General features: G+C 67.4%; 57 protein-coding genes, 1 tRNA gene and 1 riboswitch (2 of these 59 running past the window's edge). Of the genes, 31 read left to right on the forward strand and 27 right to left on the reverse strand.

All coding sequences use genetic code 11. The features are described from left to right. The 4 genes in view from ACYVGY_RS05015 to nth are tightly spaced (each overlapping or abutting the next) and all read left to right on the forward strand, a layout consistent with a single transcriptional unit that may run on beyond the window. Positions 1-275, forward strand: partial view of an RnfABCDGE type electron transport complex subunit D gene (locus ACYVGY_RS05015; RefSeq protein ID WP_460456371.1) — the final stretch only. It extends 772 nt beyond the left edge of the window; only the last 275 of its 1,047 coding nucleotides appear in the window; the start codon falls outside the window, past its left edge; the stop codon is at positions 273-275. After that, complete coding sequence (rsxG, locus tag ACYVGY_RS05020; protein ID WP_460456372.1) at positions 272-943, forward strand: electron transport complex subunit RsxG; 672 nt, start codon at positions 272-274, stop codon at positions 941-943. The genes ACYVGY_RS05015 and rsxG overlap by 4 nt, the downstream gene beginning before the upstream one ends. Next, a complete protein-coding gene (locus tag ACYVGY_RS05025) occupies positions 940-1,578 on the forward strand; it encodes an electron transport complex subunit E (RefSeq protein WP_460456373.1) in 639 nt (212 codons plus the stop codon). The genes rsxG and ACYVGY_RS05025 overlap by 4 nt, the downstream gene beginning before the upstream one ends. Then, a complete protein-coding gene (nth, locus tag ACYVGY_RS05030; protein WP_460456374.1) occupies positions 1,575-2,213 on the forward strand; it encodes an endonuclease III in 639 nt (212 codons plus the stop codon). Before ACYVGY_RS05025 ends, nth begins: the two co-directional genes overlap by 4 nt. A gap of 7 nt (positions 2,214-2,220) precedes the next feature. Here the strand turns inward: nth and ACYVGY_RS05035 are convergent, their stop codons facing one another. Further along, complete coding sequence (locus ACYVGY_RS05035) at positions 2,221-3,534, reverse strand: OprO/OprP family phosphate-selective porin (protein WP_460456375.1); 1,314 nt, start codon at positions 3,532-3,534, stop codon at positions 2,221-2,223. A 287-nt stretch (positions 3,535-3,821) separates the two neighbouring features. Here ACYVGY_RS05035 and pstS point away from each other — a divergent pair, with 287 nt between their 5' ends. From pstS to ACYVGY_RS05075, 8 genes are all read left to right on the forward strand, one after another. After that, positions 3,822-4,838: a phosphate ABC transporter substrate-binding protein PstS gene (gene pstS, locus ACYVGY_RS05040; protein ID WP_460456376.1), complete on the forward strand. Its 1,017-nt coding sequence runs from the start codon at positions 3,822-3,824 to the stop codon at positions 4,836-4,838. Positions 4,839-4,926: 88 nt separating this feature from the next. Continuing rightward, entirely contained in the window at positions 4,927-5,898 is a 972-nt protein-coding gene (pstC, locus tag ACYVGY_RS05045) for a phosphate ABC transporter permease subunit PstC (RefSeq protein WP_460456377.1), read from the forward strand. Beyond that, the gene (gene pstA / locus ACYVGY_RS05050; RefSeq protein ID WP_460456378.1) at positions 5,898-6,761 is read left to right on the forward strand and encodes a phosphate ABC transporter permease PstA; all 864 of its coding nucleotides are present in this window, start codon (positions 5,898-5,900) and stop codon (positions 6,759-6,761) included. The genes pstC and pstA overlap by 1 nt, the downstream gene beginning before the upstream one ends. After that, a complete protein-coding gene (gene pstB / locus ACYVGY_RS05055; protein WP_460456379.1) occupies positions 6,754-7,569 on the forward strand; it encodes a phosphate ABC transporter ATP-binding protein PstB in 816 nt (271 codons plus the stop codon). Before pstA ends, pstB begins: the two co-directional genes overlap by 8 nt. Before the next feature lie 15 nt (positions 7,570-7,584). Then, positions 7,585-8,274: a phosphate signaling complex protein PhoU gene (gene phoU / locus ACYVGY_RS05060; protein ID WP_460456380.1), complete on the forward strand. Its 690-nt coding sequence runs from the start codon at positions 7,585-7,587 to the stop codon at positions 8,272-8,274. 34 nt (positions 8,275-8,308) lie between these two features. Then, entirely contained in the window at positions 8,309-9,235 is a 927-nt protein-coding gene (locus ACYVGY_RS05065) for a YihY/virulence factor BrkB family protein (protein ID WP_460456381.1), read from the forward strand. Positions 9,236-9,373: 138 nt separating this feature from the next. Then, positions 9,374-9,465, forward strand: a riboswitch (glycine riboswitch). A 44-nt stretch (positions 9,466-9,509) separates the two neighbouring features. Next, the gene (gene gcvP / locus ACYVGY_RS05070) at positions 9,510-12,431 is read left to right on the forward strand and encodes an aminomethyl-transferring glycine dehydrogenase (RefSeq protein WP_460456382.1); all 2,922 of its coding nucleotides are present in this window, start codon (positions 9,510-9,512) and stop codon (positions 12,429-12,431) included. Positions 12,432-12,444: 13 nt separating this feature from the next. Next, positions 12,445-13,239 (forward strand): alpha/beta hydrolase, encoded by a 795-nt coding sequence (locus tag ACYVGY_RS05075; RefSeq protein WP_460456945.1) that lies wholly within the window; start codon positions 12,445-12,447, stop codon positions 13,237-13,239. A gap of 45 nt (positions 13,240-13,284) precedes the next feature. Here ACYVGY_RS05075 and chrA read toward each other — a convergent pair whose 3' ends face one another. Then, the gene (gene chrA, locus ACYVGY_RS05080) at positions 13,285-14,457 is read right to left on the reverse strand and encodes a chromate efflux transporter (RefSeq protein ID WP_460456383.1); all 1,173 of its coding nucleotides are present in this window, start codon (positions 14,455-14,457) and stop codon (positions 13,285-13,287) included. A 201-nt stretch (positions 14,458-14,658) separates the two neighbouring features. On the opposite strand from chrA, the gene ACYVGY_RS05085 reads away from it, so the two are divergent. Genes ACYVGY_RS05085 through cysK form a run of 5 tightly spaced genes read left to right on the forward strand, consistent with a single transcriptional unit; the run spans position 14,659 to position 18,316 of the window. Further along, entirely contained in the window at positions 14,659-15,048 is a 390-nt protein-coding gene (locus ACYVGY_RS05085; protein ID WP_460456384.1) for an HvfA family oxazolone/thioamide-modified RiPP metallophore, read from the forward strand. A gap of 7 nt (positions 15,049-15,055) precedes the next feature. Next, positions 15,056-15,913 carry an HvfB family MNIO-type RiPP peptide maturase gene (locus ACYVGY_RS05090; RefSeq protein WP_460456385.1) on the forward strand — a complete coding sequence of 286 codons (858 nt, stop codon included), beginning with the start codon at positions 15,056-15,058 and terminating at the stop codon, positions 15,911-15,913. Next, positions 15,900-16,670, forward strand: coding sequence for an HvfC family RiPP maturation protein (locus ACYVGY_RS05095; RefSeq protein ID WP_460456386.1), 771 nt, complete (start codon positions 15,900-15,902; stop codon positions 16,668-16,670). Before ACYVGY_RS05090 ends, ACYVGY_RS05095 begins: the two co-directional genes overlap by 14 nt. Before the next feature lie 21 nt (positions 16,671-16,691). Further along, positions 16,692-17,336, forward strand: a complete 645-nt coding sequence (rnt, locus tag ACYVGY_RS05100) for a ribonuclease T (RefSeq protein WP_460456387.1) — start codon at positions 16,692-16,694, stop codon at positions 17,334-17,336. Between the two features lie 26 nt (positions 17,337-17,362). Continuing rightward, on the forward strand, positions 17,363-18,316 hold the full coding sequence (cysK, locus tag ACYVGY_RS05105) for a cysteine synthase A (RefSeq protein WP_460456388.1): 954 nt from the start codon (positions 17,363-17,365) through the stop codon (positions 18,314-18,316). Positions 18,317-18,338: 22 nt separating this feature from the next. Here cysK and ACYVGY_RS05110 read toward each other — a convergent pair whose 3' ends face one another. From ACYVGY_RS05110 to rnr, 3 genes are read right to left on the reverse strand one after another with little or no spacing between them, the layout of a single operon-like run. Then, positions 18,339-18,641: a CBU_0592 family membrane protein gene (locus ACYVGY_RS05110; protein ID WP_460456389.1), complete on the reverse strand. Its 303-nt coding sequence runs from the start codon at positions 18,639-18,641 to the stop codon at positions 18,339-18,341. Further along, a complete protein-coding gene (gene rlmB, locus ACYVGY_RS05115) occupies positions 18,638-19,390 on the reverse strand; it encodes a 23S rRNA (guanosine(2251)-2'-O)-methyltransferase RlmB (protein ID WP_460456390.1) in 753 nt (250 codons plus the stop codon). The genes ACYVGY_RS05110 and rlmB overlap by 4 nt, the downstream gene beginning before the upstream one ends. 27 nt (positions 19,391-19,417) lie before the next feature. Further along, positions 19,418-21,868, reverse strand: coding sequence for a ribonuclease R (gene rnr, locus ACYVGY_RS05120; protein ID WP_460456391.1), 2,451 nt, complete (start codon positions 21,866-21,868; stop codon positions 19,418-19,420). A gap of 109 nt (positions 21,869-21,977) precedes the next feature. Between rnr and ACYVGY_RS05125 the strand changes: the two genes are divergently transcribed. From ACYVGY_RS05125 to ACYVGY_RS05135, 3 genes are all read left to right on the forward strand, one after another. Next, positions 21,978-22,062 (forward strand) — tRNA-Leu (locus ACYVGY_RS05125). A 271-nt stretch (positions 22,063-22,333) separates the two neighbouring features. Further along, entirely contained in the window at positions 22,334-24,403 is a 2,070-nt protein-coding gene (locus ACYVGY_RS05130) for a tetratricopeptide repeat-containing sulfotransferase family protein (protein WP_460456392.1), read from the forward strand. 65 nt (positions 24,404-24,468) lie between these two features. Beyond that, entirely contained in the window at positions 24,469-24,936 is a 468-nt protein-coding gene (locus ACYVGY_RS05135) for a hypothetical protein (RefSeq protein ID WP_460456393.1), read from the forward strand. A 52-nt stretch (positions 24,937-24,988) separates the two neighbouring features. On the opposite strand, the gene ACYVGY_RS05140 is transcribed toward ACYVGY_RS05135, so the two are convergent. The 6 genes from ACYVGY_RS05140 to miaA form a co-directional block, all read right to left on the reverse strand. After that, positions 24,989-26,281, reverse strand: coding sequence for an adenylosuccinate synthase (locus ACYVGY_RS05140; RefSeq protein WP_460456394.1), 1,293 nt, complete (start codon positions 26,279-26,281; stop codon positions 24,989-24,991). Between the two features lie 170 nt (positions 26,282-26,451). Further along, positions 26,452-27,324: a protease modulator HflC gene (gene hflC / locus ACYVGY_RS05145; protein ID WP_460456395.1), complete on the reverse strand. Its 873-nt coding sequence runs from the start codon at positions 27,322-27,324 to the stop codon at positions 26,452-26,454. Between the two features lies 1 nt (position 27,325). Next, positions 27,326-28,444, reverse strand: coding sequence for an FtsH protease activity modulator HflK (gene hflK / locus ACYVGY_RS05150; RefSeq protein WP_460456396.1), 1,119 nt, complete (start codon positions 28,442-28,444; stop codon positions 27,326-27,328). A gap of 65 nt (positions 28,445-28,509) precedes the next feature. Beyond that, positions 28,510-29,826, reverse strand: coding sequence for a ribosome rescue GTPase HflX (gene hflX / locus ACYVGY_RS05155; protein WP_460456397.1), 1,317 nt, complete (start codon positions 29,824-29,826; stop codon positions 28,510-28,512). 27 nt (positions 29,827-29,853) lie between these two features. Beyond that, entirely contained in the window at positions 29,854-30,123 is a 270-nt protein-coding gene (gene hfq / locus ACYVGY_RS05160) for an RNA chaperone Hfq (RefSeq protein ID WP_460456398.1), read from the reverse strand. 98 nt (positions 30,124-30,221) lie between these two features. Further along, positions 30,222-31,127: a tRNA (adenosine(37)-N6)-dimethylallyltransferase MiaA gene (gene miaA, locus ACYVGY_RS05165; RefSeq protein WP_460456946.1), complete on the reverse strand. Its 906-nt coding sequence runs from the start codon at positions 31,125-31,127 to the stop codon at positions 30,222-30,224. Positions 31,128-31,255: 128 nt separating this feature from the next. Between miaA and ACYVGY_RS05170 the strand changes: the two genes are divergently transcribed. Further along, on the forward strand, positions 31,256-32,332 hold the full coding sequence (locus ACYVGY_RS05170) for an alkane 1-monooxygenase (RefSeq protein ID WP_460456399.1): 1,077 nt from the start codon (positions 31,256-31,258) through the stop codon (positions 32,330-32,332). 120 nt (positions 32,333-32,452) lie between these two features. Here the strand turns inward: ACYVGY_RS05170 and folP are convergent, their stop codons facing one another. From folP to rlmE, 3 genes are read right to left on the reverse strand one after another with little or no spacing between them, the layout of a single operon-like run. Then, on the reverse strand, positions 32,453-33,349 hold the full coding sequence (gene folP / locus ACYVGY_RS05175) for a dihydropteroate synthase (RefSeq protein ID WP_460456400.1): 897 nt from the start codon (positions 33,347-33,349) through the stop codon (positions 32,453-32,455). A gap of 6 nt (positions 33,350-33,355) precedes the next feature. Beyond that, on the reverse strand, positions 33,356-35,266 hold the full coding sequence (ftsH, locus tag ACYVGY_RS05180; protein ID WP_460456401.1) for an ATP-dependent zinc metalloprotease FtsH: 1,911 nt from the start codon (positions 35,264-35,266) through the stop codon (positions 33,356-33,358). Then, entirely contained in the window at positions 35,263-35,895 is a 633-nt protein-coding gene (gene rlmE / locus ACYVGY_RS05185) for a 23S rRNA (uridine(2552)-2'-O)-methyltransferase RlmE (RefSeq protein ID WP_460456402.1), read from the reverse strand. The genes ftsH and rlmE overlap by 4 nt, the downstream gene beginning before the upstream one ends. Before the next feature lie 81 nt (positions 35,896-35,976). Here rlmE and yhbY point away from each other — a divergent pair, with 81 nt between their 5' ends. Both yhbY and ACYVGY_RS05195 read left to right on the forward strand, forming a co-directional pair. After that, on the forward strand, positions 35,977-36,282 hold the full coding sequence (gene yhbY / locus ACYVGY_RS05190) for a ribosome assembly RNA-binding protein YhbY (protein ID WP_460456403.1): 306 nt from the start codon (positions 35,977-35,979) through the stop codon (positions 36,280-36,282). A gap of 13 nt (positions 36,283-36,295) precedes the next feature. Beyond that, positions 36,296-36,670: an Mth938-like domain-containing protein gene (locus tag ACYVGY_RS05195; protein ID WP_460456404.1), complete on the forward strand. Its 375-nt coding sequence runs from the start codon at positions 36,296-36,298 to the stop codon at positions 36,668-36,670. 18 nt (positions 36,671-36,688) lie between these two features. Here ACYVGY_RS05195 and ACYVGY_RS05200 read toward each other — a convergent pair whose 3' ends face one another. The 4 genes from ACYVGY_RS05200 to surE are packed head-to-tail and all read right to left on the reverse strand — an operon-like array spanning position 36,689 to position 39,620. Further along, complete coding sequence (locus ACYVGY_RS05200; RefSeq protein ID WP_460456405.1) at positions 36,689-37,576, reverse strand: peptidoglycan DD-metalloendopeptidase family protein; 888 nt, start codon at positions 37,574-37,576, stop codon at positions 36,689-36,691. A gap of 5 nt (positions 37,577-37,581) precedes the next feature. Next, complete coding sequence (locus ACYVGY_RS05205; RefSeq protein ID WP_460456406.1) at positions 37,582-38,166, reverse strand: YqaA family protein; 585 nt, start codon at positions 38,164-38,166, stop codon at positions 37,582-37,584. Further along, positions 38,167-38,844, reverse strand: coding sequence for a protein-L-isoaspartate(D-aspartate) O-methyltransferase (locus tag ACYVGY_RS05210; RefSeq protein ID WP_460456407.1), 678 nt, complete (start codon positions 38,842-38,844; stop codon positions 38,167-38,169). It lies immediately after the preceding gene. Continuing rightward, positions 38,841-39,620 (reverse strand): 5'/3'-nucleotidase SurE, encoded by a 780-nt coding sequence (gene surE, locus ACYVGY_RS05215; RefSeq protein WP_460456408.1) that lies wholly within the window; start codon positions 39,618-39,620, stop codon positions 38,841-38,843. Before surE ends, ACYVGY_RS05210 begins: the two co-directional genes overlap by 4 nt. Positions 39,621-39,710: 90 nt before the next feature. On the opposite strand from surE, the gene ACYVGY_RS05220 reads away from it, so the two are divergent. Beyond that, complete coding sequence (locus ACYVGY_RS05220; protein ID WP_460456409.1) at positions 39,711-40,292, forward strand: Smr/MutS family protein; 582 nt, start codon at positions 39,711-39,713, stop codon at positions 40,290-40,292. Between the two features lie 4 nt (positions 40,293-40,296). On the opposite strand, the gene truD is transcribed toward ACYVGY_RS05220, so the two are convergent. Genes truD through ACYVGY_RS05260 form a run of 8 tightly spaced genes read right to left on the reverse strand, consistent with a single transcriptional unit; the run spans position 40,297 to position 47,013 of the window. Beyond that, entirely contained in the window at positions 40,297-41,325 is a 1,029-nt protein-coding gene (gene truD / locus ACYVGY_RS05225; protein ID WP_460456410.1) for a tRNA pseudouridine(13) synthase TruD, read from the reverse strand. Then, positions 41,322-41,804 carry a 2-C-methyl-D-erythritol 2,4-cyclodiphosphate synthase gene (gene ispF, locus ACYVGY_RS05230; protein WP_460456411.1) on the reverse strand — a complete coding sequence of 161 codons (483 nt, stop codon included), beginning with the start codon at positions 41,802-41,804 and terminating at the stop codon, positions 41,322-41,324. Before ispF ends, truD begins: the two co-directional genes overlap by 4 nt. A 28-nt stretch (positions 41,805-41,832) precedes the next feature. Further along, positions 41,833-42,519: a 2-C-methyl-D-erythritol 4-phosphate cytidylyltransferase gene (ispD, locus tag ACYVGY_RS05235; RefSeq protein ID WP_460456412.1), complete on the reverse strand. Its 687-nt coding sequence runs from the start codon at positions 42,517-42,519 to the stop codon at positions 41,833-41,835. Further along, entirely contained in the window at positions 42,516-42,860 is a 345-nt protein-coding gene (gene ftsB, locus ACYVGY_RS05240) for a cell division protein FtsB (protein ID WP_460456413.1), read from the reverse strand. Before ftsB ends, ispD begins: the two co-directional genes overlap by 4 nt. Before the next feature lie 10 nt (positions 42,861-42,870). Next, the gene (gene eno, locus ACYVGY_RS05245; RefSeq protein ID WP_460456414.1) at positions 42,871-44,157 is read right to left on the reverse strand and encodes a phosphopyruvate hydratase; all 1,287 of its coding nucleotides are present in this window, start codon (positions 44,155-44,157) and stop codon (positions 42,871-42,873) included. Continuing rightward, positions 44,154-44,474 (reverse strand): hypothetical protein, encoded by a 321-nt coding sequence (locus tag ACYVGY_RS05250; RefSeq protein ID WP_460456415.1) that lies wholly within the window; start codon positions 44,472-44,474, stop codon positions 44,154-44,156. Before ACYVGY_RS05250 ends, eno begins: the two co-directional genes overlap by 4 nt. Continuing rightward, on the reverse strand, positions 44,471-45,304 hold the full coding sequence (kdsA, locus tag ACYVGY_RS05255) for a 3-deoxy-8-phosphooctulonate synthase (protein ID WP_460456416.1): 834 nt from the start codon (positions 45,302-45,304) through the stop codon (positions 44,471-44,473). The genes ACYVGY_RS05250 and kdsA overlap by 4 nt, the downstream gene beginning before the upstream one ends. Continuing rightward, complete coding sequence (locus ACYVGY_RS05260; RefSeq protein WP_460456417.1) at positions 45,304-47,013, reverse strand: CTP synthase; 1,710 nt, start codon at positions 47,011-47,013, stop codon at positions 45,304-45,306. Before ACYVGY_RS05260 ends, kdsA begins: the two co-directional genes overlap by 1 nt. A gap of 174 nt (positions 47,014-47,187) precedes the next feature. On the opposite strand from ACYVGY_RS05260, the gene parE reads away from it, so the two are divergent. The 7 genes from parE to ACYVGY_RS05295 all read left to right on the forward strand — a co-directional run bounded on the left by parE (position 47,188) and on the right by ACYVGY_RS05295 (position 54,771). Then, entirely contained in the window at positions 47,188-49,077 is a 1,890-nt protein-coding gene (parE, locus tag ACYVGY_RS05265) for a DNA topoisomerase IV subunit B (RefSeq protein WP_460456418.1), read from the forward strand. 357 nt (positions 49,078-49,434) lie between these two features. Continuing rightward, positions 49,435-50,004: a hypothetical protein gene (locus tag ACYVGY_RS05270; protein ID WP_460456419.1), complete on the forward strand. Its 570-nt coding sequence runs from the start codon at positions 49,435-49,437 to the stop codon at positions 50,002-50,004. A 73-nt stretch (positions 50,005-50,077) separates the two neighbouring features. Next, on the forward strand, positions 50,078-50,734 hold the full coding sequence (locus tag ACYVGY_RS05275; protein ID WP_460456420.1) for a hypothetical protein: 657 nt from the start codon (positions 50,078-50,080) through the stop codon (positions 50,732-50,734). Continuing rightward, positions 50,731-51,204 (forward strand): hypothetical protein, encoded by a 474-nt coding sequence (locus tag ACYVGY_RS05280; protein ID WP_460456421.1) that lies wholly within the window; start codon positions 50,731-50,733, stop codon positions 51,202-51,204. The genes ACYVGY_RS05275 and ACYVGY_RS05280 overlap by 4 nt, the downstream gene beginning before the upstream one ends. Then, on the forward strand, positions 51,204-51,989 hold the full coding sequence (locus ACYVGY_RS05285; protein WP_460456422.1) for a hypothetical protein: 786 nt from the start codon (positions 51,204-51,206) through the stop codon (positions 51,987-51,989). The genes ACYVGY_RS05280 and ACYVGY_RS05285 overlap by 1 nt, the downstream gene beginning before the upstream one ends. After that, complete coding sequence (locus ACYVGY_RS05290) at positions 51,986-53,953, forward strand: carboxypeptidase-like regulatory domain-containing protein (RefSeq protein ID WP_460456423.1); 1,968 nt, start codon at positions 51,986-51,988, stop codon at positions 53,951-53,953. Before ACYVGY_RS05285 ends, ACYVGY_RS05290 begins: the two co-directional genes overlap by 4 nt. Continuing rightward, complete coding sequence (locus tag ACYVGY_RS05295; RefSeq protein WP_460456424.1) at positions 53,950-54,771, forward strand: hypothetical protein; 822 nt, start codon at positions 53,950-53,952, stop codon at positions 54,769-54,771. Before ACYVGY_RS05290 ends, ACYVGY_RS05295 begins: the two co-directional genes overlap by 4 nt. Here the strand turns inward: ACYVGY_RS05295 and hutG are convergent. Beyond that, positions 54,768-54,870: the 3' portion of an N-formylglutamate deformylase gene (gene hutG, locus ACYVGY_RS05300; RefSeq protein WP_460456425.1), read on the reverse strand. 680 nt of this gene lie beyond the right edge of the window; only the last 103 of its 783 coding nucleotides appear in the window; the start codon falls outside the window, past its right edge; its stop codon occupies positions 54,768-54,770. The genes ACYVGY_RS05295 and hutG overlap by 4 nt on opposite strands.

The following is a 54,870-nucleotide window of genomic DNA, read 5'->3' on the forward strand; positions in this document are numbered from 1 at the left end:
ATCCGGACCTGCATCCGTTCCCGCTGCAGCACGTGTTCTCGGGTGCGCTGGTGCTGGCGGCGTTCTTCATTGCCACCGACCCGGTCAGCGGCTGCACCACGCCGCGCGGCCGCCTGCTGTTCGGCGCCGGAGTGGCGCTGCTGACCCTGGTGATACGCCGTTGGGGCGGCTTCCCGGATGGCGTTGCCTTCGCGGTGCTGCTGATGAACTGCGCCGCGCCCTGGCTGGATCGCTATTCCCGGCCGCGCATCTTCGGCGAGGGCAAGGCGTCATGAGCGATGCGCCCCTGGAATCGTTCCGCGCCGGCCTTCAGCTGGGCCTGGCCGCGCTGTTGGCCACTGCGCTGCTGGCGGGCACCTACTATCTGACCCGCGACCGTATCCAGGCCGCTGAGCATCGGGCGCAGATGCAGGCGCTTGAAGTGGTATTGCCGGCCGAACGACACGACAACGACCTGCTGGCCGACACGCTGCAGGTGCAGGCCGGCGCCTGGCTGGGCAGCGAGACCACCACCATTTACCGGGCCCGCCTCGCCGGCGAGCCGAGCGCGCTGGTGTTCGAAGTGGTGGCCCCGGATGGCTACGGTGGGCCGATCCGACTGCTGCTGGCGGTCGACCGCGACGGCGTGGTGCTGGGCGTGCGCGCCATCGCACATCAGGAAACCCCCGGCCTGGGCGACGACATCGAGGCTGCGCGCAGCGACTGGATTACCCGCTTCCGCGGTCGCGCGTTGGACGATCCACCGGCGGAAGGCTGGGCGGTACGGAAGGACGGCGGGGATTTCGACCAGTTCGCCGGCGCCACGGTGACGCCGCGCGCGGTGGTGCGCGCCGTGCATCGCGCGCTGGAGTTCGTGCGCCGCCACGGCGACGAGATCCGCGCTGCGGCCACCGGCGATACACTGCGCATCACAACGGCTCCCGACGCCCCGCGCGCAAGATGACCACGCCCCGCGCCATCCTCGAGTACGGCCTGTCCAGCGGCAACACCGGCCTGGTCCAGCTGCTGGGCCTGTGCCCGCTGCTGGCGGTATCCAACAACGCAGTCAATGCCCTGGGCCTGGGCCTGGCGACGGTGCTGGCGCTTACCGTCACCAATGCCGCGGTCGCCAGCGTGCGTCGGCTGACGCGACGCGATGTGCGCATCCCCGCCTTCGTGATGATCATCGCCGCGGTGGTGACCTCGATCGAACTCGCCATGCGCGCCTGGTTGCCCGAACTGCACGCGGTGCTGGGCCTGTTCATCCCCTTGATCGTGACCAACTGCGCGCTGATGGGCCGCGCCGAAGCCTTCGCCTCGCGCAACTCGCCGGGTCTGGCGGCGCTGGATGGCTTCGCCGTCGGCCTGGGTTTCCTGTGGGTGCTGCTGGCGATCGGCGCGATACGCGAGCTGGTAGGCAAAGGCAGCCTGTTCGCGGACGCGGGCCGCCTGCTGGGGCTGCCGGGGCTGGAGCTGGCCGCGCCCGGCTACCCGGGTTTCCTGCTGGCGGTGCTGCCCATCGGCGCCTTCATCGTGCTGGCGACGCTGATCGCGATCCGGCAGGGCTGGCGCCTGCGCCGTGCGGAGCGCGCGCAATGATGAAGGCAGACCAGCGCCACGAGCTGTTCGGGCGCCTGAAAGAGCTCAACCCCAAGCCCACGACCGAACTGGAATACTCGACGCCGTTCGAACTGCTGGTGGCGGTGACGCTGTCGGCACAGGCCACGGATGTCGGCGTCAACAAGGCCACGCGCAAGCTGTTCCCAGTCGCCAATACGCCCGCGACAATCCTGGCCCTGGGCGAAGAAGGCCTGAAGAAATACATCGCGACCATTGGCCTGTTCAACGCCAAGGCCGCCAACGTCATCGCCGCCTGCCGGATGCTGGTGGAACGCCATGGCGGCGAAGTGCCGCGCGACCGGGAATCGCTCGAGGCCCTGCCCGGCGTCGGCCGCAAGACCGCAAACGTGGTGCTGAACACAGCCTTTGGCGAACCCACCATCGCCGTGGACACCCACATTTTCCGCGTTGCCAACCGCACCGGCCTGGCGCCCGGCAAGACCGTGCGGGCGGTGGAGGACAAGCTGGTCAAGGCGGTACCGGCCGAATACCGCCTTGACGCCCACCACTGGCTGATCCTGCATGGGCGCTATGTCTGCAAGGCGCGCAAGCCTGACTGCCCCCAGTGCGTGATCCGGGACCTGTGCCGCTATCGCGACAAGACCCCGGCCTGAGCCCGGATCAGAAGTTGAACTGGGTCCGGATCGCGTACTGCGCGGTTTCGTCGCCGGTGATTTCGTTGTCGCCCTGGGTGTAGTTGAACATCACCCGCAGGTTGGAGTTGATGTAGTAGTTCAGGCCCAGGATCATCGACTCGGCCTCGCGATTGACCAGGTCCTGGTTCTCGATATGGTCGAAGCGCGCCGTCAGTTCCCACAGCCCATCGGCGCCGACCTTGGGCGAACCGAAGACGCCGCTGCCGGCCTTGTAGACCTTCTGGCCGCCGTTGAGCATCCAGCTGCCCTGCACGTAGTAGGTCTCGACGTCCTGGTCCGGGCCGAACGGCTGGCCGAAGCTGGCGTTGGCGTACTCGGACTGGAAGAACAGCGGGCCAAACTGGCCGGCCAGCTCGAGGCCGTAAGCGTCAACCTGGTCACCGCTGGCGCCGGAGGTGCTGGCGATCGCCTGCGAGGGGCCGCGGCGGCCGGCATAGTTGGCCGAGGCCGAGAGGTTGGCCGAACCGGCGTTGGCATTCTCATGGCTGACCCAGCCGCCGAGGTGCAGCGTCTGCGTACCGCTCATGATCGGCGCCCAGGTAGCGCGACCGGAGACGCCCATGCCCTCGTTGCGCGGGCTGGCCGCGCCGCGCAGGTTGAACACCGTGCCGCCGATCGAGTAGTTGCTGCCGGCGACCTGGTAGCCCACGCCCTGCTGGAACTGGCGGCCGCCGAACAGGCCGGTGGCGGAGGCGAAGGGGCGCTCCATCATCAGGATCTCGTTCGAGCTGGTCAGCTCTTCCATGGAACGGTAAGGCTTGAAGTGACCGATGGTCAGCTTGCCCAAGCCAAACTGCCTGGCGATATAGAGATCACGCAGGCCGTCGAGATTGCTACCGGCGGCGAAGTCCTGCTCCATCTTGTAGTCCCAGCCCCAGGCGCTGCCGCCGAGGGTGAGGCGGGCGCGGCGAAACTCGGTGGTACCGGTGGTGGCCGCCAGATCCCGGTCGTAGGCGTAGCCGTCGAAGTGCAGACGCCCGCCGACGCTCATCGAAAAATTGCCGTCGGCCGAGGTGACCTTCAGGCCGCCCTTGGTCTCGACCTTGGGCTGCGTCGCCAGCTGGGTCTTGAGCGCTTCGGCGGTGTCGAGATTGATACCGCTCTGGGCATCGTCACGGGCCTCCAGATCATCGATGCGCGCCATCAACGCGACGACCTGGGAGCGGAGTGCGTTGATTTCCTCGGCACTCGCCGGGCTGGTGGATTGGGCGAAAGCGGTGTCGGTGCTGAGGCCAGTGATCGCGAGGGCGACGGCGGCGGCCAAGGTGGTCAGACGCATGACGGTAACTCCTGGTAGGTAGGGTGCTGTCCGGGTACAGCGCCGTGTTCTACGGCCTCTGTGCCGAACCGTGACGGGGCGTTCGAGCCTGCACAGGCTGCACCCCCTATGTGACGGCTCCTGGTTGTTTCCATGACAGTCCGGTGACGGTCTTGATCGCGATCAGACACCCACTGTCATACGGCTGTCACGTTCGAGCAACAGGCTTGTCACCCAAGCGACCTGTAATGGCCGCCATCGGGGGACCCCCTCCGACGTCGCCCTTTCCCTTCCGAGGAGTTTCCTTCGTGATCATGAATCTCAAGCGCAGCCTGGCCACCCTGGCCCTCGCCGCCGGCCTCTCCACCACGGCCCAAGCCGCCGACATCACGGGTGCCGGCGCGACCTTCGTGTTCCCGGTGATGTCCAAGTGGTCCGCCGACTACAACCAGGCCACCGGCCACCGCATCAATTATCAGTCCATCGGCTCCGGTGGCGGCATCGCCCAGATGAAAGCCGGCACGGTGGACTTCGGCTCCTCCGACGCCCCGCTGAAGCCGGAAGACCTGGCCGCATCGAATCTCGTCCAGTTTCCGCTGGTGATGGGCGGCATCGTCCCGGTGGTCAACGTGGTCGGCGTGCAGCCGGGCCAGATCCGCTTCACCGGCCCGCTGTTGGCCGACATCTACCTGGGCAAGGTCAGCCGCTGGAATGACCCGACCATCGCCGCCGTCAACCCCGGCCTGGTGCTGCCCGACCAGCGCATCACCGTCGTGCATCGCTCGGATGGTTCCGGCACCACCTTCAACTTCGTCAACTACCTGTCCAAGGTCAGCCCGACCTGGCAGACGCAAGTCGGCGAAGGCACTTCGGTGCGCTGGCCGGTCGGCGTTGGTGGCAAGGGTAACGAAGGCGTGACCGCCTACGTCAAGCAGATCAAGGGCGCGATCGGCTATATCGAGCTGTCCTACGCACTCACCAACAAGGTCTCCTACGGCCAGCTGCAGAACGCCGCCGGGAACTTCATCACCCCGTCCGACGCGTCGATTCAGGCCGCCGCGGCGAGCGCCGAGTGGGCCACGTCCAAAGACTTCTACCTGGTCGTGACCAACGCCCCGGGTGAGCAGGCCTGGCCGATCACTGCCACCAACTTCGCGCTGCTGTCGACGAAGCCCAAGAACGTCGAGAACAACCGGCATGCACGCGAGTTCTTCGCATGGGCCTATGCCAACGGCGCCCAGCAGGCCACCGACCTCGGCTACGTGCCGCTGCCGGCCCCGCTGGTCGAACAGATCAAGGCCTACTGGGCCAGCTCGCTGAACTAATCCCGCCGCGCCAGGACGCGCGCGCCGAAACCGGCGCGCGCGTTCTTCTAACGAAAGCCGCCGCGCCCCACCTACGAGAACGCCGCGAATGACCGTTGCCACCGTCCCCGCCACACCCTCCCCGCCCTCGCGCTTCCTGGACGGCGCCGGTGACTGGATTTTCCGGAACATCGTCGCCGTCGCCGGCTGGTTCGTCCTGACCACGCTGGCGCTGGCGGCGCTCTCGATGTACTGGGGCGGCCGCGAGGCCTTCGGCGAGTTCGGCTGGGGCTTCCTGGTCTCCACCGAATGGAACCCGGTAACCGAGCAGTACGGCGCGCTGGTGGCGATCTACGGCACCCTGGTCACCACCACCATCGCGATGATCATCGCCGTGCCGGTGAGCTTCGGCATTGCCCTGTTTCTCACCGAGGTCGCGCCGGCCTGGATCCGGCAGCCGCTCGGGGCCGCCATCGAACTGTTGGCGGGCATCCCCTCGATCATCTACGGCATGTGGGGTCTGTTCGTACTCGCGCCGATCCTGGGAAACCACGTCTACCCCTGGCTGGACGAAAACATCGGCCCGCTGCCCGTTCTGGGCCTGCTGTTCTCGGGTCCCCCGCTGGGCATCGGCATGCTCACCGCCGGCATCGTGCTGGCGATCATGGTCATTCCCTTCATTTCCTCGGTGATGCGCGAAGTGTTCCTGACCGTACCGACCCGACTGAAGGAGTCGGCCTACGCGCTCGGCTCCACCACCACCGAGGTGGTCTGGGACGTCGTACTGCCCTACACCCGCTCGGCGGTCATCGGCGGCATCTTCCTGGGCATGGGCCGCGCGCTGGGCGAGACCATGGCCGTCACCTTCGTGCTGGGCAACGCGCACCGCATATCGGCCTCGCTGCTGGAGCCGGGCAACTCGATCGCCGCGTCGATCGCCAACGAATTCGCCGAGGCCACCACCTCGATGTACCAGTCGGCGCTGCTTGCGCTGGGCTTCCTGCTGTTCGCGGTCACCTTCATCGTCCTCACCCTCGCCAAGCTGATGCTCATGCAGCTCAAGAAAAGGGAGGGCAACTGATGGGCATCGTCGCCGACCGTATGTTCCTGCGTCGCCGCATCGTCAACGGCCTTTCCCTGGTGCTGTCCGGACTGGCCGCGCTGTTCGGACTGTTCTGGCTGGTCTGGATCCTGTGGACCACCTTCAGCAAGGGCGTCGACGCGATGAGCCTGCAGCTGTTCACCGAAATGACGCCGCCTCCGGGCCAGGCCACCGGTGGCCTGCTCAACGCGATCGCCGGCAGCCTGCTGATCAGCGGACTGGCGGTACTGCTGGGCGCACCCATCGGCGTGGCCGCGGGCACCTACCTGGCCGAGTACGTCAACCATCGCAAGCTGGGTGAAGTGATTCGATTCGTCAACGACATCCTGCTGTCGGCGCCGTCGATCGTGTTGGGCCTGTTCGTCTACACCGTGGTGGTGCGAACCACGGGCGGATTCTCCGGCTTCGCCGGCGCCATCGCCCTGGCTTTCATCGTGCTGCCGGTCGTGGTGCGCACCACCGACGAGATGCTGCGCCTGGTGCCCATCCAGATGCGCGAGGCCGCGCTTTCACTGGGCATACCGCAGTGGAAGGTCACTACCCAGATCTTGTACCGCGCCGCCGCGCCGGGCATCGTCACCGGCATCTTGCTGGCGCTGGCGCGCATCAGCGGCGAAACCGCCCCGCTGCTGTTCACCGCCTTCAACAACCAGTACTGGAGCACCGACATGACCGGCGCAGTGGCCAACCTGCCCGTCACCATCTTCCAGTTCGCGCTAAGCCCCTTCGAGTACTGGAACCAGCTGGCCTGGGCCGGCGCCTTCCTGATTACGGTGTTCGTGCTGCTGGTCAGCATCACCGCCCGCTATTTCCTGCTGCGCAAGAAGATGAGCCATGACTGACGTTTCGATCGCCTTCAACACGGCCGTGAAGGTCGCCGACGAGCTGGCGCCGCGCGCGGCCAAACTCGAAGCCCGCAATCTTGCCTTCCACTACGGCGACTTCGCGGCGCTGCGCGACATCAACCTGGTGGTGCCTGAAAAGCGCGTCACCGCGCTGATTGGCCCCTCGGGCTGCGGCAAGTCCACCCTGCTCCGCGTCTTCAACCGCATCTACTCGATCTACCCGGGCCAGAGGGCCAGTGGCGAAGTGATGCTGGAAGGCGAGAACATCCTCGACGCCCGGTACCCGCTGAACAAGCTTCGCAGCAAGGTCGGCATGGTGTTCCAGAAGCCGGTGCCGTTCCCGATGTCCATCTACGACAACATCGCGTACGGCATCGGCCACTACGAGAAGCTGTCGAAGCCGGACATGGCCATTCGCGTGGAAGAAGCCCTGCGCCAGGCGGCGCTGTGGGATGAAGTGAAGGACAAGCTAAAGCAGAACGCGCTGGGCCTGTCAGGTGGCCAGCAGCAGCGGCTGTGCATCGCCCGCGCGGTGGCGCTGAAGCCCGAGGTGATCTTGTTCGACGAACCGACCTCGGCGCTGGATCCGATCGCCACCGGAAAAATCGAGCAGCTGATCTCCGAACTCAAGCAGCAGTTCACCCTTCTGATCGTCACCCACAACATGCAGCAGGCGGCGCGCTGTTCGGACTTCACCGCCTTCATGTACCTGGGTGAGCTGATCGAGCACGGCGTCACCTCGGACATCTTCACCAAGCCCACCAAGCAGCAGACCGAAGACTACATCACCGGCCGTTTCGGCTAAGGACAGGACACCGCCATGAACGACCATATCGTCAAGAGCTACGACAGCGAGCTCAAGCGCCTGGATGGCGAGATCAAACACATGGGCGAGCTCGCCATCGCCCAGTTGGATGCCGCGGTGGACGTATTCAAGCGCCGCGACAGCCAGGCCGCGATGCGCGTGGTGGCCAACGACGAGGCCATCGACGCGCTTGAGCACGAGGTCAGCCACGACGTGCTGCGCCTGCTGGCGCTGCGCCAGCCGATGGCGCGAGATCTGCGCGAGGTATACGCCGCGTTGCGCATCTCGGCCGACATCGAGCGCATCGGTGACTACGCCGCCAACGTCGCCAAACGCAGCGCCGTGCTCAACCAGACCGCGCCGGTCCCGGCCGGCCGCGGCTTGCCGGCCTTGGCGAGGCTGGCCAACGACCTGGTCCGCGAGGCTCTGTCGGCCTACACGGCCCGCGACGCCGACCGCGCATTGACCGTGCGCGCCCGCGATGCCGAGCTGGACGTCGAGTACACCGGCCTGTTCCGCGAACTGCTGACCTACATGGCCGAGGATCCCCGCCAGATCACGGCCTGCACCCATCTGCTGTTCATGGCCAAGAACATCGAGCGGATCGGCGATCACGCCACCAACATCGCCGAGAACACCTGGTTCCTGGTCCATGGCGAACACCCGCAAGGCGAGCGCGAGAAGCGCGACACCACCGCCCAGTAAGCAAGGGACCGCCAAGCTCGACATAATGACGGCCATGGCGAAGCCCTCTCCCAACCCTGGCCGCAGCGCCCCTGAGCCGCTCTGGCGCGCCGTTCGGCGGCGCTCGCGGGCGATTCTGGCGCGACTGGAAGACAGTCTTCCGGCGGAGGCGGCCAGGCGATTCGTCGAGATCGACCTGCTCACCCATGCCGCGTCGCTGTCCTTCTACACGATGCTGTCGCTGGCGCCCCTGCTGGTGCTGGTGCTTTGGCTGACGGCGTCCCTCTATCCCTCGGCGCAGTCGGCCCTGATGGAGCAGATCGGCGTGATGGGTGGCGAAAGCGCGCGTGAAGTGGCCCGCACCGTGGTGGCCAATGCCGAGTCGCGGCCGGATATCGGCTCGCTGGCGGGCTGGTGGAGCACGCTGCTGCTGTTCGTAGGTGCCACCGCTGTGTTCGCCCGGCTGCAGGCGACGCTCAACAGAATCTTCCAGACCGACGCCCACCAACTGGGCGGGGGCGTGACGGTCTGGCTGCGCAAGCGGATTTTTTCCTTCGGGGTCGTGTTCGCCCTGGGCTTTCTGCTGCTGGTTTCGATGCTGCTGGCGACAGTGCTGCAGGTAGCGTTGGCCAGCCTGCCGTCGCTGCTGCCGATACTGGCGAACGCGGTGACGGCCCTGATGTACGCGCTGGTTTTCACCTTGCTGTACCACTACCTGCCCGACCGCCGGGTGCGCTGGCGCCGCGCGCTGCTCGGCGGCGTCATCACCGCGGCGCTGTTCGTGGCCGGGCGATGGGCCATCGGCCTCTACCTGGCCCAGGCGGCTCCCGGTAGCGCCTATGGCTCTTTCGGCACCCTGGTGCTTTTGCTGGTCTGGATGTACTACGCCGCGCTGGTGTTCTTCGTGGGCGCGCTGATCACGGCGGTACTGGACGAGCGGCTCCGGGCCCGCGGTGCGGGGCCCCGCGCCGAACCCGGCTAGCCCGGCCCGGCCTCCCCCCAATTTCACGCGCCGCGGGGTTAGAATGGCGGCGCTCAATGCGTGGTGCGGGAGAGGGTGGCGACAGCCACCGCCGAAGGCGTAACGCCCGTAATCGCTCAGGACCCGGAACCGTACCGCGCGAGCAACTCTGGAGAGACCGGAACCAACCGGCGCCGAAGGGGCATGGGCCACCGCCCAAAACTCTCAGGCAAAAGGACAGAGGGGCATTCCGCGCGTATCCCGCGTGGCCCTCTCCTTTAGGTCCGGACCTGCCATGACCCGCGAAAGCCTGAGCCAGCTCGAGCACCACGACGCCTTCCTGGAACGCCACATCGGCCCGAACGACGCCGAGATCGCGCAGATGCTGCGCGTGGTGGGACAGCCCAGCCTCGATGCCATGACCGACGCCATCGTGCCGGCCAGCATCAAGTCGCCCGGCCCCCTCGCGCTGCCCGCGCCGATCACCGAGGTCGAGGCCATCGCCAAGATCAGGAAGATCGCCGACAAGAATCAGGTGTTCCGCAGCTTCATCGGCCAGGGCTACTACGGCACCCACACGCCGCACGTCATCCTTCGCAACATCCTCGAGAACCCGGCTTGGTACACGGCCTACACGCCCTACCAGGCGGAAATCTCCCAGGGCCGCATGGAAGCGCTGATCAACTTCCAGACCATGTGCGCCGACCTCACCGGCATGGAGATCGCCAACGCGTCCCTGCTCGACGAGTCCACCGCCTGCGCCGAAGCCATGACGCTGGCCAAGCGCTCGGCCAAGTCCAAGTCCAACGTCTTCCTGGTGTCGGGCGACACCCATCCGCAGACGCTCGAAGTGCTCAACACCCGCGCCGAGCCGCTGGGCATCACCGTGAGCGTGGCCGGCAGCACCGACGCCTTCCACGCCGCGCTGTCAGCGGGCGACTACTTCGGCGTGCTGGTGCAGTACCCGGCATCCAGCGGCTGGATCGCCGACTGGAGCGGCGACGCCGAGGTCATCCACGGCCACAACGCGCTCTTCGTCGTTGTCACCGACCTGCTGGCGCTCACCCTGATCAAGTCGCCGGGCGAGATGGGTGCCGACATCGTGGTCGGCAACACCCAGCGCTTCGGCGTGCCGTTCGGCTTCGGTGGCCCGCACGCCGCGTTCATGGCATGCAAGGACGCGTTCAAGCGCTCGATGCCCGGTCGCCTGATCGGCGTTTCGATTGATGCCCAGGGCCAGCCGGCCTACCGCCTGACGCTGCAGACGCGCGAGCAGCACATCCGCCGCGAGAAGGCCACGTCCAACATCTGCACCGCGCAGGTGCTGCTGGCGGTGATGGCCTCCATGTACGCCGTTTACCATGGCCCGGAAGGCCTGACCCGCATTGCCCGCCGCACCCATCGCCTCACCGCAATCCTGGCGGCCGGCCTGCGCGAACTGGGCCATGGCGTCGTGCACGACACCGGGTTCGACACCCTGTGCATCGAGCCGGCCACCGACGCCGCCGCCCTGATCGCGCGCGCCCAGGCCCACCGCGTGAACCTGCGCCTGCGCGGCAATGGCTCGATCTGCATTTCGCTGGACGAAACCACCACGCGCGAAGACATCGCCACGCTGTGGCGCGTGTTCGCTGGTTCCGACCAGGCCAAGCTGCCCTCGGTGGAGGCGCTCGACGCCACCGCCGCCGACCTGATCCCGGCCGAACTGCGCCGCACCAGCGCCTTCATGACCCATCCGGTGTTCAACACCCACCACAGCGAACACGAGCTGCTGCGCTACATGCGCCAGCTGTCGGACAAGGACCTGGCCATGGATCGCACCATGATCCCGCTGGGCAGCTGCACCATGAAGCTCAACGCCACCGCCGAGATGGTTCCGGTGACCTGGCCCGAGTTCGGCAACATCCACCCGCTGGCGCCGCAGGCGCAAACCGAAGGCTACCGCCAGCTGATCACCGAACTCGAGGCCATGCTGGTCGAGTGCACCGGCTACGACGCCGTGAGCCTGCAGCCGAACTCCGGCGCCCAGGGCGAGTACGCCGGCCTGCTCGCGATCCGCGCCTACCACCGCAGCCGCGGCGAAGCGCATCGCGATATCTGCCTGATCCCGGACTCGGCCCACGGCACCAACCCCGCCAGCGCGCAGATGTGCGGTATGACCGTAGTGGTCACCAAGACCGACGCCAATGGCAACGTGGACGTGGACGACCTGCGCCGTGCCGCCGAGAAGTACAGCGACCGCCTGGCCGCGCTGATGGTGACCTACCCGTCCACCCACGGCGTGTTCGAAGAAGACATCGTCGAGATCTGCGAGATCATCCATTCGCACGGCGGCCAGGTGTATACCGACGGCGCCAACATGAACGCCCTCGTCGGCGTCGCCAAGCCCGGCAAGTGGGGCTCGGACGTCTCGCACCTGAACCTGCACAAGACCTTCTGCATCCCGCACGGCGGCGGCGGTCCCGGCGTTGGCCCGTGCGCGGTCAAGGCACACCTGGCGCCGTTCCTTCCGCGCGCACTCAGCGACCAGAGCCTGCGCACGCAAGGCGTGGGGGCCGGCGACGTCGGCATGGTCTCGGGCGCGACCTATGGCTCGGCCTCGATCCTGCCGATCAGCTGGATGTACGTGGTGATGATGGGCGCCGAGGGCCTGCGCCGTGCGACCCAGGTCGCGCTGCTCAACGCGAACTACATCGCCACTCGCCTGGCTCCGCACTACAAGACGCTCTACACCGGCCGAAATGGCCTGGTCGCGCACGAATGCATCCTCGACCTGCGTCCGCTCAAGGACGCCACCGGCATCGGTGCCGAGGACGTGGCCAAGCGTCTGATCGACTTCGGCTTCCACGCGCCCACGCTCAGCTTCCCGGTCTCGGGCACGCTGATGGTGGAGCCGACGGAAAGTGAATCGCAGCACGAACTCGATCGCTTCATTGACGCCATGATCCAGATTCGCGATGAGATCCGCGCGGTCGAGGAAGGCAAGCTCGACCGCGAGGACAATCCGCTCAAGAACGCACCGCATACCGCCACCGCGGTTTCGGCCAGCGAATGGACCCACGCTTATCCCCGCGAGCTGGCGGCGTTCCCGCTGCCTTCTCTCAAGCAGGTGAAGTACTGGCCGCCGGTGGCGCGCGTGGACAACGTCTATGGCGACAAGAACATCATGTGCGCCTGTATTCCGGTAGACGCGTACAAGGATGAGGCCGAGGCCTGAGGGCCCGGTGACCATGGCCAGCAGCGCACGCCCGGCACGACGAATCCTGTTCGGATTACTGGCGCTGGCGCTGCTGGCTTACGCCGGCGCCTGTGCGCTGATGTACTCGCAGCAGCGCGCGCTGGTGTACCTGCCGCAGGGCACGCGGCTGGACGCCATCCACACCAACTTCCAGCTCGATCGGGGTGAGGTGGTGCTGCGCGGTTGGGTGCTCAATCCCGGTCGCGGCGATGCCCTGGTTTACTTCGGTGGCAACGCCGAGGCCATCCAGGGGTTCGGCGCGCGGCTGGAGGCATGGTTCCCGGACCGCACCATCTATCTGCTGGCCTACCGGGGCTTTGGTGCCAGCGACGGCGTACCCGAGGAAGCGATGCTGTTCGACGATGCGCTGGCGCTGTTCGATCATGCCCAAGCGCAGCACCGGAACGGCCGCATCGCGGTGATGGGCCGTAGCCTGGGCAGCGGCGTGGCCAGCTATCTCGCCGGCCAACGGCCGGTGGATCAACTGGTGCTGGTAACGCCCTTCGACAGCCTCGTGGCCGTGGCGCAGAGCCACTATCCGTGGCTGCCGGCCTACTGGCTGATCCAGGACCGCTACGAATCCGATCGCCATCTTGCGACCTTCAAAGGTCCGGTGCTGGTGGTTCGCGCCGGACAGGACCGGATCGTGCCGCCCGAGCATACCGACCGCCTGATCGCCGCCCTGCCGCGCCCGCCGCAGGTCTTTGGCGTGGCCGAGGCGGGTCATGACGACGCACTCGCCGGCGACGCCCCGGCCCAGGCGATCATCGGTTTCCTCCGACGCTGATACGCAGCCTGCGGGAGGGACTTCAGTCCCGAACCGCCGCCCGTTTCACGCCGGCGCCAGCCCCACGCTAGCCGCCACCACCCCAGCCACCACCCACAGCACATTCACGCGCGCGAACAGCAGCACCGTCAGCGCGATTACCGCGATCAAGGCATCGACGGGACCACGCACGCCGGCGGGCAGCACCGTCCCGAACAAGGCCGCCGCCAACAGGCCCACGACCGCGGCGTTGATGCCGGCGATGACGGGCGGCGCCCAGGTCCGCGCCGCCAGACCCCCCCAAATCGGCAACAGCGCCGCCACCAGCAGCAGCCCCGGCAGGAACATCGCCAGTAGCGCGACACCGGCACCCAGCGCCGGCGCCGCCCCGGTGGGCACCAGGGCGCCAAGATAGGCCGACAGCGCGAACATCGGCCCAGGCAGCGCCTGCGCCGCGCCATAGCCGGCGAGGAAGGTGTCGTCGTCGAGCCAGCCGGTCGCCACGGTGGACTGTTCAAGCAATGGCAGCACGACGTGGCCGCCGCCGAACACCAGCGCACCGGCTTCGTAGAACGCCGCGGCCAGCGTCGTCAGCGAAGCCGAGCCGCCGCTGAGCAGGACCGCGGCCAGCAGGCCCAGCAGAAACAGGACGAGCAGGGTCCAGGCCGTCCCGCGACCATGCCCCGCCGCGAGGCCCGCCGCCGGCAGCGCGGGCACGCCACGGCACAACCACAGCCCCAGCAGCCCGCCGCCCGCGATCACCGCCAGCTGCCGCCACGCGGGACCGCCGGCCAACATCACGGCCAGCGCCAGCGCCGCCAGCAGTGCGCGCGACGCATCGGGCAACAGGCTCCGCGCCATGCCGATCAAGCCATGCGCCACCACCACCACAGCGACCAGCTTCAGGCCATGCAGTGCCACAACGGCCAGGTCACCGCCCAGCCGCGGCGCCAGCATCGCCAGTGCAAACATCAGCAGCGCCGACGGCAGGGTGAAGCCGAGGAAGGCCAGCAGCCCGCCAACCCAGCCGCCCTTCAGCAGCCCCACCGCAAACCCCAGCTGGCTGCTGGCCGGCCCGGGCAAGGCCTGGCAGATCGCCAGCAGCTGCGCGAATTCGGCCTCCGCCAGCCAGCGCCGGCGGACGACGAATTCCTCGCGGAAATACCCGAGGTGCGCGATAGGGCCGCCGAAGGAGGTGAGGCCGAGGCGTAAGAAGATGGTGAATATCTGGACTCGCATCGCCTGGCAGTCTAGTCGTCGCCATACCTGTATCGGAACCAGGTCTTACTCAGGCTCCGGGACCTCGCTACGGCGGCTAAAACATAAACCCCAACTGAATAATCCGAAAGAAGGCGCCCCGCTGATTCACTCGGCCGCCAATACCTGAAAGACTGGTCCAACCCGCGGCTACGGCCGCATGTCCGCAGAGAGAGCTAGCTCATGTCGAACAAATCCTCCAAGTCCGTTGTGATCGTCGCCGGCGCCCTGGTGCTGGGCAGCATGGCGCTCGCCAACTCCGCCTTCGCCATGAGTCCACTCAGCCAGGGCTACGCGCTGGCCGCCAGCGACCACGGCGATCATGCCGAGGGCAAATGTGGTGAAGGCAAGTGCGGCGATGCCGAGACCGAAGCCGAGGGCGAGGACAAGGCCGCAGAAGAAGGCAAGTGCGGCGAAGGCCAGTGCGGCGCCGACATGGCCGAAGGCGAGGACAAGGCCGAGGGCGAAGGCAAGTGCGGTGAGGGCAAGTGTGGCGAAGGCCAGTGCGGCGCGGACAAGGCCGAGGGCGAAGACAAGGCCGAAGGCGAAGGCAAGTGCGGCGGCCAGGCCTGAGAGCACGATGACGGCCACCCCCCGCCTCGCGCCGGTGGCCGCCGGCCTCGGCCTGCGGCGGGCCCTGATGGGTCCGCTGCGGGCCGCAGCGCCGGGAGATTTTGATTTCCTTGAATGTGCGCCGGATAACTGGATCGGCGTAGGCGGCCGTTTCGGCGAAGGCCTGCGCGAGCTCAGCACCAGGCACCCGCTGGTCTGTCACGGCCTTTCGCTGTCGCTGGGCGCGGTCGAACCCTTCGACGAGACCTATCTGCTCAAGCTTCGCCGCTTCCTCGACGAACACCGGGTGCCGATGTACAGCGAGCACCTGTCCTACTGCAGCGACGACGGCCAGCTCTACGACCTGATGCCGATCCCCTTCACCGACGAGGCCGTGCACCACGTTGCCGGGCGCATTCGTCATGTGCAGGAAACCCTGGGGCGCCGCATCGCGGTCGAGAACATCTCCTACTACGCCGCGCCCTACCAGGCGATGCCGGAGATCGACTTCATCAACGCGGTACTGGCCGAGGCCGACTGCGACCTGTTGCTGGACGTGAACAACATCTTCGTCAACGCCGTGAACCACCGCTATGACGCCCACGATTTCCTGCGTCGCCTGCCCGGCGAACGCATCGCTTACTACCACGTCGCCGGCCACTACGACGAAGCCGACGACCTGAAGGTGGACACCCACGGCGCTGCAGTGAAGCCGGGCGTGTGGGAATTGCTCGATGCCGCCTGCGCCACCTTCGGCCCGCGCCCCGCCCTGCTGGAGCGCGACTTCAACTTCCCGCCCTATGCCGAACTGGTGGCGGAAGTGGCCACCGTGCGCGAGGTATTGAATCGGTACGCGCCCGCCGAGGCACGCCATGTCCGCGCCTGAGGCGCTGCGTCGGCAACAGTTCGCACTGGCCTCGCATATCCGGGATCCAGAGCACGCCGCGCCACCCCCGGGCCTTGATGATCGCCGCCTGCAGGTCTACCGCGAGCTGTTCTACAGCAGCCTGGAAGGACTGCTGGCCGGAAATTTCCCCGTCATCCGCCGGCTGCTCGACGGTGAACGCTGGCATGCGCTGGTGCGCGACTTCTACCGCGACCATCGCTGCGCGACGCCCTTGTTCCCCGAGCTGCCGCGGGAATTCCTGCAGTACCTCCAGGCCCGCGGCACCCGTCCGGGCGACCCGCCGTGGCTGCTCGAACTCGCGCACTACGAATGGGTCGAACTGGCGCTGGACCTGAGCGACGCCCCGCTGCCCCCGCACGACCCAAGCCGAGACATTCTCGCGCGCCGTCCGCTGCTGTCGCCCCTGGCCTGGCCGCTGGCCTACGCGTGGCCGGTGCACCGGATTTCAGCCGCGCACCAGCCGGTCGAACCGCCGCCGCAGCCCACCTTCCTGCTCGTGCAGCGCGACGCCGACCATCGCGTGCGCTTCAACGAGCTCACCGCGCTGAGCTTCCGCCTACTGCAGCGTCTGGCCGACGAGCCCGCGCTCAGCGGTCGCGAACAACTGCAGGCGCTGGCGGCCGAAGCCTGCACTACCGATCTCGTGGCCTTCCTGGCGCAAGGCCAGGCCATGCTGGAGCAGTTTCGCGACGCCGGCATCGTGCTGATGGCCACGGATGCGCCGCCGCCGGCCTGACCCTCTGTTATTCTTCTCGGCATGGATTCCAACCCCTTGCCGCGCATGGCCGAGCGATTCCGCGGCTTCCTTCCCGTGGTGGTGGACGTGGAGACCGGCGGCTTCGACTGCGGCCGCCACGCCTTGCTTGAAATCGCCGCGATTCCGATCGAACTCGATGCCGAAGGCTGGTACGTGCTGGGCGAAACCGTCAGCAGCCACGTTGAGCCGTTCGAAGGCTCCGAGATCGACCCCAAGTCGCTCGAGATCACCGGCATCCGCCTGGACTCGCCGCTGCGGGGCGCCCTGGAAGAGCGTGCGGCACTCGACCATATCTTTGCCCCGGTGCGCGCCGCTGCGAAGCGCAACGGCTGCCAAAGGGCGATCCTGGTCGGCCACAACGCCCACTTCGACCTGGGTTTCCTGAACGCTGCGGTGGCGCGCGTGGGACACAAGCGCAACCCGTTTCATCCGTTCAGCACCTTCGACACCGTAACCTTGGCGGGCATGGCCTATGGCCAGACGGTGCTCAGCCGGGCGGTGCAGGCGTCCGGGCTTATCTGGGACGCCGACCAGGCGCATTCGGCCGTCTACGACACCGAGCGAACCGCCCAGCTTTTTTGCGCGGTACTCAACCGCTGGCGCCAGTTCGCCGAGAAGGACCTGCAAGCCGCACACGACGACTGAACGCTGCATTCGACCGGAGCCACGCCATGATCCACGACAGCATCCTGGGCACCGTGGGCAACACGCCCATCGTCCGCATCAACCGTTTGGCTCCCGCCGGCGTGACGCTCTACGCCAAGCTCGAATATTTCAACCCGATGTCCTCGGTGAAGGACCGGCTGGCGCTGGCCATCATCCTCGACGCCGAACAGCGCGGCGCGCTCAGTCCCGGGCAAATGGTGGTCGAAGCGACCTCGGGCAATACCGGTGTGGCGCTGGCCATGGTGTGTGCGGCGCGGGGCTACCCCTTCGTCGCCTTCATGTCCGAAACCTTTTCGATGGAGCGACGCAAGCTGATACGGGCGCTGGGCGCCAAAGTCATCCTGACGCCCGCGGCAGAGCGCGGCAGCGGCATGGTCAAGCACGCTACGGCCTTTGCCGAGAAGCACGGCGCCTTCCTGGCACGGCAGTTCGAGAACCCCGCCAACCCGGCCTATCACCGCAGTACCACGGGGCCTGAGATCCTGCTCGACTTCGCGGCTCAGCGACTCGACTGGTTCGTCACCGGCTACGGCACCGGCGGCACCCTGACCGGCGTGGGCGAAGTGCTCAAGGCCGCACGCCCAAAGCTGAAGGTCGCTGTGACCGAACCCGATGGCGCCGCTCTGCTGAGCGGCAAGGAATGGCAGCCGCACAAGATCCAGGGCTGGACGCCGGACTTCATCCCCGAGGTCCTGAACCGCGAGATCTTTGACTTGATCGTGCCGGTGACCGACGTGATGGCCCGCGACACGGCGCGCGACCTGGCCATGCAGGAAGGCATCTTCTGCGGTCTGTCGGGCGGCGGCACCTTTGCCGCAGCGCTGGAAGTCGCCAAGACTCTCGAGCCAGGCAGCGTGGTGCTGGCCATGATCCCGGACACGGGCGAGCGCTATCTGAGCACCTTCCTGTTCGAAGGCATCAACGAAGGCTCGGACGATGCCTGGATGGCGGCGCTGTGAAGCCGGCCCTGCGGCCGACCGTCTAGCCGCCGTTCGCCGGATCCTTGGGCCGCCGGAAGCTGGCGGCTCGTGACTTCACGCCACGCCACAGCCCGTAGCAGCTGATCACAATCCAGGCCAGCTGCATGATGGTGATCGAGATCACGTCGCGGAAGTCCGGCGACGGACCGAAGATCGACACCAGGATGAAAATGGCGCCGAACAGGTTGGCCAACTGGTAACCGAGCGAATCTCCCGTCAGCTTTCCGGCCTGCAGCAGCAGGAAGGACACCAGCACGAAGCCGATGCCGGCCAGCCCAACAAAATCAAACCATTCCAGGCTCATGCTTTTGCTCCCCGTTGGCGAACTACTTCGAACAAGGCCACGCCGGTGGCGACCGAGACGTTAAGGCTTTCCATTTCACCCGGCATCGGAATCTTGACCAGCCCATCGCAGTGTTCCCGCGTAAGGCGGCGCATGCCCTCGCCTTCGCCGCCCATCACGATCGCCACGTTGCCGGTGAAGTCTATGGCGTGGATGGACTGGGTGGCGGTGCCGTCGAGACCGTAGATCCAGACACCCATCTCCTGCAGCGCACGCAGCGTGCGCGCCAGGTTGGTAACGCTGACGACCGGAATGCGGTCGGCGGCACCGGCCGAGGTCTTGCGCACGGTGGCGTTGATCGGCGCGGCCTTGTCTTTCGGGATCACCACGGCGGTGACGCCGGCAGCGGCCGCGCTGCGCAGGCAGGCACCGAGGTTGTGCGGGTCCTGCACGCCGTCCAGCACCAGCACCAGCGCCTTGCCGCCGGCCACCTCGACCAGGCCGGGCAGCTCTTTTTCATCGGTCGGCTTGGCCGCTTCGTAGCGCGCAATCACGCCCTGGTGGCGCAGGTTGCCGACGATGCCTTCCAGCGACTGCAGCGGGATGCGCCGGACCGAGATGTCGCGGCGACGTGCGGTTTCCTCGATCTCGGTGAGCCTTGCGTTCTTGCCGCCGGCCTCGATCAGCACCTCGCGCACGTGCTCGAGGTCATGCTCGAGCGCCGAGGCCACGGCATTGATGCCCGCGATCCAGTTGTCCTTCTTGCTCATCTGATCGTTCCCGTGGTGCCCGCGCGGTCAGGCGAAGGCTTTTTTCTTTTTCTTGGGCGGGCCATCCGGCACCACCAGCTTGAAGTCGATCCGCTTGTCCTCGACGCTGGCCTTGAGCACCAGCACGCGGACCGGATCGCCGAGGCGGAACTTCAAACCCTGGCGCTCGCCGGCCAGCGAACGGCGCAGCGGGTCGAAATGGTAGAAGTCGTGCGGCAGCTGCGTCACGTGCACCAGGCCATTGACCTTCGAGCCGGCCAACTCGACGAACAGTCCGAAATTGGTGACGCCGCTCACCACGCCGTCGAACTCGTCGCCGACATGCTTCTCCATCCACGCGCCGCGGTAGCGCTCGTCCACCTCGCGCTCGACCTCGTCGGCCCGGCGCTCCAGGGTGGAACAATGCAGCGACAGCGACGACATCTCGCTGGCCGAATAGCGGTAGCCGTCCGGATCACCCTTGAGCAGCGCGTGCTTGATCGAGCGATGCAGCAGCAGGTCGGGGTAGCGGCGGATCGGCGACGTGAAGTGCCCGTAGGCCTCCAGCGCCAGGCCGAAGTGACCCAGGTTCTCGGTCTGGTACACAGCCAGGCTCTGCGATCGCAGCAGCACGGTCTCGAGCAGCGGCGCATCGGGCCGCTCGCGGATCTTGCGCAGCAGCTGGGTGAAGTCCTTGGGCTGCACCTTCGACCACGGCGGCAGGCTCAGGCCAAACTCGGACAGGTATTCGAGCAGGTCAGCGTACTTGCCTTCCGGCGGGCGCGGATGCACGCGGAACGGCGCCGGGATCTGCTTGGAGGTGACGTACTTGGCGGCCTCGACATTGGCCGCGATCATGCATTCCTCGATCAGCTTGTGAGCATCGTTGCGCTCGAGCATGCCGGCCTGGATGACCTCGCCGCTGTTGTCGAGCACGAAGCGCACTTCGCCCGACTCGAACTCGATCGCACCGCGGCGGCTGCGCGCCTTGGCCAACACCTTGTAGAGCTGGTGCAGGCGCTGGACCTGAGGCATCAGCGAGCCGATCTGCGCGACCGCCTCGGCGCCGGCTTCGGTATCGGCCTCGCCCACGGCCTTCCACACCTGGGTGTAGGTCAGGCGGGCGTGCGAACGCATCACCGCTTCGTAGAACTTCGACGAAGTGACGTTGCCCTCGAAATCCACCTGCATGTCGCAGGCGAAGCACATGCGCTCGACCTTGGGCATGAGCGAGCAGATGCCGTTGGACAGCGACTCCGGCAACATCGGCACCACAAAGCCTGGGAAATAGACCGAGGTGGCGCGCTTGATGGCCTCGTCGTCGAGGGCACTGCCCGGCCGCACGTAGTGCGACACGTCGGCGATGGCCACGATCAGGCGGAAACCCTGCTTGTTCGGCTCGCACCAGACGGCGTCGTCGAAGTCCTTGGCGTCCTCGCCGTCAATCGTGACCAGGGCGACCTTGCGCAGGTCGACGCGGTCGCGGGTTTCCGCTTCGGGAACATCCACCGGCACCTGCGCCGCCTCGGCCAGCGCTTCACGCGGGAACACATGCGGCAGGTCGTGGCCATGGATCGCGGCCTCCACCACCAGCGAGGGCGTGAGCTTGTCGCCCAGCACCAGCAGGATGCGGCCGATCGGCGGCCGGCCCTTCTCAGGCGGCGCCGTGACTTCGACCACGACCAGCTGACCCTCACGGGCCTCATTGCGGTCTTCCGGCGGAATCAGCACTTCGGTCAGCACGCGGCGGTCGTCGGGCACGACCATGCCGATGCGCGAACGCTCACTGTAGCGGCCCGTAAGGCGCGTGAGGCGGTGCTCGAGCACTTCGACGATGGCGCCTTCGCGGCGGCCGCGTCGGTCAATATTGGTGACGCTGGCCAAGACCCGGTCGCCGTGTAGCGCCTTGCGCATCTCGGCCGGCGGCAGGAACAAGTCTTCGCCGCCGTCGTCGGCTTTCATGAAGCCGAAGCCGTCGGGATTGGCGATGACGGTGCCGGCGATCAGGTCGAGCTTGCGCGCGGCGGCATAACCACCGCGGCGGTTCATCAGCAGCTGACCGTCGCGGACCATGGCGTTGAGCCGTCGCGAAAGCGCGTCGAAGCGGTCCGGCGCGGTCAGGCCCAGCGCTTCGGCCAGGCCTTCGGCGGTCAGCGGACCGTCGCTGTCGCTGAGGAAATCGGCGATGGCCTCGCGGCTCGTGATCGGCTGTTCGTACTTCTGCGCCTCGCGGGCGGCGAAGGGGTCGTGCGGGCCCTGGCTAGCGCCGCGGCCGCGCGGACCGCCCGGCTTGGGACCCCGGCCCGCAGACGCGGACGCCGGCTTGCCTGAGCGCGGCGGCTTGGCGGCGGCTTTTTTGCCGGGTTTGCCGGGCTTGCCGGCGGTGGATTTCGCGGCCGGCTTCTTTCCCGGGGCGGTCGTGCTTGCGCTTTCAGGCATCCAGGGCGGCAGTTTGCCGCCGGTGCCGCGCTTCTTTGCAGGGGGTGTCATGGTGTCCATGGTACACCGGGGCACCTGTATCAAAGCGTCCCTGGCACGAGGCAATTGACAAGACCCTCGCCCGCCATTAACTTATGCGGCTTGCTGGCGCTAGCGCCGGGAAGCACCTGCCCAGGTGGCGGAATTGGTAGACGCACTAGTTTCAGGTACTAGCGGGTAAAACCGTGGAGGTTCGAGTCCTCTCCTGGGCACCATCTTAAGGGTTCACCCCCTCCGAAACCCCGCTAACAAGCGGGGTTTTGCGTTTTCAGGGCAGTGGAAAACCTAGGTGGGTCCCAGGAAGTGTCGGACCCCTGTGCCGGTAGCCGAACGACCATGAGCACGAACGCCTACCTCTACCGCCGAAACGGGACCTCCTACGGAGGCCGCCCTCCTGAGTTTCGGGAGGCCGGGCTGGCCTGTCTTTGCCCGCCTGCGACACCCGCTGGCCTACAATCTGAACCTTATCCCCGGCCGGACGTGCAGATGCCTTCGGATCCAAAACGCATAGACCACGCGCTGGCCTTGGCCAACGCCGGTCGACACGATGAAGCCGATACCCTGCTCGCCCACCTGGCCCGCCAGGACCGCGACCCGATGGCGGCCTGGCATCTTGGCTGGCTGCGGATCGGCCAAGGCGACAGCGAAGGCGCACTGACCGCGCTGGCTGAGTTCGCCGACGACCCGCTGTGCAACGAACGGGCGCGCGAACTGTTGCTCGGCCAGCGTCGCAACGACGAGGCGCTGGCGCTGCTGCGACAGATCCCGCGCCTGTCGTCCGATCCGCGCAGCCTGGTGGCCACGGCCATCGAGCATCACGTCCAAGGCGACTACGCCAAAGCGGCGGCGGCCTGCCGCCAGGCGCTGAAGCTGGCCCCTGCGCACGCGCCCGGCCACAACCACCTTGCCCGCGCACTGCACAATCTTCGCAACCCCCAGGGCGCCATCGCCGAGTTCGAGCGTACGGTCGCCATTGATCCCGGCTATCCCGAGGCATGGCATAACCTCGGCCATTCGCTGCGCACCGTCGGCCAGCACGAGCGCGCCTGCGATGCGCTCAGGCGTGCCCTGACCATCGCCCCGGGCTATCGCTCCGCGCGCCTTGGCCTGGGCATGACCCTGCTGGCGATGGACCGTCCTGCCGAGGCGCTGGAAGCCTTCGACGAGGTCCTGGGCCACGACCGTGACAACGCCGAGGCCCTGCTGCACAGCGCCTTGTGCCTGCAGGCGCTGGACGCGCCGGCCAAGGCCCGCCAACGCTTCGAACAGGCGCTGGCGCTGGAACCCGACAATCCCTGGGTGCACTACTGCTTCGGCATCCTTCTTCATGAGCAGCACCAACTGCCGGAAGCCCGCGCGTCCCTGCAGCGCGCGCTCAAGCTGCACGCTGCCAATCCGGACGCCTGGGCCGCGCTGGCGGCGGTTGCCGAGGAGGCAGGCGATCCCGCGCAAGCCGCCGTGGCGGTCAACACCGGCCTTACCCTGGCGCCGCACCACGGCCTGCTGAACCTGGAGGCGGCGCGGATCGAACGTCGCGCCGGCAAGCCGGACCCGGCCCTGCAGCGACTGGCGGGCGTGGATTCGCGCCGGCTTCCGCCGCGTATCCAGCAGCGCTTTCACTACGAACGCGGCAAGGCACTGGACCAGACCGGCGTTGGCGACGAGGCTTTCGCCTGTTTCGCGCAAGCCAATGCCCTGGCCGAGCGCGAAGTCCGCGGCGTGCGGCGGCGCCCGGACGCGCTTTTGCGCGAATTGGCGGCAATGCGGACTTGGCTGGACCGGGGTCCCGGCGGTCTCGACGCCAACGATGCAGGCGCTGACACCGGCGCCGACCTCTGCTTCCTGGTCGGTTTCCCACGCACCGGCCAGTTCCTGCTCGAGCGTCTGCTGCGCGGTCACCCGGGCCTGGCGATCGTGCAGGACAAGCCCACCCTCGAAGGCGTGGTCGGCACCGTGGCGGGGCTGCCTGGCGGCTATCCGGACGCCATCGCGGCGCTCGACGCCAGCGATCGGGCCGTGCTGCGCCGCAAGTACCGCATGACGCTCGAAAGCGCCGCGGTCGCGCCGGGCCTGCCGGTGCTGGACATCGGCCCGCTGCGCCTGGCCCATGTCGGGCTGGTGCAGGCCTTGTTCCCCAAGGCGAAGCTGTTGCTGACGCAGCGGCACCCGCTCGATGCGGTGCTGCGCAACTTCATGGAGCCGCAGGCGACGCCCGCCGCCTTCCCCGCGTTCCAGACCCTGGAGGGCACGGCGAATTTGTTCGCCGCGCACGCGTCCGCCTGGACCGCAGTCGAACCGCATCTGCGCCTGGCATCGCTCACGCTGCGCCACGAACAGCTCGTGGCGGCGCCGGAAGACACGCTCACGACCGTAGCCGCCTTCCTTGGTCTGGACGTGGATCCGGCCTGGCTGGCCGAAGCCCCCGCGCGACTGACACAGGGCCGCCATCCCCCGGCGGACGCCAGCGCCCCGCACTGGCAGCGCTACCGCACGCCGCTGGCGCCGGTTATGGAACAACTGGCGCCGCTCGCGGCCGGTCTCGGCTATTCGGTCTGAGCGAGCGTTTGACGACAGGCCGAGCCGCCGCCTAGAGTCGGACCCTTCTCTCGGAAGGACCCTCCATGACCTTTGCAACCGGCGCGACCCGCCTGATCTTCCTCGGCCTGCTTTTGATGGCTACCCGCGCCGAAGCCAAGAGCGTTGACGAGGCCGGCATTACCCTCTCGGCCGATGCCACCGCTGCCGAATTCCAGACCCAACGCGCCGCCATCAACGAAGCCCTGGCCGAACCGGAGCTTTATTCCGAAATGGATGCCAACACCCGCAAGAGCCTGCAGGGTTCGCTGGACGCGATGGCGGCCCAGCTCGAGGCCAAGGGCAGCCTGTCCGCCATGGACGAAAGCGAGCGCAGCGCGCTGGAGACCGAAGCCGACCGCGTCAACAAGATGCTGGAAACGGCGCGCAACGAGAGCCGCTTGGTGTGCACCCGTGAGACCACCATGGGCAGCAACCGCGCCCGTCGTGTCTGCATGACCGTGGCCCAGCGCCGCCGCCAGTCGGGCACCGTGCAGCCCACGCGCGAAGACTGAGGCCAGCCCGTCCAGGGGCGTGAAGGCGCCGCCTCCGGGCGGCGCCTTGCATTCAGGCGAACGGATCCTGCAGCACGATCGTGGACTCGCGACCCGGGCCCGTAGATACGATCGCCAGCGGGCAGCCCGCCAACTCCTCCAGCGCGCGCAGGTAGGCGCGGGCGGCGGGCGGCAGCTTGTCCCATTCGGTAACGCCGGCGGTGGACTCGTCCCAGCCCGGGAACTCGAGATACACGGGCGTGCACTCGTCCCAGCCGGCGGCGTCCAGCGGCGCGTACTCGGTGCGCTTGCCGCGGTATTCGTAGGCGATGCAAATCTTGAGCTTCTCCATCCCGTCCAGGATGTCGAGCTTGGTGATGCACAGGCCAGTGATGCCGTTGATGGCTACCGCGCGCTTGAGCGCCACGATGTCCATCCAGCCGCAGCGGCGCGGGCGACCGGTGGTGGCGCCATATTCCTGGCCGCGGTCGCGGATGCCCTGGCCAATATCGTCGTTGAGTTCGGTCGGGAACGGACCGCCGCCGACGCGGGTGGCGTAGGCCTTGGCGATGCCCAGCACGTAGTCGATCGCGTCGGCGCCGACGCCGGTACCGGCCATCGCGCCGCCCACCGTCGTGTTCGACGAGGTGACGTAGGGATAGGTGCCGTGGTCGATGTCGAGCAGGGAGCCCTGCGCGCCCTCGAACATCACGCGCTTACCCTGCTTGCGCAAGTCGTGCAGGATGCCGGCCACGTCGGCCTTCATCGGATCAACGTAGGCACCGAAGGCCAGGGCCTCGTCGAGCGTCTTCTGGAAGTCCACCGCCTCGACACCCAAATACTTCGTGAGCACGAAGTTGTGGTAATCCATCGTGGTGCGGAGCTTCTCGGCCAGCTCCTTGGGGTAGTTCAGGTCGGCCACGCGGATGCCGCGGCGCGCCACCTTGTCTTCGTAAGCCGGACCGATACCGCGACCGGTGGTGCCAATGGCCTTGCCGCCGGCGGCCTTCTCGCGGGCCTGATCCAGCGCGATGTGGTACGGCATGATCAGCGGCGTCGCCGGGCTGATCTTCAGGCGCGAGCGCACTTCAACGCCGTTGCCCTCGAGCTCGGCGATTTCCTTCTGCAGCGCCGCCGGGTGCAGCACCACGCCGTTGCCGATCAGGCACAGCGCGTCGGCGCGCAGGATGCCGGACGGGATCAGGTGCAGCACGGTCTTCTTGCCGCCGATCACCAAGGTGTGGCCCGCATTGTGGCCACCCTGGAAGCGCACCACCGCGCCGATTTCCTCGGTCAGCAGATCGACGATCTTGCCCTTGCCCTCGTCGCCCCACTGCGCGCCCAGCACTACTACCGACTGACCCATGACCCTGACTCCAAGAATGAATTGAGACGCGGGGGCGACGGTCGCCGTGCCCCTTCGCGGGCCCCAGACGTGCAAAAAGCCGGAGGTCGCCCCGGCTTTGCGAAATTATCCTCGGAATGGCGAGCCGGGGCCAGCCCCGCGTGGCGGCCCCGCGGGGCCGCCGTCAGGACTCAGCGCTTGTCGGTGCCGAAGTGGCGCAGGAACTCCGAATCCGGGTCCAGCACCAGCACCGTCTGGCCGTCGGCCATCGAGTTCCGGTAGGCCTCCAGGCTGCGGTAGAAGCCGTAGAACTCGGCGTCCTGGCCGTAGGCACCGGCGTAGATCTCGGCCGCCCGGGCGTCACCCTCGCCTCGAAGCTTCTGGGCGTCGCGCTCGGCTTCGGCGATGGTCACCTGGCGCTGGCGGTCGGCTTCCGAGCGGATGGTTTCGCTCTGCTCCACGCCCTCGGCGCGCAGCTGGTTGGCCACCTGGGTGCGCTCGGTGCTCATGCGGCTGTAGACCGTGCGCAGGATGTTGCTGTCATCGGGCAGGTTGATGCGCTTGATGCGCACGTCCACTACTTCGATGCCCAGCGACTGGGCGCCGCGGTTGACGGCCTCCAGGAAGTTGCCGGAGAGTTCGGCGCGTCCGGCCGAGACTACTTCCTGCAGCGTGCGCTGGTTGATTTCGTTGCGCAGGGCGTTCTTGACGATGGGCGTCAGACGCTGGCGTGCCGCGTCTTCGTTGCCGCCGTTGGCGGCGCGATAGAAGGTCGCAACGTCGTTGATCTTCCACTTCACGAAGAAGTCGACGCTGACGTCCTTCTTCTCCGAGGTCAGGTAACGCTCGGGGGCGTCGTCGAGCGAGAGGATGCGCTGGTCGAAGCGACGCACCTCCTCCACCAGCGGCCACTTGAAGTGCAGGCCGGGCTGAAGGTCGCTGCGCACGACGCGGCCGAGGTTGAGCACGATCGCGGTCTGGGACTCATTGACCACGAACATCGAACCCATGGCTGCGAGCAAGGCAGCGATGGCGAGGAAAACAATCACGGTGACGTTACGCATCTCAGCGACCTCCCGGGCGGCGTTCAGCGCGCGGGTCGCGCGAGGGCGTGGCATCTTCCGGCGTCGTCGACGCGGCCTGGGTCGCCGGCAGGCGGACCACCGGGGCCTCCATTGGGACGCCGGCACGGGCCGGGGTGCCGCCGATCGGCAGGTACAGGATGTTGTCGCTGCCGCCGACCACCTTCGGGTTGCTGGCCATCACCAACTGCATGGTCTCGAGGTAGAGGCGCTTGCGGGTGACTTCGGGCGCCTGCCGGTATTCGGCGGCAAGCAGGCTGAAGCGCTCGCCGTCACCCTCGGCGCGGGCGATGGTGGCGACCCGGTAACCTTCGGCCTCCGTGCGCAGGCGCGCGGCGACACCGCGGGCCTCGGGCAGGACCTTGCTGGCGTAGGCGCGGGCTTCGTTCTCGATGCGGTTCTTGTCTTCGCGCGCGCTGATCGCGTCATCGAAGGCTTCCTTCACTTCTTCCGGCGGACGTGCATCCTGCAGGTTGAAGTTCACCACGGTTAGCCCGGTCTGGTAGAAGTTCAGCGACTCCTGCAGGCGCTCCTGGGCCGAGATCACCAGCGCCGCGCGGTCGAACAGCACGGTGTCCATGGTGCTGCGGCCGACGACTTCGCGAACGGCACTCTCGGCCGCGTCGCGCAGGGTCTGCTCAGGATTCACCGATCCGTAGAGGAACAGGCGCGGGTCGTCGCGGCGATATTGGGCGTTGAACTTGATGTCGATCAGGTTCTCGTCCTGGGTCAGCACGCGGACCTGGTCACTGAGCTCGACCACCTGGGTCGCGTCAACGATGGTCACGGTTTCTATCGGCCAAGGCCATTTGAAGTTTGGGCCCGGCGTCATGATCCGGTTGAACTCGCCGAAACGCAGCACCACGCCGCGCTGGCGCTCATCCATCAGCTTGAAGCTGTTGAACACGAGCCAGATGCCGACCAGCCCCACCACCCACGGCACGGGATTGAATCCGCCGGCCGCCGGGCCGCCGCGACTTCCGCCGCCACCGCCGCCGCCAAACATTCCCTTCAGGCGATTCACGAAGGCTTCGACCTCGTTACCGGGGTCTTTTCCCTTCCAGGGGTCTTGGTTGCCTTTTCCAGGCTGATTCCAGGCCATGCTTGCTCCGTCGCGCGCCGCCGGGGCCGGGTTCCTGACGGGGGCCAGGTCCGGGGCAGTGCGCTTTAGTCAGTCTCAGGATTGTAGGTAGGGGCGCCGGAGGCTACAAGCAAGAGCGCGTGAAGTGGATGCCCGCCGGATTCCTCCGCCAGGCGCTCCGCCGCCGCCAGCGAAAGGTCCAGCTCAAGCACCCAGCCGGATTCATCGCCCTGCTCGGACACCACCGCGCCCAGCGCGTGAAGACGCGCCCGCAGGCGGCCGTCGGCCGGCCCCAGGCGCAGGCTGCCGCTGAACCGGCGCTCGACGAAGCGTCGCGCCAGCAGATCACGCAGCAGCTCAAGGCCTTCGCCGGAACGGGCCGACAGCCAGATCCGCTCGCGCCCCTCTACTTCCGGGTCGTGACGCGGCTCCGCGCCCTCGATCCGGTCAATCTTGTTGAACACCAGCACTTGCGGGATCTCACCGGCGCCGATTTCCTCCAGCACCCTGTCCACCTGCCCGATGCGTTCATCACGCAATTCGTCGGCCGCGTCGATCACATGCAGCAGCAGGTCGGCATCGCGCGCCTCGGCCAGCGTGGAGCGGAACGCCGCGACCAGCTCATGCGGCAGGTCGCGCACGAAGCCGACCGTATCCGACAGCACCAGCGGCGCGACGCCCTCGACCCGACGAACGGTCGGATCGAGCGTGGCGAACAGCCGGTCGTCAGCGTAAACGCCCGAGCCGGTGAGCGCGTTGAACAGCGTGGACTTGCCGGCGTTGGTGTAGCCCACCAGCGCCACCCGCGGCACTTCGTTGCGCAGGCGCGCGCGACGCATCTGGGTGCGCTGCACTTCGACCTTGTCCAGCCTTGCCTGCAGCGATTCGAGCCGCTTCTGCAGCATGCGCTTGTCGAGCTCGAGCTGGGTTTCGCCGGGGCCACGCAGGCCGATGGCGCCGCCACGCTGGCGCTCAAGATGGGTCCAGCCGCGCACCAGGCGGGTGGCCCAGTGTTTGAGCTGAGCGAGCTCGACCTGCAGCTTGCCTTCGTGGGTGGCCGCCCGCTGGGCAAAGATGTCGAGGATCAGGCCGGTGCGGTCCACCACGCGGCGCTTGAGCGCGCGCTCAAGGTTGCGCTCCTGGCCGGGCGTGAGCAGATGGTTGACCAGCACCAGGTCGGCGCCCGTGGCTTCGCAGGCCGATTGGGCTTCCTCGAGCTTGCCGGTGCCGATGTAGTAAGCCGCGTTCGGCTTCTCGACCCGCGCCATCAGCGTGCCAACCACGGTGGCGCCCGCCGAGCGCGCCAGCTCCGAGAATTCTTCCAGCAGGGCCGGGTCCTGCTGGCCCGGCGCATAAGGCTGGATCAGCAGGGCCCGTTCACCCTTTCGGGCGCGCTCAAACATCAGCGATCACGACGGTTGCCAGGGCGATCAATCGTCCAGGCCCGCCTCGTCTTCGTCGCCACCGGCCACCGAGGCGCCGCCCGGACCCACGCGCACGTTGCGCGCCGGGACCACGGTGGAGATCGCGTGCTTGTAGACCATCTGGCTGACGGTATTACGCAGGAGCACTACGAATTGGTCGAAGCTTTCGACGGTGCCCTGGAGCTTGATGCCGTTGACCAGATAGATAGACACGGGGATGCGCTCGCGACGCAGCGCATTCAGGAAGGGATCCTGGAGGGATTGGCCTTTGGACATGTGGACTCCGTTCTTCTTGTTGTGGCGCGCCAGCTGGCGCGATTTGCGGCCAAATGGGTCCGTGGCCGCGAATGGCGCAATTCTACCAGCAGTTGCCGTCACGGTCGGGCGAGGAAGGCCGCCAGGGACTGCTGCAATTCAGGCTGGTCGCGGGCCGGGTCGAACCAGCGGGCATCACGCTGGCCGCGCAGCCACGTGAGCTGGCGCTTGGCCAACTGCCGGGTGGCGGCGATCGCTTCTTCGCGGAAGCCAGCAGCATCGGTGATGCCGTCCAGATGGCGCCAGGCCTGCCGGTAGCCAACCGCACGCATCGCGGGCAGATCGGGCTGCAGCCGCGGGTCGGCCTTCAGGCGCCGCACCTCGTCCAGGAATCCCGCCGCCAACATCTGGTCGAAACGGCGGGCGATGCGTTCATGCAGCACTGCGCGATCGGTCGGCGCCAGCACCAGGCGCAGCACGCGGAAGGGGAAGCGCCGCGGCGCCTGCTCGCCCTGCCAGACGCTGATCGGTCGACCGGTCAGGCGATACACCTCGAGGGCGCGGGTAATGCGCTGGGCGTCACGCGGCTTGATACGCAGGCCAGCGGCGGGGTCCACCGTGGCCAGCTCGGCGTGCAGGGCGGACCAGCCGCGCGTCGCCCCCTCCGCCGCGATCGCCGCCCGAAGCGCGGGGTCGGCGGTGGGCAGCTCGGACAGGCCGTCGAGCAGCGCGCTGAAGTACAGCCCGGTGCCGCCGACCAGCAGCGGCACGCGCCCTCGATCGGCCAGGGCCTGCATGGGCGGCAGCGCCTCGCGCGCGAAGTCGGCGGCCGAAAACACCTCGTGCGGATCGCGCACGTCGATCAGGTGGTGGCGAACGCGATCGAGCTCGTCCCGGCTGGGTTTGGCCGCGCCGATGTCGAGCCCGCGATAGACCAAGGCCGAGTCAACGCTGACGACCTCGGTGTCCAGCCGCCCAGCCCAGTCCAGCGCCAGCGCGGTCTTGCCCGAGGCCGTGGGACCCATCAGCGCGATGGCGAGGGGGCGGGAATCGTGCAAGTGCGACGCTCCGGGGGCAGGGACGGCAAGCTTAGCCTGACTCGTGCAGCGCGGCCGCCGCTCGCCTATGCTGGTCAGAACCCGGGGGAGACACCATGTCGCGCACCAAGGCCATCGCGTTCCTGCTCGTGTTCCTGGTGCCGGCCTTGATGCCGGCGGCCGCCTGGCTCGGCGCGGCCACCGGCCGGCCGGAGCTGATGGCCTGGTTCCCCCTGTTCTTCCTGTTCGTGCTGCTGCCGGCCGCGGACTACGCGCTGGGCCATGACCCCATCAACGTCCCGGCCGAACGCGAGCGCGAACTGGCGCTGCGCCCCTGGTTCAAGGCACTCACTCTCGCCTGCCTGCCGGTGCAGCTGGCGGTGCTGGCGTGGTCGGCCTACTGGTTCGCCAACGCTGGCTTCGGCCCGGCGGGCATGGCGGGCTGGCTGCTGTCGCAAGGCATCGTCGGCGGCATCCTGGCCATCAACACCGCGCACGAACTCGTTCACAAGGACGGCAAGCTCGAGCCTTTCGTGGGCGGCATGTTGCTGACCAGCGTCGGCTACCACGGCTTCAAGATCGAGCATCTGCGCGGTCATCACGTGCACGTCTCGACGCCGCTGGACGCCTCCAGCGCGCGCTTTGGCCAGTCGCTCTGGGACTTCCTGCCGCGGGCGATGTGGCGCAACACGCTCAATGCCTGGCGGCTCGAGGCACGCCGACTGCAGGGACTGGGCCTGCCCGCGCTGCACTGGCGCAACGAAATGATCGGTTGGACCGCCCTGTGGCTCGTCTTTGCGGCCGCCTTCGGGCTGTGGCTGGGGCCGGTGGGGCTGGCCTTCTTCCTGCTGCAGGGCCTGTTCGCGGCCGGCTCGCTGGAGATCATCAACTACATCGAGCATTACGGCCTGGAACGCCAGCGTGGCGCCGACGGGCGCTACGAGCGCACCACCCACCTGCACAGCTGGAATTCGGACTACGCGCTCTCGAACCTGCTGCTGTTCCAACTGCAGCGCCACTCCGACCACCACGCCTTCCCCAAGCGTCGCTACGCCATCCTGCGCCACCATCCGGACAGCCCGCAGCTGCCGGGCGGCTATTCGTCCATGTTCGTGCTGGCCCTGATGCCGCCGCTGTGGCATCGCGTGATCGATCCGCGCGTCCAGGCGTTCCGCCAGGCGCGCGCGGCCTGAGCAGCACGCTGTCCACACAGCCTGTGGACAAGTAGGGGAGAAGTCCTGTGGACGGATTGCCGCGAGCCCCATGGGACGCGGGTGTCCACCGACTTGGTCAGTAAGTGACCAGCCGGCGAATCAGTCCTCGTCGGGCCAGCGGATGCCGGCCTTGGCGGCGGTCGGCTTGGGCGCCGGATGCGCGGCTACGGCCGCCCATACCTTGATGGCATCCACCGTGGCCGCAACGTCATGCACGCGCAGCAGGCGGGCGCCGTACTCGGCCGCCAGCACCGCCGCGGCCACTGACGCGTGCAGGCGTTCGCCGACGTCGCGGCCGGTGACTTCCCCCAGGCTGCGCTTGCGCGAGAAGCCCGCCATCAGCGGCAGGCCCAGGTCGAGCAGGCGCGACTGCTGGCGCAGCAGCAGGAAATTGTGGTCACTGGTCTTGCCAAAGCCATAGCCGGGATCGATCACCAGGCGCGATTTGGCGATACCCGCCATTTCACAGGCGAAGATGCGTTCGGCCAGGAAGCGATGCACGTCGCCGACGACGTCGTCATAAGCGGGGGCGGCCTGCATGCTGCCGGGCTCGCCCTGCATGTGCATGAGCACCACCGGCACCCCGAGTGCAGACGCGGCCTCGAGTGCGCCTTCGCGACGCAGCGAATAAACGTCATTGATCATGCCGGCGCCGGCGGCGATCGCGGCCCGCATCACCTCGGGCTTGGAGGTATCTATCGAAATCGGCAGAGAGGTCTCTCTCGCCAGGCGTTCGATCACCGGAATCACCCGACGCAGTTCCTCCTCCAGCGAGACCGGATCGGCGCCGGGGCGGGTGGACTCGCCGCCGACATCGAGCAGATCAGCGCCCTCTTCTGCCAGCCGGAGGCCGTGCGCCACCGCGGCTTCGACGGTGTCGTGGGCGCCGCCGTCGGAGAACGAGTCCGGCGTGACATTGACGATGCCCATCACCCGCGGGCGGTCGAGCTTGAGCAGGCGGCCGGCGCAGTCGAGTTGCGGCGTGAGGTCGAACATGGCCCGTCAGGTCTGGGGCATGGGGCCGCCGAGCGGGCCGGCGGCGTTGCCCGGACCCGGGTCGTCCTTGGAGACGCGGCCAGACTTGGCCCATTCGGCCGGCGGGCCGGGACGGCGGCCTTCCATGATCGCGTCGATCTGCAGCGCATCGATGGTTTCGTAGGTCAGCAGCGCCTCGGCCATGACGTGCAGCTTGTCCATGTTGTTGGTGAGGATTTCGGTCGTGCGCGCATAGGCACGATCCAGAATGCCGCGCACCACTTCATCGATCTTACGGGCGGTGTCGTCCGAGACCGACTTGTGCTGGGTTACCGAACGACCCAGGAACACCTCGTCCTCGTCCTCGCCGTAAGCGATCGGACCGAGTTCGTCCGACAGACCCCACTTGGTGACCATGTTGCGGGCCATCTTGGTGGCGCGCTCGATGTCGTTACTGGCGCCCGTGGTGACCTTGTCGGTGCCGAAGATCAGCTCTTCGGCAACGCGGCCGCCGTACAGGGAGCTGAGCATCGACTCGATGTGGGTGCGGTTGTAGCTGTACTTGTCGCCTTCCGGCAGGTACATGGTCACGCCCAGCGCACGGCCGCGCGGAATGATGGTGACCTTGTAAACCGGATCGTGGTCGGGCACGACGCGGCCGACGATGGCGTGGCCGGCCTCGTGGTAGGCGGTCAGCTTCTTCTCGTCCTCGCTCATGATCATCGAGCGGCGCTCGGTGCCCATCAGGATCTTGTCGCGGGCGCGGTCGAAGTGCTCATGGCGCACGGCCTTGGCATTCTCGCGCGCCGCGAACAGGGCGGCCTCGTTGACCAGGTTGGCCAGGTCGGCGCCGGAGAAACCCGGGGTGCCGCGGGCAATCGTCATCGCCTCGACGTCATTGTCGAGCGGGACTTTGCGCATGTGCACCTTCAGGATCTGCTCGCGGCCGCGCACGTCCGGCAGGCCGACATGCACCTGGCGGTCGAAGCGACCCGGGCGCAGCAGGGCCGGGTCGAGCACGTCCGGGCGGTTGGTGGCGGCGATGATGATCACGCCCTCACCGCCCTCGAAGCCGTCCATCTCGACCAGCAGCTGGTTCAAGGTCTGCTCGCGCTCGTCGTGACCGCCGCCCAGGCCGGCGCCGCGGTGGCGGCCGACAGCGTCAATCTCGTCAATGAAGATGATGCAGGGCGCATGCTTCTTGGCGGTCTCGAACATGTCGCGCACGCGGCTGGCGCCGACGCCGACGAACATCTCGACGAAGTCAGAACCCGAGATCGAGAAGAACGGCACCTTCGCCTCGCCAGCGATGGCGCGGGCCAGCAGGGTCTTGCCGGTACCCGGGGGACCGACCATCAGCACGCCGCGCGGGATCTTCCCGCCCAGCTTCTGGAATCGGCCCGGATCGCGCAGGAATTCAACCAGCTCACCCACTTCTTCCTTGGCTTCGTCGCAGCCGGCGACGTCGGCCAGAGTGACCTTGACCTCGTTCTCGCCCTGCATCTTGGCCCGCGACTTGCCAAAGCTCATGGCGCCCTTGCCGCCGCCCTGCTGCATCTGGCGCATGAAGTAGATCCAGACACCGATCAGCAGCAGGATCGGCAGGAAGCTGGTGACCAGGCTCCAGAACAGCGAGCGCTCGGACGGCTTTTCCTGGACCGTGACCACGGCGTTCTCGAACAGCGTGTCCACCAGCAGCGGATCGCGCGGATTGGCGGTGGTGAACTTGCTGCCGTCCTTGCGCTCGCCGACGATGCCGATGTTGTTGGCATCGATGTTCACTTTCGCGACGCGGTCGGATTTCACCTCGTCGATGAACTGGTTGTAGGTCAGTTCGCTGGACGGGGCGTTCACGGGCGCGGACATGCTCTGGAACACCGCCATCAGCACGACGGCAACGATCAACCAGAGCAGCAGGTTCTTGGCCAGGTCATTCATGCTTTGCTTCCTCGACGCTTGCCCAGGGCCAGCGCATAGACTTCGTTCGATCGGCGACGGGAGGCCGCCGGCTTGCGGATTACCAGTTTGTCGTAGCGGGTCCTGAGATCCTTGACGTAGGCATCGAAGCCCTCGCCCTGGAACAGCTTGATCAGGAAGTTGCCGCCTTGCTTCAAATGGGTTTCCGCGAAATCGCGGGCCAGCTCGGACAGGTACATCGCCCGGGCCAGGTCCACGGTATCCACACCCGTCATGTTGGGGGCCATGTCGGAAAGGACAAGGTCCACCGGCTTGCCGCCGAGCAGGGATTCCAGTTGGGACAATGGCCCGTCCTCTCTGAAATCGCCGTGAATGAATTCGACGCCCGCGATGGGCGGCATCTCCAGGATGTCCAGGGCGATGATCCGGCCATGGTCGCCCAGGTCGCGGCGCACTACCTGGGACCAGCCGCCGGGGGCCGCCCCGAGGTCCACTACGACCATGCCGGGCTTGAGCAGGCGGTCCCGCTCGATCAACTCCTCGAGCTTGTAGGCGGCGCGCGAGCGCATGCCTTCGGCCTGGGCCCGTTTCACGAAGGGGTCGTCGAAGTGTTCCTTGAGCCAGCGGGGGCTGCTTTTGCTGCGTGCCATGGGGCGGCCAGGCGGCCTTTTTGAGGGCGGGAGTGGCTGTCATGATACCCTACGCCCCCTTTGGAACCTGCCCGGAACGTCATGGTCGCCGCCCTCAGCAATCCCCAGAAGCGTTACCTGCGCGGCCTGGCACACGACCTCAAGCCCGTGATCCTGGTCGGTGCCAAGGGCGTCACCGACAGCCTGGTGGCCGAAGCCGGCCTCGCGATCGATCGTCACGAGCTGATCAAGGTGCGTGTGGCCGCCGGCGACCGCGAACTGCGTGATGAATGGATCGGCGCCCTCTGCGAACGCACTGAAGCGGCCCTGGTCGCGCGCATCGGCAACATGGCAGTGCTCTATCGTCGCAGCCAGGACAACCCGCTGATCGTACTGCCCAAGGCCTGAGCGCCTCGCGATCGTGCAGCTGTCGCAGGAAAACCCGGATTTCATCTACGTGCTGCGCGGCGTCAGCGCCGCCGGCGTGCTGGTGAATCAGGAAACCCTGTCGGCGAGCTTCGTACTTACCCCGAACCAGTTGCTGTCGACCTGGCGCCCGGCGTCGGTGGACGAGCTGCAGCCGCAGGACATGAACGCCGTGCTGGCGCTGGAACCGGCCCTGGTCCTGCTGGGTACCGGTCCGCGCCAGCGCTTCCCCTCGCCCGCCGTGATGGCCGCCCTGCTTACCCGCGGTATTGGTATTGAGGTGATGGACAGCGCCGCGGCCGCCCGCACCTTCAACGTCCTGGCCACAGAAGGGCGGAAGGTCGTGGCTGCGTTTCTCGTTCCTGGCTGATCGGGCCTGAAGGCCCTCCTACAGGGGGGGCAGGACGGTCAGGGGGTCTACGGGCTTGCCGTTGCGGCGGACTTCGAAGTGGAGCATGTCGCGGCTGGTGCCGCTGCGACCGAGTTCGGCGATTTGCTGGCCTGCGGTGACCGCGGTGCCCTCGCCTACCAGGCGCTGGCGGTTGTGGGCGTAGGCGGACAGCCACTCGTCGCTGTGCTTGACGATGATCAGCTCGCCATACCCCACCAGGCCAGCGCCTGAATACACCACGACGCCGTCGGCGGCGGCCACGACGGGCTGGCCGGCGGTGCCGGCAATGTCGAGGCCCTGACGCTTCGGGTCACCGGCGGCAAAGCGGCCGATCAGCTGGCCGCGGGTCGGCCAGCGCCAGCCGGCGGCGCTGACGACGGCGGGGACGATGGGTGCCGACGGCACCACCACCGGCGTGCCCTGCACGGCGCCGGCGCCAGCGGTCGGGAGGGTCGGAACCACGGCCACCGGCGGCGTTACCGCGCCGGCAGCGACGGGCGCGGAAACCGCCGGTCGCGGCGTCGGCGTGACCGGCTCGAAACCGCCGGCGGCGGGCCGCGGCGCAGGCATGCCGGTGACCGACGCGCCGGCTGCAGGCCGTCGACCCGCCGGCGCCAGTCGGAGGCTCTGGCCGGGATAGATGGTGAAAGGCGCAGGAATGCGGTTCCAGGTGGCCACCTCGCGGTAGTCCAGGCCGTGCCGGAAGGCGATTCCGTACAGCGTGTCGCCGGCACGTACCAGGTACTGACCGTCCTGCGGCGGTGCCTGGACGGCACGCGAAGCGTTCGGCGTCGGCCGCGCGCCTTCGCGCTTGACCACCCGCGAATGCCCGCAGGCCGCCAGCAGCAAGGCAGCGAGTAGAAGAACCAGGGCGCGTGCGGTCATCGTCGTCATCCCCGCATGTTCAACCAGATGATGGCGCCAATGATGACTGCCGCCACAATCCAGCCGACGGTTTCGATGTAGCGGCGCAGGTGCGGCTCAATTCGCGGCCCACCCCAGGCGATGAGGCCGGCCACCAGCAGGAAGCGCAGGCTGCGACCGATAAGCGAGGCCAGGGCGAACGGCAGCAGCGGCATCGCTGCCGCGCCGCCGGCAATCGTGAACACCTTGAACGGGATCGGCGTGAACGCCGCCACGAACATGATCCACACGCCGTAACGGGTGAATTGGTCCTGCACCGACTGATAGTGACCGAGGTAGCCCACCCGCTCGATCCAGGGCATCAGCACCTCGATGAAATAGAAGCCAAGCGCGTAGCCGATCAGGCCACCGAGCACCGAGGTGATCGCGGCGATCAGGCCATAGCGCAGCCAGCGCTTCGGGTGTGCCAGCGCCATCGGCGCCAGCATCACGTCGGTGGGCACGGGAAAGAAAATTGACTCGATGGCGCTGATGAAGCCCAGGTACCAGGGCGCCCTTTCGTGCGCCGCCAGGCGCCGGCAGGTGTCGTACAGCGGTCCGAACACCTTCACTCAGAGCGTCCCCGGCAGCAGCGGCACGAATACAACGGCGCCGAGATCTTCCTGCACCAGTTCACCCTCCACCCGCCGCACGCGCAGCAGGCGTTGGCCGCTGGCAGCGCCGATCGGCGCCACCAGGGTGCCGCCCTCGGGCAGCTGTTCGAACAGGGCCGGCTCCAGCGCCGCCGCGCCCGCGGTGACCAGGATGCCCGGGAAAGGCGCGTACTCGGGCCAGCCGACGCGGCCATCGTCGTGTTTGGTGCGGATATTCAGGCCCAGGCTGCGGAAGCGGCGGCGCGCGACCCGCAGCAGTTCTTCAATGCGCTCGACGCTGTAGGTTTCCAGCCCCAACGTGGCCAGCACGGCGGCCTGGTAGCCCGAACCGGTTCCCACCTCGAGCACGCGCGAGGGCACGCCGTGCTCGATCAGCGCGGCGGTCATGCGCGCGACCACCCAGGGCTGGGAAATGGTCTGGCCGTTGCCGATCGGCAGCGCAGTGTCTTCGTAGGCGCGGCTGGCCAGGGCCTCGTCGATGAAGAGGTGTCGGGGCACGGTGCGCATCGCGGTCAACACGCGCTCGTCGGCGATACCGCCCTCGGCGCGCAGGCGCTCGATCATGCGGTCGCGGGCGCGCGGCGATGTCATGCCAAGCCCGTGGGCCGCCGGCTGGGTGTGGAATCGCGGCGTCATGCTTTCGAGGTCATGCCTTCGCCCAGGCCACCGACCCAACTGGCGACTTTCTCGAGCGCCTGGTAACGGGTGAGATCGACATGGATGGGCGTGATCGAGATATGGCCGGTGCGAACCGCGTGGAAATCGGTGCCGGGGCCGGCGTCCTGCTCGGGGCCGGCCGGACCGATCCACCACAGCGGGCGACCGCGCGGATCAACCTGTTCGATGCAGGCCTCGGCGCGATGACGGTGGCCCAGCCGGGTGACTTCATAGCCGCGCAGCTGGTCCCAGGGCAGATCGGGCACGTTGACGTTGAGAATGGTGTCGGCCGGCAGCGGGTCCACCAGCAGCCGCGCGGTGATCTCCAGCGCCGCCCGGGCGGCACTGTCGTAGTGGCGCGCCGACTGTTCGCTGGTGACCAGGGACATCGCCACAGCCGGCAGGCCCAGGAATCGGCCTTCCATCGCCGCTGCCACGGTGCCCGAGTAAATGACGTCATCACCGAGGTTGGCGGCCGAGTTGATGCCGCTGACCACGATGTCGGGATCGGCGTCGAGCAGGCCGGTGAGCGCGAGATGGACGCAGTCGGTGGGCGTGCCGCCCACGCGCCAGACTCGCTCGCCAATTTCCTTGACGCGAATCGGAGCGTCCAGGGTCAGCGAGTTGCTGGCGCCGGAGCGGTCCCGGTCGGGGGCCACCACGGTTACGTCGTGGCCGGCCGCCCTCAGGCTTTCGGCCAGCACCCGGATGCCCGGGGCTTCAACGCCATCGTCATTGCTTACCAGTACGCGCATTCGGGGTCCCGCGGAAAGATCACATGATAACGGATGCGCCCGGGGTCGCGGCCACCTTGTCATCACCGCGCGGCGGGTTAGTCTTCAATCATGAAGCGCAAGCCGCCCCGCCCGCCCGCCGTCGCGCCAGAAGACGTTGCACTGTTCCGCGAAGCCATCGGTGAAGTGCGCGAGATCGTGCCGCCGCCTTCCGGACCCGAGCGCCCGCGCCCGGCACCGGTTCCGCGGATGCAGGCGCGTGACGAGGCGCTGGCGCTGGTGCAGTCACGCACCGCCAGCTACCTCGAGGCGACCATTGATGCGGCCGAAACGCTGGCCTACCGCCGCGACGAGGTGCCTGAAAAGGTGCTCAAGGCGCTCAAGCGAGGCCAGTACAGCCTGGGCGGCGAACTGGACCTGCATCAGCTGCGCGCGGTGGAAGCCGAGCGCTGGCTGCGTCAGTTCCTGCACGAGTCCCGTGCGCTGGGCCACGCCTGCGTGCGGGTGATCCACGGCAAAGGCCTGCGTACCGCCGAAGGCGGCTCGGTGCTCAAGGCGCTGGTAGACCGGATGCTGCGCCAGCGTGCGGACGTACTGGCGTTTGCTTCGGCGCCCGAGGCGATGGGCGGCACCGGCGCGGTGCTGGTGCTGCTGGCCAAGAAGCGCCCTGGCGAGCGCCTGGGCCTGGCCTGAGCCCTCAGCCGCCCATCGTGGCGTCGGCCACGTCGCCCAGTTCCACCAGCAGGCCAGTGGCGTAGGCGCCAGGCGCCAGTGCGAAGCTCACCTCCAGCTGATCCTCCGCCGGCCACTGCCAGGCCAGCCCGCCAACGCGTACCCGCAGGGCGCGGCGCTCCTGCTTGAGGCCCGCCGCCTCAAGCCCGGCGCGCAGGTCGGCGAAGGGCGCAACCGCCGCCTCCTCGAGTGACCGCACGGCGCCGCGCGAGCGCAATTCGCCGATTCCCCACTGCGGGCCGGTCGGATGGATATCCTGGGCCGCGGCCCGCGCCGACGTGGCCTCGTCCAAAGGCTCCGGACCGAACACGCTCTGGCTGCCGTCAAGCATCCAGACCTCGCCTTCGTCGCCCCGGGCCCAGGTACCGGCGCTGATCCGCGCAGCCACCACGGCGTTGAAGATTTCCGAGCGGGCCGACGACAGGTAGATCGAGCGCTGCTCGCGCGGCACCCGCTGGCCGGCGAACATGCGGCGCGCGGACTCGACGTTGTCGCCCTCGCGCCCGAAGCGCTGCACGCCGAAATAGTTGGGCAGGCCCTGCTCCGAAATCGCCTGCAGGCGTGCTTCGATCGCCGCACGATCGCCAGACACCTCACGCAGGCGCAGCACGAAACGATTGCCCTTGAGTGCGCCGCGCGGCAGCTTGCGGTTGTGCCAGTGCGAGGCCAGCACGCGCAGGTCATCGGACACCAACCCATCCAGCGCCGGCGACACGCGCTTGGGGAAATGCACCGAGAAGCGCTGCCTTGTGACCGCATGGCGATCCTTCATGCCCGCGTAGCCCACGCCCATCTCGGGAATGCCGGCCCACTGCGCGATGCGCTTGGCGGCGAAGGCGGTGTTCATTCCGCGCTTCTCCACCGTCAGCAGCAGGTGCTCACCTTCGCCGGTGGGTTCGAAGCCGTCGATTTCCTCAACGGCGAAATCGTCGGTTTCGGCACGGAAACGCGCCTTCAACACCGGTGCACCATGGGCCCGCGGCAGCTCGCTCATGCGCGCACCAGCAGGGCTACGGCCATCGCCGCCAGACCCTCGCCACGCCCGGTGAAACCGAGCTTTTCGCTGGTGGTGGCCTTGACGCTGATGTCGTCGAGGTCAACGCCCATATCCTCGGCCAAATGGCGGCGCATCGCCAAGGCATGTGGCGCCAGCTTGGGCCGCTCGCAGACCACGGTGACGTCCGCGTTGCCCAGTCGCCAACCGCGCTCCGCCAGCAGCGCGCGGCAGTGCCTCAGGAAGTCGCGGCTGTCGGCATCCTTCCAGCGTTCGTCACTTGGCGGGAAATGCACGCCGATGTCGCCCAGCGCCAGCGCGCCCAGCAAGGCGTCGCACAGGGCATGGATCACCACGTCGCCATCGGAGTGCGCGACCAGGCCGCGATCGTGCGCGATGCGTACGCCGCCGAGCACGACGTGATCGCCCTCGCCGAAGGCGTGCACGTCGTAACCCTGTCCCACGCGAATATTCGTCATTTCAATGGCCATCAATAAGCAATGTTTTTCAAGTCCGGGCCGACAGCAGGTACTCGGCCAGGGCGAGATCAGAGGGGGTGGTGATCTTCAGATTGTCGTCGCGGCCCTCGACCAGGCAGGGGCGCAGGCCCAGCCGCTCCATGGCCATGGCCTCGTCGGTGACGCGGATGCCGGCGCGCATCGCCGCCTCCAGCGCACGGACCAGGCCGCCGCGACGGAACAACTGCGGCGTCAATGCGCGCCAAAGGCCATCGCGTGGCTCGGTGGACTGGCTCTTGCCGATGGCGTCGGCGCGCTTGAGGGTGTCGCGCACCGGCGCCGCCAGCAAAGCGCCGATCGGATCGGCCTGGCCAATCTGGATCAGCCGCGCCAGATCGTCCGGATGCAGGCAGGGCCGCGCCGCATCGTGCACCAGCACCCACTGGTCGGCATCGACACTGGCCGGGAGCGCGTGCAGTCCGGCCAGCACCGAGTCGGCGCGTTCGGCGCCGCCGACGCAGGTAATCACGGGCTTGCCGCCGATCTCACGCCAGCCGGGCCAGTCACTGTCTTCGGGCGACAGCGCCACCACCACACCGTCCACGTCATCGTGGGACAGCACGGCCCGCAGGCTGTGCTCGATCACCGTGCGGCCGGCCAGCGACAGGTACTGCTTGGGTCGTTCGCCGCCGAAGCGGGTACCGCGGCCCGCGGCCGGCACGATGGCCCAGGTCACTGTTCCGGCTCCGGAGACGGTCGGGCATCGCGCTCGGTGTCACCGCGCGGCGGTGCCGAACGCGCGGACTCGACCACGCGGTAGAAGGTTTCCCCTGGCTTGATCATGCCCAGCTCGCTGCGGGCCCGGTCCTCGACCGCCGCCTCGCCCGACTTCAGGTCTTCAACTTCGGCCGACAGGTCGTCATTGCGCTGCTGAAGGCGCGCATTCTCGCGCCGCTGCTCGGCCACTCGCTCCTGCAGCGCCCGCGCCTCGCCCAGTGCACCTTCGCCCCACCACAATTTGTACTGCAGGCCCGTGAGGAGCAGGAGCAGTAGCGCGAGGGCCCACCAGCGTCGCAAGGGTGCGTGCTCAGCGCTTGAGACTGATGAACGCGTCGCGGCCGGCGTAGCGGGCCTTGGTGCCCAACGCTTCCTCGATGCGCAGCAGCTGGTTGTACTTCGCCACCCGGTCGCTGCGGCACAGCGAACCGGTCTTGATCTGGGTCGCCGTGGTGGCGACCGCGATGTCGGCGATGGTGGTGTCTTCGGTCTCGCCCGAACGGTGCGACACGATCGCGGCGTAGCGATGGGCGTCGGCCATCGCGATGGCCTCCAGTGTTTCAGTCAGCGTGCCGATCTGGTTGACCTTGATCAGGATCGCATTGGCGACGCCCTGGTCGATGCCGTCCTTGAAAATCTTCGGATTGGTGACGAACAGATCATCGCCAACCAGCTGCACCTTGGACGACAGTCGCTCGGTCAGCAGTTTCCAGCCGGCCCAGTCATTCTCAGCCATGCCGTCCTCGATCGTGATGATCGGGTACTGCGCGCTCCATCCGGCCAGGAAGTCGACGAACTGCTCCGGCGTGAGCCGCTTGCCCTCGCCCACCAGGTTGTACTTGCCGTTGTCGAAGAACTCCGAGCTGGCCACGTCCAGGCCCAGCAGCACATCTTCACCGGCCTTGTAGCCGGCCTTGCCGATGGCCTCGAGAATGACCTCGATCGCTTCCTCGTTCGAACGCAGGTCCGGCGCGAAGCCGCCCTCGTCGCCCACCGCAGTGCCCAGGCCCTTGCCCTTGAGCACGGCCTTGAGCGAATGGAATATCTCGGTGCCGCAGCGCAGCGCTTCGGCAAAGCTTTCGCAGCCCACCGGCAGCACCATGAACTCCTGCATGTCGACGTTGTTGTCGGCGTGCGCTCCGCCATTGATGATGTTCATCATCGGCACCGGCAGCGCGACCTCACGGCCGCCGGCCAGGTGCGCCCAGAGCGGCTGGCGCTTGGAAGCCGCCACGGCGTGGGCATTGGCCAAGGACACGCCGAGCAGTGCATTCGCGCCCAGGCGACCCTTGTTCTCGGTGCCGTCGAGGTTGATGAGCTTGGCGTCCAGTCCCGCCTGGTCGGCGCCGTCAAACCCCTTTAGCGCATCGGCAATCGTGGTGTTGACGTTGGCCACGGCCTTGCGCACGCCCTTGCCCAGGTAGCGACTCTTGTCGCCATCGCGCAGTTCCACCGCTTCCTTGGTGCCCGTGGAGGCACCCGACGGCACCATGGCGCGGCCGAAGCTGCCGTCGGCGAGGGTGACCTCGGCCTCAAGCGTGGGATTGCCGCGGCTGTCGAGAATCTCGCGGGCGTGGATCTTGGCGATATTGGTCATGATGTGGTCGTCTGTTTCCGGGATTCGTGGATCAGGGTTTCAAGGCGCAGCGCCTGAAGCTGCCGCGCCAGCCGTGAACGGGCCAGCGCCAGCACGACGCGCAACGTGACGCCGAGCAGGCCGGCGCCCAACAGCACCAGCATGATGGCCAGCGGCAGCCGGTGGGCATCGTCGAAACGAAGCTCGCGCATGATCGAGGTCAGGACGTACAGCGCGAAGATCGCCAGCAGGGACCGCCGCAGCCAGTCGCGCACTTGGTCCAGCACCGTCAGCCGCACCTCGATCAGGGCTGCCTTGCTGGCGATACCGTCTTTCACATCGACTGCTCGAGGAAACCAGATCGCTTGGTCACGCGATCGAGCTCCAGCAAGGTCTCGAGCAGCGCCGCCATCTTCGGCAGCGGCCAGGCGTTGGGGCCGTCTGAGAGGGCCTTGCTCGGGTCCGGATGGGTTTCCATGAAGAGGCCGCTGATGCCGACCGCCACGGCCGCGCGCGCCAGCACCGGCACGAACTCGCGCTGGCCGCCGGACTTGCCGTCCATGCCGCCGGGCAGCTGCACGCTGTGGGTGGCGTCGAACACGACCGGGCAGCCGGTGTCGCGCATCACGCTCAGCGAGCGCATGTCGGACACCAGGTTGTTGTAGCCGAAGCTGACGCCGCGCTCGCAGGCCATGATCTGGGTGTTGCCGGTGGCCAGAGCCTTGTCGGTGACGTGCTTCATTTCCCAGGGCGACAGGAACTGGCCCTTCTTGATGTTCACCGGCTTGCCGGCACGCGCGACCTTCTGGATGAAGTCGGTCTGGCGGCACAGGAAGGCCGGCGTCTGCAGCACGTCGACCACCGAGGCCACTTCGTCCATCGGCGTGTATTCATGCACGTCGGTGAGCACCGGCACGCCGATCTGGCGCTTCACCTCGGCCAGCACCTTCAGGCCGGCTTCCAGGCCCGGGCCGCGGAAGCTGGTGCCCGAGGTGCGGTTGGCCTTGTCGAAACTGGACTTGAAGATGAAGTTGATGCCGAGCTTGCCGGTGATTTCCTTCAATTGGCCGGCGACGTCGAGCTGAAGCTGCTCGGATTCGATCACGCAGGGGCCGGCGATCAGGAAGAAGGGTTGGTCCAGGCCGACCTTGAAGCCGCAAAGGTCCATCAACGATCTCCTGTAGGAGCGGCTTCAGCCGCGATTGCCTGGTTTTCGGCAAAAAGCTTCGGGCCTGAAGGCCCTCCTACGGCGGCCTTGTGCTGGCGGGCGGCGGTGATGAAGCCGATGAAGAGCGGATGGCCATCGCGCGGCGTGGACAGGAACTCCGGGTGCGCCTGGCAGGCGATGAACCACGGATGGTTGGGCAGTTCGATCATTTCCACCAGCAGGTCGTCCATGGACTTGGCGCTGATCACCAGGCCGGCGTCCTCGAGCTGGGTGCGATAGCGATTATTGAATTCGTAGCGGTGGCGATGGCGCTCGCCAACCACGTCCTTGCCGTAGATCTCGCGCGCCTTGGTGCCGGGCTTGAGGCGTTGGTCCTGCAGGCCCAGGCGCATGGTGCCGCCGAGGTCGGACTTCTCGTCGCGGCGCTCGAGTTCGCCGCTGGCGGTACGCCATTCGGTGATCAGGCCGATCACCGGGTGGGCGCAGTTGCGGTCGTTCTCGGTGCTGTTGGCGCCCGCCAAGCCGGCGACATTGCGCGCGAAGTCCACCACCGCGGCCTGCATGCCGTAGCAAATGCCGAAATAAGGTATGCCGTTCTCGCGGGCGTGTTTGGCCGTCAGCACCTTGCCCTCGAAGCCGCGGTCGCCGAAACCACCGGGCACCAGGATCGCGTCCACCCCGGCCAGCACGGACACGCCTTCCTTTTCGACCTGCTCGGATTCGAGCCACTTGAGCCGGACCCGCGTGCGCTGGCGCAGGCCGCCGTGCTTGAGCGCCTCGGACAGGGACTTGTAGGCGTCCTGGTGGTCAATGTACTTGCCGACCACCGCCACCGTGACTTCGTCCACCGGGTGCTCGGTCGCGTCCACCACCGCCTGCCATTCAGACAGGTCGGCCGGCTTGGCCTTGTCTTCCAGCCGCAGGCGTTCGACCACGATCTGGTCGAGCTGCTGGTCGTGCAGCCACAGCGGCAGCTTGTAGATGTTGTCCACGTCCACGCAGCTGATGACAGCCTTCTCGTGCACGTTGGTGAAGAGCGCGATCTTGCGGCGCTCGGAGTCGGGCAAGGGCCGCTCGCTGCGGCAGACCAGGATGTCCGGCTGGATGCCGATCGAGCGAAGCTCCTTGACCGAGTGCTGGGTGGGCTTGGTCTTGAGCTCGCCGGCCGCTGCGATGTAGGGCACCAGGGTCAGGTGCATGAAGATCGCCTGGTCCGGGCCGCGCTCGGTGCGGATCTGGCGGATGGCCTCGAGGAAGGGCAGCGACTCGATGTCGCCTACGGTGCCGCCGATCTCGACCAGCCCCACGTCGAAGCCGTCGGTGGCTTCGAAGATGGCGCGCTTGATCTCGTCGGTGATGTGCGGGATCACCTGCACCGTGCCGCCCAGGTAGTCGCCGCGGCGCTCCTTGCGGATCACGTTTTCGTAAATGCGGCCGGTCGTGACCGAATTCTTGCGGCTCAGGCGCACGCGCAGGTAGCGCTCGTAGTGGCCCAGGTCGAGGTCGGTCTCGGCGCCGTCGTCGGTGACGTAGACCTCACCGTGCTGGAACGGGCTCATGGTGCCCGGGTCGACATTGATATAGGGATCGAGCTTCATCATGGTTACGCGCAGGCCGCGCGCCTCCAGGATGGCGGCCAGCGAGGCCGCGGCGATGCCCTTGCCGAGCGAGGACACCACGCCACCGGTAACGAAGATAAGACGAGTCATGAGGTATGCGGGCGCTGGAAAACCGCATTCTACCGGCTGAGCCGCCTCGGGGCGAGAAACTTTTTCGCATCAATGACTTGTGTCGGCGCCCCCGGCCGCCTGCCTTGACCGGCCCGGTCGCGACGCCCATCCTGCGGGCCTCCCCATGCCCTGCCCCACCGAGCCCACCCCCGGATGAATACCCGCTACAACGCCGCCGACATCGAAGTCCTCTCGGGCCTGGACCCGGTCAAGCGCCGGCCCGGCATGTACACCGACACCACCCGGCCCAACCACCTGGCCCAGGAAGTGATCGACAACTCGGTGGACGAGGCCCTGGGTGGCCATGCCAAGACGGTCGAGGTGACCCTGTTCGCCGACGGCAGCTGCGAGGTGATTGACGACGGCCGCGGCATGCCGGTGGACATCCATCCGGAGGAAAAAATCCCGGGCATCGAGCTGATCATGACCCGCCTGCACGCCGGCGGTAAGTTCAGCGGCAAGAACTACACCTTCTCCGGTGGCCTGCACGGCGTTGGCGTCTCGGTGGTCAATGCGCTGTCGAAGCGGGTCGAGGTGGTGATCCGTCGCGAATCGCAGGAGCACCGCATGGAGTTCCGCGACGGCGACCGCAGCTCGGCGCTGGAAGTGGTGGGCACGGTCGGCAAGCGCAACACCGGCACGCGGCTGCGGTTCTGGCCGGATCCCAAGTACTTCGACACCCCCAAGTTCGCGGTCAAGGCGCTGCGCCATCTGCTGCGCGCGAAGGCCGTGCTCTGCCCCGGCCTGACCGTGAAGCTGTTCGACGAGGCCACCGGCGATCGCAACGAGTGGTACTACGAGAACGGGCTGCGCGACTACCTGCGCGGCGAACTGGTGGGCCGCGACCTGCTGCCGGCCGAGCTGTTCGTGGGCCACGTGAGCAAAGACACCGAAATCGTGGACTGGGCCGTGGCCTGGGTGCCGGACGGCGAACTGGTGCAGGAAAGCTACGTGAACCTGATCCCGACCGCCCAGGGCGGCACCCACGTCAACGGCCTGCGCTCGGGCTTCACCGACGCGCTGCGCGAGTTCTGCGACTTCCGCAACCTGCTGCCGCGCGGCGTCAAGCTGGCGCCCGAGGACGTCTGGGACCGGGTCAGCTACGTGCTCAGCGTCAAGATGACCGACCCGCAGTTCAGCGGCCAGACCAAGGAACGGCTCAGCTCGCGCCAGGCCGCGGCCTTCGTCGAGAACGCTTCGCACGACGCGTTCTCGCTCTGGCTCAACCAGCACGTCGAGACCGGCCTGCAGATCGCCCAGCTGGCGATCGACCGCGCGTCGGCCCGGCTCAAGACCGAGAAGCAGGTTACCCGCAAGAAAATCACCCAGGGCCCGGCCCTGCCCGGCAAGCTGGCCGACTGCATCAGCCAGGACCTGGGCCGCACCGAACTCTTCCTGGTCGAGGGCGACTCCGCCGGCGGCAGTGCCAAGCAGGCCCGCGACAAGGAATTCCAGGCCATCCTGCCGCTGCGAGGCAAGATCCTGAATACCTGGGAAGTCGAGTCCAGCGGCGTGCTCGCCTCGAACGAGGTGCACGACCTGGCCGTGGCCATCGGCTGCGATCCCGGCGTGGAGAACATCGAAGGCCTGCGCTACGGCAAGGTGGTCATCCTGGCCGACGCCGACTCCGACGGCCTGCATATCGCCACCCTGCTCTCGGCGCTGTTCCTGCGCCATTTCCCGGCGCTGGTGAAGGCCGGCAACATCTTCGTGGCCATGCCGCCGCTGTTCCGCGTCGACGTGGGCAAGCAGGTGTTCTATGCCCTGGACGAGGAAGAGAAACGGATCCTGCTCGACCGGATCGAGAAGGAAAAGATCCGCGGCCAGGTCAACGTCACCCGGTTCAAGGGCCTGGGCGAGATGAACCCGGTGCAGCTGCGTGAGTCCACCATTCACCCGGACACGCGCCGCCTGGTGCAGCTGACGGTGGACGATAGCGACGACACCCGCGCACTGATGGATATGCTGCTCGCCAAGAAGCGGGCATCGGACCGCAAGGCCTGGCTGGAAGCCAAGGGCGACCTGGCCTCGCTGGAAGTCTGAACCCCGGCCGGATCCGCCAGATCGCCCCAAAACCGTGACCCGGTCGTCAGGAATGTGACGCCCCACGTCACATTTCACGGCCACCGGCCCCGCGAGAACGACCCTTCGTCGGCTGCGGCCGGCTACCGGTGGCCGCTGGCCGCCCCGTGTTGCGTGGGTACCGCGCCGCCCCTAATGTGACGGACTGCTCACTTCCCGAGTCGGGCAGCCCTGAAGCAGCTCCGGGCGCGGCGTTGGCACGCTTTCTGCATTGGACTTCCCTGCCCGCAAATGCGCGCCCCTGGTCGGCACCCCGGCCCGGACAGCAAATCCAAACCAAACCCGTCGCCTTACGGCGCAAACCAAGGAAATAGAATCATGAAGAACGTCCGTGCCATCCGAGGCCTTGCTCTCACCAGCCTGGCGTCCCTCGGTCTGATCGCCGTGACCCCGGCCTTTGCTGAGTCCGATTTCGCCACCGGCAACGGTGCGCTGACCACCTCCGCCGACCTGCAGTTCCAGGTCATCATTCCGCGCTTCATCAGCTTCCGCGTCGGCACCGCCGGCGCCACCGTTGATTCGGTCGACTTCACCGTGGCCGCCGCCAACGTCGGCACCGGCACCGCCGTGGCTCGCACCAATGCGGCCGGCGCCCCGATCAGCGTGTCCCTGCTGAGCAACGTCGGCGACGTCAACCTGAGCGCCGCTGGCTCGGGCACTGGTCTGGTCCTGGGCGGGGTGACCATTCCCTGGGCGCAGATTTCCGGCACCAGCTCGAACGCCGCTCAGTTCCCGGTCCCGGGCATCGGCGCCGCTGCCACCAGCCTGACCGCCGCCAACGGCGTGATTGCCCGTTCCGCCGACTGGACCTTCCAGTATGCCAACGCCAACACCTACGCCGCCGGTACCTACGTTGGCACCGTCACCTACACCGCCGCGACCCCGTAAAGAGAACACCTGGCAACACGAGTTCACCGGGACCGGCCCTTTGGGGTCGGTCCCGGCATTTCGGAGCCCCGGCATGACCCGCACCGCCCCCATCCAATGGTTCACCGTCATCCTCGCGCTGCTGCTTCCCCAGCTGGCAAATGCTTTTGACGTGAACATCAACTCACGCAATCCGCGCGCGGTGTACCTGCGCGTGGGCGATGGCCTGATGGCCAACGGCCCGTATAGCGCCAGCAATTTTGCGACGCCCGGCGTCGGCGGCAACGTACCCATCATTCGAGCCACCGTCCCCACCCAGGTGGGTCAAGGCCTCGTCACGGGCCCGGTGCTCATGACCACGCCCAATAATCCGCGCACGATCAGTGACTGGGACAATTTCCAGTTCTGCAATTCCGGTCAGGTCTACGTCGGTGGCTTCTACCGCAGCACGACCACGAACGGCACCACCGGCCAGGCTGCGCGCCTCACCTATACCGCCCCGGCCACGCTCAATGGGCCCGGTGGCGTCACCATCCCCATTTCCCAGATCAGCTGGACCACCAGCGGCAATGGCGACATCGGGGCGCAGCCCATCTCGGCCGGCACCTTCGCGCCGGGTCAAGGGCCGCTCACCACCTTCACCCGCAACCGCTGGCGCGAGACCTGCATGACCTTCAGCTACGCCAACCAGGCGCTCTATGCCGGCGGCACCTATACCGCCACCGTCACCTTTACGCTGGCGCAGCCATGAGCGCGCTTCGTCCCTGGCTGGCCACCCTCGTCCTCAGCCTGTCATTGGCTGCGCCTACGACCATGGCCCAGGTCTTCCCGGTTGACGACAGTCGCAGCCAGGTACTGGGAAGCACCATGCAGCTGCGTTGGGACCAAGCCGCGCCGCGCGACGGTCGGGCAGGAACGCTTTCGGGAACGATCACGGTGCTCGTGCAGTTGGATGTCCGCGAGTGGCGCGGCAAGCGCGCCCGGATCTATCAGACCCTGCCCTCCCGGGTCGGGGCCAACGTCATAGCAAGCTGGACAACGCAGGGCGGCATGCTCCCTGGCCAGCTGCGCAACGGCGATCGCACGCTGGTCTATGCCGGCCCGATTGACGTGGACTTCCTACAGGACACCTTCCGCCTGAACATCCAGGCCGACGGCGACAGCCTGGACCGATCGGACACGCTGCGTTTCGCCTTTGAAATCGAATTGGAGTCGATCTGATGGTCCGCGCCCTGCTTTCCCTGTCGGTCCTGGTGATGGCCGCGACCTCTTCACTCGCGTCCGCACAAGGCTTCGACGCCCAGGTTCTGCCGCCGCGCTTCGAGGATGCCGTCAAACCCGGCGCGGTCTATCGCAACGTGATCGAGATCCAGAGCGGTTCTCTCAATCCCGCGCGCTTCCGAATCCGCACCGCCGACTGGATCCTGGCCGCCAGCGGCGACGCCGAGTTCGAGTACGCCCTGAGCCCCGACAGTTGCCGCCCTTGGGTCGGTCTGGAGGCGAACGAGATCGTGGTGGATCCCAACGGCCGCAAGCGCCTGCGCTTTGAGGTCGCAGTGCCCGAGGGCATGCCGTCCGGCCAGTGCCGCTTTGCGATCATGATCGAGGGCCAGCCGCAAAAGACCGCCAACGGCATGGACGTAGCTGGACGCATCGGCATCATCGTCTACCTCACCATTGGCGATGGCGCCGCGCGCATGAGCGTCATCGACACGCGCGTGATCACCGTCGAGGGCAAGGACGTTCCCGCCGTCACCGTCGTCAACGACGGCAACGCCCACGGTCGACTGGAAGGCTTTCTTACGGCGACCGATGCCGTTGGAAAGCGATGGACACTGACGCCCGCAAACTCGCCGATTCTGCCGGGCGCCCGCCGCGATATTCCTTTGATTCCAGTGACGGACGGGGCGAGCGCGGACACCAAGCTAACCTTCCCGCTGCAGCTGCGCGGCCAGTTGGATTGGGGCAGTCAGCGCATCCCGGTAGAGGTAACGGCCGACCGATGAGCACGCCGCCCAAGAATCGCCTGGTCTTGGCGATCGTACTGGTGTTGGCCACGTGCCCCGCCGTCACCTTCGCCCAAGACGATGCCGACGAGACCTCGGACTACCAAGACCGGATCATCGATCCCGGCAAGCTCGAGCCGCTGCCTGCGGACGACGAAGAGGTATTCGATGCTACCGGGCTGCCCCGCAGCTGGCGGCTTGAGCTGGTCACCAGCCAGATCGAGCGCGGCGACACGCGCTACTCCGAGTCAGGCGCAAGTTTTGGTGGCTTTTGGGAAACCGAACGCTGGGGCAACTTCTCGCTCGACGCGACGCTGTATCGAAGCAATCAAGGCCGCACCGGCGACGCTCGCTGGGTAGGCTCGGCGACGCTCTGGCAGCGGGAGTTGGCCTTCGACGGCGGCTGGCGCGTCGACAACGGACTAGGCGTACTCAACACCCCGCTGACGCCGCTGCAGCGCGATCAGTATCGCTTCTTCCTTCCCAGCGTACCGTTCTCGGGCCTCACCTCGCTGTGGGAAAACCGCGAGCGTGGCCTGAGCCTGATCGGCTCGATCGGACAGGCAGGCGTCTTCGCAGGCTCTCGCATCGTCGCCTTCGACCAGGCTGACGGCAACGTCGGCACGATCGGCGCGCAATGGCGATGGGCGCCCGGCTGGACCGGCGCCGCGTCGGCGCTAGTGACCGATGGCCGCATCATCCCTGATGAACTGGGCGGCGGGCAGTTTCAGGACGGCCGCACCGAAGCCATCCTGTTCTCCACTGCCTGGGCCGGCCGCCGCGATAGCGCAAACCTGCACGTGCAGTCCAGCCGCGGTTTTCTCGGCGACGCGTTCGGCGCGTGGGCCGACCTGGCATCCAACCGCGGCCGCTACGCATACAACTACGGCGTTTTCAGGCTCGATCCCGGCTTGGCCTGGGGGGCGCTGCCGATCAACAACGATGCTCAAGGTTTCTACTTCCGTACCAACTACCGGCATCCGCGCTGGACGTGGTCGGCGGGCGTGGACCAGATTTACTCGGTTAGCGGCGACAGCTTCGACGGCACCTTCGCCAGCGCCTACCTGCGCTACCAGGCGCGCGCGAATCTGGGCATCGGCGGCAGCGTGAACGTTCGCGACGCTGACGCCTACACCGACTTCTCCAGCCGCTGGTTTGTCGACCGCCGCTCCAACTGGGGACAGACGCGGCTGCAGCTAGACCAGGCCAGCACGTCCGACCGCGAAGACTGGCAGGTTTCGCTGGACCAGGAACTGCCGGTACGTGCCGGCTCCCGGCTGTCTTTGTCCACGGCCTACGCGACCACCGAAGACGATCGGATCGGCACGTCCCGCAGCTACAGCCTCGCGGCGCTCGGCGGCATCGAGCTCACCGATCGCCTGAGCCTGGACGGCAACGTTCGCTGGGTGCGCGGATCGGGGCCTGACTCGTTCAGGGGCACCGACATCAACCTCAGCCTGAACTGGCGCGTCGGCATGCATTGGTGGCTTTCGGCAACGGCGTACCACAACCGCGGCGAACAGCGCTCCCCATTCCAACTCGACCCCCTCGCACCACAGGACCAGTTCCTCCGTATCCCGCGCGAGCGCTCACTGTTCCTGAGCCTGCGCTACGAACGCCAGTCCGGCACCCCCGCCTTCGTGATGGGCGGCACGCCTGGGGCCGCAGCAGGCTCGGTGCGCGGCAGCATCTTCCTGGACGAGAACGACGATGGCGAGCGTGCCGCCTCCGAACTTCCGGCAGCCAACGTCACCGTCCTGCTGGATGGCAGGTTCTCCGTCCGCACCGACAGCCAGGGTAACTTCGAGTTCCCACGGGTAGCGGTCGGCAGCCACACCATCACCGTGGTGCCGGACAACCTGCCGCTGCCGTGGTTCCTCGACGAAGGCAACAACGCGCGCACCATCGACGTCGAAGTGCGCGAAGCCGCACGCGTCGACATCGGCGCAAGGCGCCAGCGATGAACCACGATAAGTCCTCGCTGATTCTCAAGCTGGTAGGCCTGGCGCTGGCGGCGGCAATCGCGGTCGGCCTGCAGGCGCGCGAGCGCGCCAACGGGGGTGCCGACCTCTACGGTTACACCTTGGCAGGCAGTGAGGTGGGGACCGACTGCACTTATGACTACGTGGACCTGGGCGAGGGCGCCGCGGTGCTGTCACTGCAGGCTGGCCACCCGGGCGCTGCCAGCGACGATCTTGCGGCCGTGCTGCATTTGGCCGCGCCCTTCGAGTTCTACCAATTGCCCAACAGCGCGCTGGTGGTGTCAGCCAACGGCTACCTGGCCGCTGCCGATTCGCTGGCGCGCGAAGACGGCGCGGATTTCAGCAACGACTGCAGCCTGCCCGCCCGCGCTGACAATGCCGCGGCCGTACAGAACCGTATTTATGTCTACCACGACGACCTCCGCGCCCAGGCCGGCGGCAGCATCCGCCACGCCTACTTTCCGACCTGCCCGCGCGCCAGCGCCGTCGATGTCGCCGAAGACTGCACGGTGATCGAGTGGAATCGCTTCGAGCGCGCCGCGCCGTTGCGCAGCAGCCAGCCGCTGCGCGCACAGGCCGTGCTCTACCATCAAAGCCATGCCATCGCGCTGCAGTTCGCGTCGGTGGACGACAGCCGCGGAGCCCAGGCCACCATCGGCCTGCAGGGCCTGGACGGGCGCACGGCACGCCAGGCCGGCTGCGACAAGCTCGACCAGATCAAGTCCCGGCAGGCAATGTGCTTCTTCGATCCGCGCCAGCGCCGCACCGGCGCCTCGCTCACCGGCGCATCTTTCCCCTAGCGCGGCGTCATCGCCGCACGCAGCAAGGCGGCCAGCAGCGGCTGAAGGCGGGCCGCGAGGGCCTCGTCGTAGCGCACCGCGTCCTCGTCCATGTAGGTC

The organism is Arenimonas alkanexedens (genome assembly GCF_054781355.1).

Bases quoted from the DNA above. Each gene is read 5' to 3' on its own strand.
- ACYVGY_RS05025 (WP_460456373.1), top strand. From the start codon at position 940: ATGACCACGCCCCGCGCCATCCTCGAGTACGGCCTGTCCAGCGGCAAC.
- kdsA (WP_460456416.1), bottom strand. From the start codon at position 45,304: ATGGACCTTTGCGGCTTCAAGGTCGGCCTGGACCAACCCTTCTTCCTG.
- nth (WP_460456374.1), top strand. From the start codon at position 1,575: ATGATGAAGGCAGACCAGCGCCACGAGCTGTTCGGGCGCCTGAAAGAG.
- ACYVGY_RS05095 (WP_460456386.1), top strand. From the start codon at position 15,900: ATGTCCGCGCCTGAGGCGCTGCGTCGGCAACAGTTCGCACTGGCCTCG.
- hflK (WP_460456396.1), bottom strand. From the start codon at position 28,444: ATGGCCTGGAATCAGCCTGGAAAAGGCAACCAAGACCCCTGGAAGGGA.
- ACYVGY_RS05065 (WP_460456381.1), top strand. From the start codon at position 8,309: ATGGCGAAGCCCTCTCCCAACCCTGGCCGCAGCGCCCCTGAGCCGCTC.
- ACYVGY_RS05275 (WP_460456420.1), top strand. From the start codon at position 50,078: ATGACCCGCACCGCCCCCATCCAATGGTTCACCGTCATCCTCGCGCTG.
- pstA (WP_460456378.1), top strand. From the start codon at position 5,898: ATGGGCATCGTCGCCGACCGTATGTTCCTGCGTCGCCGCATCGTCAAC.
- ACYVGY_RS05285 (WP_460456422.1), top strand. From the start codon at position 51,204: ATGGTCCGCGCCCTGCTTTCCCTGTCGGTCCTGGTGATGGCCGCGACC.
- ACYVGY_RS05210 (WP_460456407.1), bottom strand. From the start codon at position 38,844: ATGACGCCGCGATTCCACACCCAGCCGGCGGCCCACGGGCTTGGCATG.
- rnr (WP_460456391.1), bottom strand. From the start codon at position 21,868: ATGGACACCATGACACCCCCTGCAAAGAAGCGCGGCACCGGCGGCAAA.
- surE (WP_460456408.1), bottom strand. From the start codon at position 39,620: ATGCGCGTACTGGTAAGCAATGACGATGGCGTTGAAGCCCCGGGCATC.
- ACYVGY_RS05135 (WP_460456393.1), top strand. From the start codon at position 24,469: ATGACCTTTGCAACCGGCGCGACCCGCCTGATCTTCCTCGGCCTGCTT.
- ispF (WP_460456411.1), bottom strand. From the start codon at position 41,804: ATGACGAATATTCGCGTGGGACAGGGTTACGACGTGCACGCCTTCGGC.
- ACYVGY_RS05110 (WP_460456389.1), bottom strand. From the start codon at position 18,641: ATGAGCCTGGAATGGTTTGATTTTGTTGGGCTGGCCGGCATCGGCTTC.
- ACYVGY_RS05035 (WP_460456375.1), bottom strand. From the start codon at position 3,534: ATGCGTCTGACCACCTTGGCCGCCGCCGTCGCCCTCGCGATCACTGGC.
- eno (WP_460456414.1), bottom strand. From the start codon at position 44,157: ATGACCAATATCGCCAAGATCCACGCCCGCGAGATTCTCGACAGCCGC.
- pstB (WP_460456379.1), top strand. From the start codon at position 6,754: ATGACTGACGTTTCGATCGCCTTCAACACGGCCGTGAAGGTCGCCGAC.
- folP (WP_460456400.1), bottom strand. From the start codon at position 33,349: ATGTTCGACCTCACGCCGCAACTCGACTGCGCCGGCCGCCTGCTCAAG.
- ACYVGY_RS05290 (WP_460456423.1), top strand. From the start codon at position 51,986: ATGAGCACGCCGCCCAAGAATCGCCTGGTCTTGGCGATCGTACTGGTG.
- hflC (WP_460456395.1), bottom strand. From the start codon at position 27,324: ATGCGTAACGTCACCGTGATTGTTTTCCTCGCCATCGCTGCCTTGCTC.
- ACYVGY_RS05280 (WP_460456421.1), top strand. From the start codon at position 50,731: ATGAGCGCGCTTCGTCCCTGGCTGGCCACCCTCGTCCTCAGCCTGTCA.
- pstC (WP_460456377.1), top strand. From the start codon at position 4,927: ATGACCGTTGCCACCGTCCCCGCCACACCCTCCCCGCCCTCGCGCTTC.
- ACYVGY_RS05090 (WP_460456385.1), top strand. From the start codon at position 15,056: ATGACGGCCACCCCCCGCCTCGCGCCGGTGGCCGCCGGCCTCGGCCTG.
- ACYVGY_RS05170 (WP_460456399.1), top strand. From the start codon at position 31,256: ATGTCGCGCACCAAGGCCATCGCGTTCCTGCTCGTGTTCCTGGTGCCG.
- chrA (WP_460456383.1), bottom strand. From the start codon at position 14,457: ATGCGAGTCCAGATATTCACCATCTTCTTACGCCTCGGCCTCACCTCC.
- parE (WP_460456418.1), top strand. From the start codon at position 47,188: ATGAATACCCGCTACAACGCCGCCGACATCGAAGTCCTCTCGGGCCTG.
- ACYVGY_RS05220 (WP_460456409.1), top strand. From the start codon at position 39,711: ATGAAGCGCAAGCCGCCCCGCCCGCCCGCCGTCGCGCCAGAAGACGTT.
- ACYVGY_RS05260 (WP_460456417.1), bottom strand. From the start codon at position 47,013: ATGACTCGTCTTATCTTCGTTACCGGTGGCGTGGTGTCCTCGCTCGGC.
- rlmB (WP_460456390.1), bottom strand. From the start codon at position 19,390: ATGAGCAAGAAGGACAACTGGATCGCGGGCATCAATGCCGTGGCCTCG.
- hflX (WP_460456397.1), bottom strand. From the start codon at position 29,826: ATGTTTGAGCGCGCCCGAAAGGGTGAACGGGCCCTGCTGATCCAGCCT.
- ACYVGY_RS05085 (WP_460456384.1), top strand. From the start codon at position 14,659: ATGTCGAACAAATCCTCCAAGTCCGTTGTGATCGTCGCCGGCGCCCTG.
- phoU (WP_460456380.1), top strand. From the start codon at position 7,585: ATGAACGACCATATCGTCAAGAGCTACGACAGCGAGCTCAAGCGCCTG.
- rsxG (WP_460456372.1), top strand. From the start codon at position 272: ATGAGCGATGCGCCCCTGGAATCGTTCCGCGCCGGCCTTCAGCTGGGC.
- ACYVGY_RS05140 (WP_460456394.1), bottom strand. From the start codon at position 26,281: ATGGGTCAGTCGGTAGTAGTGCTGGGCGCGCAGTGGGGCGACGAGGGC.
- ACYVGY_RS05295 (WP_460456424.1), top strand. From the start codon at position 53,950: ATGAACCACGATAAGTCCTCGCTGATTCTCAAGCTGGTAGGCCTGGCG.
- yhbY (WP_460456403.1), top strand. From the start codon at position 35,977: ATGGTCGCCGCCCTCAGCAATCCCCAGAAGCGTTACCTGCGCGGCCTG.
- ACYVGY_RS05075 (WP_460456945.1), top strand. From the start codon at position 12,445: ATGGCCAGCAGCGCACGCCCGGCACGACGAATCCTGTTCGGATTACTG.
- miaA (WP_460456946.1), bottom strand. From the start codon at position 31,127: ATGGGTCCCACGGCCTCGGGCAAGACCGCGCTGGCGCTGGACTGGGCT.
- gcvP (WP_460456382.1), top strand. From the start codon at position 9,510: ATGACCCGCGAAAGCCTGAGCCAGCTCGAGCACCACGACGCCTTCCTG.
- ftsH (WP_460456401.1), bottom strand. From the start codon at position 35,266: ATGAATGACCTGGCCAAGAACCTGCTGCTCTGGTTGATCGTTGCCGTC.
- hfq (WP_460456398.1), bottom strand. From the start codon at position 30,123: ATGTCCAAAGGCCAATCCCTCCAGGATCCCTTCCTGAATGCGCTGCGT.
- cysK (WP_460456388.1), top strand. From the start codon at position 17,363: ATGATCCACGACAGCATCCTGGGCACCGTGGGCAACACGCCCATCGTC.
- ACYVGY_RS05200 (WP_460456405.1), bottom strand. From the start codon at position 37,576: ATGACCGCACGCGCCCTGGTTCTTCTACTCGCTGCCTTGCTGCTGGCG.
- rnt (WP_460456387.1), top strand. From the start codon at position 16,692: ATGGATTCCAACCCCTTGCCGCGCATGGCCGAGCGATTCCGCGGCTTC.
- truD (WP_460456410.1), bottom strand. From the start codon at position 41,325: ATGAGCGAGCTGCCGCGGGCCCATGGTGCACCGGTGTTGAAGGCGCGT.
- rlmE (WP_460456402.1), bottom strand. From the start codon at position 35,895: ATGGCACGCAGCAAAAGCAGCCCCCGCTGGCTCAAGGAACACTTCGAC.
- ACYVGY_RS05130 (WP_460456392.1), top strand. From the start codon at position 22,334: ATGCCTTCGGATCCAAAACGCATAGACCACGCGCTGGCCTTGGCCAAC.
- ACYVGY_RS05270 (WP_460456419.1), top strand. From the start codon at position 49,435: ATGAAGAACGTCCGTGCCATCCGAGGCCTTGCTCTCACCAGCCTGGCG.